Annotated in this window: 51 protein-coding genes (2 of these 51 cut by a window edge); 39 read left to right on the top strand and 12 right to left on the bottom strand. The window is 54.0% G+C overall.

Annotation, left to right across the window (positions count from 1 at the left end; all coding sequences use genetic code 11):
- The 11 genes from MCM46_03145 to ftsY form a co-directional block, all read left to right on the top strand.
- On the top strand, nucleotides 1–952 hold the 3' portion of the coding sequence (locus tag MCM46_03145; protein ID MCG3110801.1) for a pilus assembly PilX N-terminal domain-containing protein. The gene continues 386 nt to the left of window position 1, outside the view; only the last 952 of its 1,338 coding nucleotides appear in the window; its start codon lies beyond the left edge, outside the window; the stop codon is at nucleotides 950–952.
- Between the two features lie 180 nt (nucleotides 953–1,132).
- Nucleotides 1,133–1,606, top strand: a complete 474-nt coding sequence (locus MCM46_03140) for a GspH/FimT family pseudopilin (protein ID MCG3110800.1) — start codon at nucleotides 1,133–1,135, stop codon at nucleotides 1,604–1,606.
- Nucleotides 1,590–2,063, top strand: coding sequence for a prepilin-type N-terminal cleavage/methylation domain-containing protein (locus tag MCM46_03135; protein MCG3110799.1), 474 nt, complete (start codon nucleotides 1,590–1,592; stop codon nucleotides 2,061–2,063). Before MCM46_03140 ends, MCM46_03135 begins: the two co-directional genes overlap by 17 nt.
- A gap of 14 nt (nucleotides 2,064–2,077) precedes the next feature.
- Nucleotides 2,078–3,013, top strand: a complete 936-nt coding sequence (locus MCM46_03130) for a PilW family protein (protein MCG3110798.1) — start codon at nucleotides 2,078–2,080, stop codon at nucleotides 3,011–3,013.
- A complete protein-coding gene (locus MCM46_03125) occupies nucleotides 2,997–3,596 on the top strand; it encodes a pilus assembly PilX N-terminal domain-containing protein (protein MCG3110797.1) in 600 nt (199 codons plus the stop codon). The genes MCM46_03130 and MCM46_03125 overlap by 17 nt, the downstream gene beginning before the upstream one ends.
- A gap of 13 nt (nucleotides 3,597–3,609) precedes the next feature.
- Nucleotides 3,610–8,454 (top strand): hypothetical protein, encoded by a 4,845-nt coding sequence (locus MCM46_03120; protein ID MCG3110796.1) that lies wholly within the window; start codon nucleotides 3,610–3,612, stop codon nucleotides 8,452–8,454.
- Nucleotides 8,451–9,449, top strand: a complete 999-nt coding sequence (locus tag MCM46_03115) for a cadherin repeat domain-containing protein (protein ID MCG3110795.1) — start codon at nucleotides 8,451–8,453, stop codon at nucleotides 9,447–9,449. The genes MCM46_03120 and MCM46_03115 overlap by 4 nt, the downstream gene beginning before the upstream one ends.
- Nucleotides 9,450–9,583: 134 nt before the next feature.
- A complete protein-coding gene (locus MCM46_03110) occupies nucleotides 9,584–10,567 on the top strand; it encodes a PhoH family protein (GenBank protein MCG3110794.1) in 984 nt (327 codons plus the stop codon).
- A 165-nt stretch (nucleotides 10,568–10,732) separates the two neighbouring features.
- On the top strand, nucleotides 10,733–11,164 hold the full coding sequence (ybeY, locus tag MCM46_03105; GenBank protein MCG3110793.1) for an rRNA maturation RNase YbeY: 432 nt from the start codon (nucleotides 10,733–10,735) through the stop codon (nucleotides 11,162–11,164).
- A gap of 33 nt (nucleotides 11,165–11,197) precedes the next feature.
- Nucleotides 11,198–11,521: a hypothetical protein gene (locus MCM46_03100; protein ID MCG3110792.1), complete on the top strand. Its 324-nt coding sequence runs from the start codon at nucleotides 11,198–11,200 to the stop codon at nucleotides 11,519–11,521.
- A 41-nt stretch (nucleotides 11,522–11,562) separates the two neighbouring features.
- Complete coding sequence (gene ftsY / locus MCM46_03095) at nucleotides 11,563–12,489, top strand: signal recognition particle-docking protein FtsY (protein MCG3110791.1); 927 nt, start codon at nucleotides 11,563–11,565, stop codon at nucleotides 12,487–12,489.
- Nucleotides 12,490–12,503: 14 nt separating this feature from the next.
- Here the strand turns inward: ftsY and MCM46_03090 are convergent, their stop codons facing one another.
- Nucleotides 12,504–14,528 (bottom strand): diguanylate cyclase, encoded by a 2,025-nt coding sequence (locus MCM46_03090; GenBank protein ID MCG3110790.1) that lies wholly within the window; start codon nucleotides 14,526–14,528, stop codon nucleotides 12,504–12,506.
- A gap of 160 nt (nucleotides 14,529–14,688) precedes the next feature.
- On the opposite strand from MCM46_03090, the gene uvrB reads away from it, so the two are divergent.
- Nucleotides 14,689–16,680, top strand: a complete 1,992-nt coding sequence (uvrB, locus tag MCM46_03085; GenBank protein MCG3110789.1) for an excinuclease ABC subunit UvrB — start codon at nucleotides 14,689–14,691, stop codon at nucleotides 16,678–16,680.
- 9 nt (nucleotides 16,681–16,689) lie between these two features.
- On the opposite strand, the gene MCM46_03080 is transcribed toward uvrB, so the two are convergent.
- A complete protein-coding gene (locus MCM46_03080) occupies nucleotides 16,690–16,887 on the bottom strand; it encodes a DUF4321 domain-containing protein (GenBank protein MCG3110788.1) in 198 nt (65 codons plus the stop codon).
- A gap of 192 nt (nucleotides 16,888–17,079) precedes the next feature.
- Between MCM46_03080 and MCM46_03075 the strand changes: the two genes are divergently transcribed.
- Both MCM46_03075 and MCM46_03070 read left to right on the top strand, forming a co-directional pair.
- The gene (locus MCM46_03075) at nucleotides 17,080–18,183 is read left to right on the top strand and encodes a sensor domain-containing diguanylate cyclase (GenBank protein ID MCG3110787.1); all 1,104 of its coding nucleotides are present in this window, start codon (nucleotides 17,080–17,082) and stop codon (nucleotides 18,181–18,183) included.
- A gap of 86 nt (nucleotides 18,184–18,269) precedes the next feature.
- Entirely contained in the window at nucleotides 18,270–19,961 is a 1,692-nt protein-coding gene (locus tag MCM46_03070; protein ID MCG3110786.1) for an AsmA family protein, read from the top strand.
- Between the two features lie 132 nt (nucleotides 19,962–20,093).
- Here MCM46_03070 and MCM46_03065 read toward each other — a convergent pair whose 3' ends face one another.
- Nucleotides 20,094–20,276: a hypothetical protein gene (locus tag MCM46_03065; GenBank protein ID MCG3110785.1), complete on the bottom strand. Its 183-nt coding sequence runs from the start codon at nucleotides 20,274–20,276 to the stop codon at nucleotides 20,094–20,096.
- A gap of 256 nt (nucleotides 20,277–20,532) precedes the next feature.
- On the opposite strand from MCM46_03065, the gene MCM46_03060 reads away from it, so the two are divergent.
- Genes MCM46_03060 through mtgA form a run of 3 tightly spaced genes read left to right on the top strand, consistent with a single transcriptional unit; the run spans nucleotide 20,533 to nucleotide 23,331 of the window.
- Nucleotides 20,533–21,798 carry a DEAD/DEAH box helicase gene (locus MCM46_03060; protein MCG3110784.1) on the top strand — a complete coding sequence of 422 codons (1,266 nt, stop codon included), beginning with the start codon at nucleotides 20,533–20,535 and terminating at the stop codon, nucleotides 21,796–21,798.
- 56 nt (nucleotides 21,799–21,854) lie between these two features.
- Complete coding sequence (locus tag MCM46_03055) at nucleotides 21,855–22,508, top strand: 1-acyl-sn-glycerol-3-phosphate acyltransferase (protein ID MCG3110783.1); 654 nt, start codon at nucleotides 21,855–21,857, stop codon at nucleotides 22,506–22,508.
- A gap of 25 nt (nucleotides 22,509–22,533) precedes the next feature.
- The gene (gene mtgA, locus MCM46_03050; GenBank protein MCG3110782.1) at nucleotides 22,534–23,331 is read left to right on the top strand and encodes a monofunctional biosynthetic peptidoglycan transglycosylase; all 798 of its coding nucleotides are present in this window, start codon (nucleotides 22,534–22,536) and stop codon (nucleotides 23,329–23,331) included.
- Here mtgA and MCM46_03045 read toward each other — a convergent pair.
- On the bottom strand, nucleotides 23,312–23,650 hold the full coding sequence (locus MCM46_03045) for a PilZ domain-containing protein (protein MCG3110781.1): 339 nt from the start codon (nucleotides 23,648–23,650) through the stop codon (nucleotides 23,312–23,314). The two genes, mtgA and MCM46_03045, sit on opposite strands and share 20 nt — an antisense overlap.
- A gap of 19 nt (nucleotides 23,651–23,669) precedes the next feature.
- A complete protein-coding gene (locus MCM46_03040; protein ID MCG3110780.1) occupies nucleotides 23,670–24,074 on the bottom strand; it encodes a VOC family protein in 405 nt (134 codons plus the stop codon).
- 143 nt (nucleotides 24,075–24,217) lie between these two features.
- Between MCM46_03040 and MCM46_03035 the strand changes: the two genes are divergently transcribed.
- The 3 genes from MCM46_03035 to MCM46_03025 all read left to right on the top strand — a co-directional run bounded on the left by MCM46_03035 (nucleotide 24,218) and on the right by MCM46_03025 (nucleotide 27,471).
- Nucleotides 24,218–24,979 (top strand): alpha/beta fold hydrolase, encoded by a 762-nt coding sequence (locus MCM46_03035; GenBank protein ID MCG3110779.1) that lies wholly within the window; start codon nucleotides 24,218–24,220, stop codon nucleotides 24,977–24,979.
- 50 nt (nucleotides 24,980–25,029) lie between these two features.
- Nucleotides 25,030–25,845 carry a zf-HC2 domain-containing protein gene (locus MCM46_03030; protein MCG3110778.1) on the top strand — a complete coding sequence of 272 codons (816 nt, stop codon included), beginning with the start codon at nucleotides 25,030–25,032 and terminating at the stop codon, nucleotides 25,843–25,845.
- Nucleotides 25,846–26,007: 162 nt separating this feature from the next.
- On the top strand, nucleotides 26,008–27,471 hold the full coding sequence (locus tag MCM46_03025; protein ID MCG3110777.1) for a VanZ family protein: 1,464 nt from the start codon (nucleotides 26,008–26,010) through the stop codon (nucleotides 27,469–27,471).
- Here MCM46_03025 and MCM46_03020 read toward each other — a convergent pair.
- Complete coding sequence (locus MCM46_03020; protein MCG3110776.1) at nucleotides 27,468–28,265, bottom strand: PhzF family phenazine biosynthesis protein; 798 nt, start codon at nucleotides 28,263–28,265, stop codon at nucleotides 27,468–27,470. The genes MCM46_03025 and MCM46_03020 overlap by 4 nt on opposite strands.
- A gap of 147 nt (nucleotides 28,266–28,412) precedes the next feature.
- On the opposite strand from MCM46_03020, the gene tadA reads away from it, so the two are divergent.
- Entirely contained in the window at nucleotides 28,413–30,302 is a 1,890-nt protein-coding gene (tadA, locus tag MCM46_03015; GenBank protein MCG3110775.1) for a Flp pilus assembly complex ATPase component TadA, read from the top strand.
- Nucleotides 30,303–30,386: 84 nt separating this feature from the next.
- On the opposite strand, the gene MCM46_03010 is transcribed toward tadA, so the two are convergent.
- Together MCM46_03010 and MCM46_03005 are read right to left on the bottom strand one after the other, a co-directional pair.
- Nucleotides 30,387–30,683, bottom strand: coding sequence for an ATP-dependent Clp protease adaptor ClpS (locus MCM46_03010; GenBank protein MCG3110774.1), 297 nt, complete (start codon nucleotides 30,681–30,683; stop codon nucleotides 30,387–30,389).
- Nucleotides 30,684–30,685: 2 nt separating this feature from the next.
- The gene (locus tag MCM46_03005) at nucleotides 30,686–32,764 is read right to left on the bottom strand and encodes a thioredoxin domain-containing protein (GenBank protein MCG3110773.1); all 2,079 of its coding nucleotides are present in this window, start codon (nucleotides 32,762–32,764) and stop codon (nucleotides 30,686–30,688) included.
- 202 nt (nucleotides 32,765–32,966) lie between these two features.
- Between MCM46_03005 and MCM46_03000 the strand changes: the two genes are divergently transcribed.
- Nucleotides 32,967–33,863, top strand: coding sequence for an anti-sigma factor (locus MCM46_03000; GenBank protein ID MCG3110772.1), 897 nt, complete (start codon nucleotides 32,967–32,969; stop codon nucleotides 33,861–33,863).
- An 80-nt stretch (nucleotides 33,864–33,943) separates the two neighbouring features.
- Here the strand turns inward: MCM46_03000 and MCM46_02995 are convergent, their stop codons facing one another.
- Nucleotides 33,944–34,291: a thioredoxin gene (locus MCM46_02995; protein MCG3110771.1), complete on the bottom strand. Its 348-nt coding sequence runs from the start codon at nucleotides 34,289–34,291 to the stop codon at nucleotides 33,944–33,946.
- A 109-nt stretch (nucleotides 34,292–34,400) separates the two neighbouring features.
- On the opposite strand from MCM46_02995, the gene MCM46_02990 reads away from it, so the two are divergent.
- Complete coding sequence (locus MCM46_02990) at nucleotides 34,401–34,631, top strand: hypothetical protein (protein MCG3110770.1); 231 nt, start codon at nucleotides 34,401–34,403, stop codon at nucleotides 34,629–34,631.
- 54 nt (nucleotides 34,632–34,685) lie between these two features.
- On the opposite strand, the gene MCM46_02985 is transcribed toward MCM46_02990, so the two are convergent.
- Nucleotides 34,686–35,183 (bottom strand): hypothetical protein, encoded by a 498-nt coding sequence (locus MCM46_02985; GenBank protein ID MCG3110769.1) that lies wholly within the window; start codon nucleotides 35,181–35,183, stop codon nucleotides 34,686–34,688.
- Between the two features lie 197 nt (nucleotides 35,184–35,380).
- On the opposite strand from MCM46_02985, the gene ligD reads away from it, so the two are divergent.
- The 3 genes from ligD to MCM46_02970 all read left to right on the top strand — a co-directional run bounded on the left by ligD (nucleotide 35,381) and on the right by MCM46_02970 (nucleotide 39,421).
- A complete protein-coding gene (gene ligD / locus MCM46_02980; protein ID MCG3110768.1) occupies nucleotides 35,381–37,846 on the top strand; it encodes a DNA ligase D in 2,466 nt (821 codons plus the stop codon).
- Between the two features lie 15 nt (nucleotides 37,847–37,861).
- The gene (locus tag MCM46_02975) at nucleotides 37,862–38,680 is read left to right on the top strand and encodes a Ku protein (GenBank protein ID MCG3110767.1); all 819 of its coding nucleotides are present in this window, start codon (nucleotides 37,862–37,864) and stop codon (nucleotides 38,678–38,680) included.
- Between the two features lie 111 nt (nucleotides 38,681–38,791).
- Nucleotides 38,792–39,421, top strand: a complete 630-nt coding sequence (locus MCM46_02970) for a cysteine hydrolase (protein MCG3110766.1) — start codon at nucleotides 38,792–38,794, stop codon at nucleotides 39,419–39,421.
- Nucleotides 39,422–39,471: 50 nt separating this feature from the next.
- Here MCM46_02970 and yrfG read toward each other — a convergent pair whose 3' ends face one another.
- Nucleotides 39,472–40,122, bottom strand: coding sequence for a GMP/IMP nucleotidase (gene yrfG / locus MCM46_02965; GenBank protein MCG3110765.1), 651 nt, complete (start codon nucleotides 40,120–40,122; stop codon nucleotides 39,472–39,474).
- A 31-nt stretch (nucleotides 40,123–40,153) separates the two neighbouring features.
- Nucleotides 40,154–40,903, bottom strand: coding sequence for an iron-containing redox enzyme family protein (locus MCM46_02960; protein ID MCG3110764.1), 750 nt, complete (start codon nucleotides 40,901–40,903; stop codon nucleotides 40,154–40,156).
- A gap of 169 nt (nucleotides 40,904–41,072) precedes the next feature.
- Here MCM46_02960 and MCM46_02955 point away from each other — a divergent pair, with 169 nt between their 5' ends.
- From MCM46_02955 to MCM46_02895, 13 genes are all read left to right on the top strand, one after another.
- Nucleotides 41,073–42,356 carry an FAD-dependent monooxygenase gene (locus MCM46_02955; GenBank protein ID MCG3110763.1) on the top strand — a complete coding sequence of 428 codons (1,284 nt, stop codon included), beginning with the start codon at nucleotides 41,073–41,075 and terminating at the stop codon, nucleotides 42,354–42,356.
- Between the two features lie 149 nt (nucleotides 42,357–42,505).
- A complete protein-coding gene (locus MCM46_02950; protein ID MCG3110762.1) occupies nucleotides 42,506–44,788 on the top strand; it encodes a tetratricopeptide repeat protein in 2,283 nt (760 codons plus the stop codon).
- A gap of 305 nt (nucleotides 44,789–45,093) precedes the next feature.
- Nucleotides 45,094–46,257: a helix-turn-helix transcriptional regulator gene (locus tag MCM46_02945; GenBank protein ID MCG3110761.1), complete on the top strand. Its 1,164-nt coding sequence runs from the start codon at nucleotides 45,094–45,096 to the stop codon at nucleotides 46,255–46,257.
- A 517-nt stretch (nucleotides 46,258–46,774) separates the two neighbouring features.
- Nucleotides 46,775–47,080: a PilZ domain-containing protein gene (locus tag MCM46_02940; GenBank protein MCG3110760.1), complete on the top strand. Its 306-nt coding sequence runs from the start codon at nucleotides 46,775–46,777 to the stop codon at nucleotides 47,078–47,080.
- Between the two features lie 195 nt (nucleotides 47,081–47,275).
- Complete coding sequence (locus MCM46_02935) at nucleotides 47,276–47,899, top strand: polysaccharide biosynthesis/export family protein (protein ID MCG3110759.1); 624 nt, start codon at nucleotides 47,276–47,278, stop codon at nucleotides 47,897–47,899.
- Between the two features lie 59 nt (nucleotides 47,900–47,958).
- The gene (locus tag MCM46_02930) at nucleotides 47,959–49,602 is read left to right on the top strand and encodes a Wzz/FepE/Etk N-terminal domain-containing protein (protein ID MCG3110758.1); all 1,644 of its coding nucleotides are present in this window, start codon (nucleotides 47,959–47,961) and stop codon (nucleotides 49,600–49,602) included.
- A complete protein-coding gene (locus MCM46_02925; protein ID MCG3110757.1) occupies nucleotides 49,580–50,275 on the top strand; it encodes a CpsD/CapB family tyrosine-protein kinase in 696 nt (231 codons plus the stop codon). The genes MCM46_02930 and MCM46_02925 overlap by 23 nt, the downstream gene beginning before the upstream one ends.
- Nucleotides 50,276–50,355: 80 nt before the next feature.
- The gene (locus MCM46_02920; protein ID MCG3110756.1) at nucleotides 50,356–51,690 is read left to right on the top strand and encodes a TIGR03013 family PEP-CTERM/XrtA system glycosyltransferase; all 1,335 of its coding nucleotides are present in this window, start codon (nucleotides 50,356–50,358) and stop codon (nucleotides 51,688–51,690) included.
- 46 nt (nucleotides 51,691–51,736) lie between these two features.
- The gene (locus tag MCM46_02915) at nucleotides 51,737–52,969 is read left to right on the top strand and encodes a hypothetical protein (protein ID MCG3110755.1); all 1,233 of its coding nucleotides are present in this window, start codon (nucleotides 51,737–51,739) and stop codon (nucleotides 52,967–52,969) included.
- A 25-nt stretch (nucleotides 52,970–52,994) separates the two neighbouring features.
- Nucleotides 52,995–53,900: a DUF3473 domain-containing protein gene (locus tag MCM46_02910; protein MCG3110754.1), complete on the top strand. Its 906-nt coding sequence runs from the start codon at nucleotides 52,995–52,997 to the stop codon at nucleotides 53,898–53,900.
- 48 nt (nucleotides 53,901–53,948) lie between these two features.
- Nucleotides 53,949–55,913 (top strand): asparagine synthase (glutamine-hydrolyzing), encoded by a 1,965-nt coding sequence (gene asnB, locus MCM46_02905; protein ID MCG3110753.1) that lies wholly within the window; start codon nucleotides 53,949–53,951, stop codon nucleotides 55,911–55,913.
- 112 nt (nucleotides 55,914–56,025) lie between these two features.
- Nucleotides 56,026–56,295, top strand: a complete 270-nt coding sequence (locus tag MCM46_02900; GenBank protein ID MCG3110752.1) for an acyl carrier protein — start codon at nucleotides 56,026–56,028, stop codon at nucleotides 56,293–56,295.
- Nucleotides 56,292–57,671, top strand: the 5' portion of a protein-coding gene (locus MCM46_02895; GenBank protein MCG3110751.1) for an acyl--CoA ligase. The gene runs 132 nt beyond the window's last position; 1,380 of the gene's 1,512 nt are visible here — the first part of the coding sequence; the start codon lies at nucleotides 56,292–56,294; its stop codon lies beyond the right edge, outside the window. Before MCM46_02900 ends, MCM46_02895 begins: the two co-directional genes overlap by 4 nt.

Here is a 57,671-nt window from a genome sequence, read left to right as displayed (position 1 = left end):
ACCGTCTCATCCGGATGGAATTTGCACAATTCAAAGCGGGGCGGTCGCCGGGAAAGGGGCGGCTAAGGTCGTCCAGGTCGAGATTGCACGAAATCCGATGCCGCCGATCACGGCGGCGATTCAGGGATTCGGCGAGACGGGGGTCTCGGTCCCGGTCTGGGGACACTGGGGGCCGATCCGGTATATCGGAGGGGTTCGATTGGGCCCGCGTCCGGATCGAATTCCGACGATCAATCCGATCCTCTCGCCGCATTCCCATCCTTATAGAGAAGAAGGGTTGAACGAGGATCCGGTCGTGGAGATTCATACTGAAAGGGGGATTACAGGCCCTCCAATCGGCCGGCGTCCCAATGTCTATGAAAACGACAGCGCCGTGCGCCTTGATTCATTCACGCCGAACCAATTAACCGAGATCAAAAATTTCATCAAGAAGCGGGGAGGTTACTACGTTGTCTCCCCGTCGGGCCGACTGGAGCAAAACGGGGCCGACCGGGGAGAATTCGACGAAGTATTCGGGAACCCTGGAGGTGAATATGCTTTGGTATGGATCGACGTTCTTCCCGGGTACAGCCGCTCGGGGCCGATCCGGTTGGGTCGTAAAAACTATAAGGGATATTTTTATTTTTCCGAAGACATTCACATTCAAGAAGAGCGGTCTCAGATCGGAATGACGGTTCAAGCGCATGCGCATCCCTGGTCTGCCTCGCATCCTTTCCCGATTGCGCTCGATCATATCCGCCTTGATGGATTTTTCTTTACGCCGGGTGTGATCGATCTGCAAGGGCCCTTTTCAGCATACGGAGCCGTCTATGCAGGACAAGGATTCACCGGCCCCGGCGCGGAACACTTACAAGTCTGGTATAACAAAGAATTTGCCTCTGCTCATTATCCCAATATGCCCCCGATGGTCCGGCTAAAAGGAACGTGGCGATATATCCCTCCCGGTATGTAACCGATTACATAGTTCCTATCCCAATGGATTCCTATCTTTAAGGCTCATAGCAGGTCCTCAAACAAGATCTCCTTTAAGCAATTCCTCTAAAGTATTGTTTACATTGAAATAGTATAAGTGATACTTATCCGGTATCCTGGTATGGGAGTTGCACATCCTTTCCGCACAAGGAGAATCGGAATGAATCAGAAAGGTTTTAGTTTGCTTGAGATGCTGGTGGCCGTGGCCATCCTCGGTGTCTTGGTCATGATCGCCATTCCCAATTTTCAGGTTTGGGTCGTGAACCAAAGAGCCCGGGGGGATATGGCACAGCTGGAGGGGGATCTTCAGTTTGCAAGGATAACGGCAATCAATCGAAACCAGCCGGTGACGGTGTTATTTGACGCTGCGGCAGGCGAATACACCATTTTTGTCGACACGGACCGCAGCCTGACCCTCACCGGGGCGGAGACGGCTCTTGTTGTGAGAGAGCTCAGCAGCGGGGTGACCTTGTCTCAAGTCAACGTGGCGAGCAATGGGATCCTCTTTAACGGAAGAGGGCTGCGCGGGCTGCCGCTGGCCAACCCGGCGAACGTGGTCCTTCAGAGCAGCCACGGGAAAGAATACCAGGTTAGTGTAACTTTTGTGGGGGATGTCGATGTGGTGCCTTTATAAAAGAAGTCGGAAGATTTTTCGGCGGACGGATGAAAGGGGATTTACCCTTTTGGAAGTGATGATCGCTTCCGTCCTCCTCGGCATCGGTCTGCTGGCGATTGCGACGGGAGAAACCATTTCGGTGACAAACAGCCGTGTCGGCCGCGATGTTTCCGCCGCAACCGCAGCGGCGGAGCGGATCGTGGAGCAGATGCGCCGCAATCGGGACAATCTGGCCAGCTACAACGGTTTTGACACAACCGATTCAACCACGCGGCCGGGCTCGGCGGGGATGCTTCAGACCGATTATGACGACTGGAAGGCGCAGATCGAGCGAGCGGGGCCCTATGGCTTGCCGGGGGGAAGGGGAACCGTCACTGTGGCGGCCGGGCCGATTTCTTCCGTTCAACTGATCACCGTTACGGTCGCCTGGACGAGCACACCGGCGCGGAGCGTTACGATCGAAACGCTTTTGTAGTCAGAGGATCTCTTATGAAAGAAAGAGGATTTACATTGTTGGAGCTGTTGATCGCGATGGCCATTACGATATTCGTCATGGCGGCGGGGTATAGCTTTTTCACGAACTCGTTCAATTTCTCGGTGGTCCACAGCCGGAAAACGGGAATGCAACGTGAAACGCGTGTTGCCATCGATATCCTGAGCCGGGAGGTTCGGATCGCCGGTTTCGGCCTCCTCGACCCTTTGACTGGAGAAAGTCATGCGACGACCGCTGGGTTATCGAGTATTACGCCGAGCAATAATGCCGATGCAGACCCCGAAGGGGTGGCAAGCAGGCTTGACCGGATCACCCTCTGGGGAGGATATCAGTTCGTCGGAACGCTCACCTGCGAGACCCCTCCCTGCACCAACCCGGTGGCCGCTGAGGGGGCCGCTGAGATCTGGGTGACCCCTCTTGCCGGAACGAATCCTACAAGCCCAACCATAAATGGTGGGACGATTACATTAGATGGTTTTTACACTGGCGTGGTGAACGCTGTTACGGATGAAGCAAATGGCTCTTACCGTCTTGGTTTAGCTACGCCATTGAATCGGGATTACACCTCGTCTAATTCCGTCATGTTGCTACAGCAGGTGGCTTACCGGGTTCAGATGAATGGGACGGAGCCGGCGCTCTTTAGAACGGTGAATGGAGGTGCGGCCCAGCTGATCGCGTCCGGTGTAGAAGATTTGCAATTTGCCTATCTGATGAATAATGGAACGATCGTAGACAATCCGGCCGGAGCGGCGACGTTAATCCGGGCAGTACGGATCTCGATGCTGGCAAGGCAGCAGGATACAAGTGCAACGGCGACGATCTCGGCCCGTCCGGCCCTGGAGGATCATGCGGCGGGGACGGCGGCGGATCGGTATCACCGTCGGTGGGTCACGAAAGTGGTGGAGGTCAGGAATCATGGGGTTCTTTATTAATAAGTTTTCCGGTTTGAAAGAAAATAGAGGGGCCGCGTTGATCACGGTCGTCTTGATGATTGTTCTGGTGACCGCGCTTCTGATGATGGCCCTGAACATCAGCGGAATCGAAATGACTCTCTCGGCGACCAATCGACGGACGACCCAAACCTTTCAGGCGGCCGGTGCAGGGGTGGAGATCGCTCCCACGGTGATCAAAGAGATCCTTGAGGACAATGCCCTTCCCACCGGGTATCCGGCCACAATCGTTCTCGACAATACCGCAACGGGCGGGGATGCCGGCGTCGTCGATTTAATCGAGGAACTCGCCACAGGAGGTGGAACGTTGTCCGATGATGCGGCCGCGAGCAATCCAGACTTGACGATCACGGCGCTTGACGGTCAGACGCTCCGGGTTGACATTGACTACGAGGGGCCCGCCACGCTTCCCGGTTCCGAGTTGGACGAATTCTCGATCGGTTATCACAAGAAAACAGGGGGAACAGGGTGCACCACCGGAACCATTTACAACATCAATGTTGTCGCTTCCGGTCCCCTGTCCACGCAGTCGAACGTGGGGTCCGCCTATTTTAATTGCTCATAGGAGTGTTACTGATATGCCGGCGGTGAGGAATGAATTGAAGTTGGACAGCCGGCATGAGGAGGGATGGAACATGAAAAGAATCATCAGCGCGTTTCTCATTGCAGTCGGGGTGGTGGCGTTTAGTACCCCGGCCTCATCTCAGGTCCTGTCCGATTACTCGTCGGTTCCCCCTTTTGTCTCCGCAAGCGTTCCTCCTGGGGTCATGTTCATGATGTCGAAGGATCACAAGCTCTTCTACAAGGCTTACAATGATCTGATCGACCTTGATGAAGACGGTACAATTGATACGACCTATAAAGACACGATCGATTACTACGGCTATTTTGACAGCAACAAGTGTTATGTCTATTCCAGCAGTCGGTTTGAGCCGTCTGCCGCGGCGACGGGGGCGAACTTGCATTACTGCTCCGCCAAATGGAGCGGGAACTTTCTCAACTGGGCTACGATGGCGCGAATCGACATTATACGAAAGGTTCTCTATGGAGGGTATAGGACGGTCGATACGAGCACCACGACCGTCCTGAGCCGAGCGACCCTTCCGCGGGATGCCCACTCTTGGGCGAAGGTCTATACCGGTTCCGACATCGGTGACCTCACCCCTAACGCTTGGACCGCAATTACCTTCTGTAACACGAATACCTCCGGTACCGGCTCGCAGGCGACGAGCTCGTTGGTCATGATCGTGAACGGCGCTTTCCCCTATTCGGCGAGCACGGAGGTGGCCCAGTGTCGTATCCGGGAACAGGCGGCATCACCAACGGCATTGGGTCCGACCTATACGTATAACGTCGATGTTCTGGTTTGCGTTACGTCTTTGCTCGATCCAAACTGCCAGGAATACAAACAAGGCAGTTCGGCGTCCGGGTACAAACCGGTGGGAGTGTTGCAGAAGTTGGGAGTGGATCGAAAGGGGACAGTGGATACCTCCGACGATGTTTCCCAAATGAAATTTGGCCTACTCACAGGTTCCTACGGGGCGAGCAAGGCGGGAGGTGTTCTCCGAAGCAATATGTCCGATATGCTTGCAGAGATCGATAATGCGAACGGAATGATCAAAAGTTCATCGGAAATCATCAAGACGCTCAACGGCTTCAAGGCGACGACGAATTACACTTTCCCAACCGTGAGCAGCAGCAGCCCTTATGGCGTATCCGCGGGGGGGAGCTACACCAGCACCAATATTTGGGGAAATCCGATCGGGGAGATGCTTTATGAAACCATCCGGTATTATCAGGGGCGAAGCGACGATACCTCTCAATTTTATGTGAATGATGCGAACTTTAATGAAGAGACCCAATGGTATGATCCATATGGCACTTGTACCAATTGTGCCAAGTGCCCTTACTGTACGAAGCCGTTTACTTTGATCTTTAGCGATCTAACCCCTTCCTACGATTCGGATCATCTCCCCGGCTCCTACTGGCCGACAACCATCAGCACCAGTGATACGCCCAGTGTACAAACGTTAATTACCAATTCAGGTATTAATACGTTGGATGGGGTCAACCAGGCTTTTGTCGGCCAATATCAGGGAACCGCCGATAATAAATGCACCCCTAAAGGGCCCGCATCAGGTGTTGTCAATTTCGGACAAGTCAGAGGGGTCTGTGTTGAAGAGCCGACGCGACAGGGATCTTTTTACATCGCCGGCCTGGCGCATTACGCGAAGACCACCGATCTGAATGCGATCCAGGGAGATCAGAAGATGACCACCTATGTGGTGGCGGCGGGGTCGAGCGTTCCGACCTTGGAATTCAAGGTGGGTCCGGATCCGGCTACGGCTTTCCCGGTTCAAATTCTTCCGATCTTTCATGACGGCTGTCCGGATACAACTCTGGCCGGATGTACGTCGCTGGGGCAGCATGGCGACAACTCGAAGGGGCAGATCGCCGATTTTCAGTATTGCCAGAACGATGCCGATTGGACGACGGAGCAGGGGAACGGCTATACAGACTGCTTCGACATCCTCTGGGACGATTCCGAGGAGGGGGGCGATTATGACCTTGATACACGCTATCGGATCTACGTCAAAAAGACCAACACGACGATCACGGTGAAGACGAAGGGATTATACGCGAATGCGGGGCATACCGGATTCATGGGTTACATTATCTCGGGTGTCTCCATCTCAGCCTCAGTCACTGCAGATGATATTTATGACCTCCGTTGCGGCGGGTCCTTGGCCGGCGGCACCGACTGCGACCGTGCATCGGATGGGAATGAAACCGCCTCCGTCGAGCGGACCTTTACGGCGGTTAGTTCGTCCTCCGGATTTCTTAAAGATCCCCTCTGGTATGCGGCGAAGTATGGCGGTTTCGAAGACTCGAACGCCAGCGGCACTCCGGATCTTCAGAAAGAATGGGATGAAGACAATGATGGCGTCCCGGACACTTTCTACCGCGCCGACAATCCGCTCCAGCTGGAGGCGAAGCTGACCGAGGCGCTGGCCGACATCCTCTCCAAGTCCTCTTCCGGAACATCGGTTTCGGTGTTGGCCACCTCTTCCGGAGGAGAGGGGGCGATCTATCAAGCCTACTTCTATCCCTCCATCTTCGAGGGAACCGAGGAGATTGCCTGGCTCGGCTATCTTCAGGGGCTTTTCTTCGATGCCGACGGCCAGCTTCGGGAAGATAGCAATCAAGACGGAGCGCTTGTCTTATCGGGTACCAATGCGGACAAGGTGGTGCAGACCTTCTTTGATAGCACCAACCAGGAGACGCGGGTTCGCCGCTACAACGTCGACGCGAACGGAGATCCGACCGGAACCCCCGAGGTGATCACGTTGAGTGAGATGAACCCGATCTGGGAGGCGGGGAAAAAGCTGGCGCAGCGGGACACCTCCACGAACCCCCGGAAAATTTATACCTGGACCGACTCACTCACGTCCCCCGACGGGGTTGTGGATTACGCTGATGGTGAATTTATCGAATTCAATGCCGCAAACGAGGCGACGCTGCGGCCTTACCTCCGGGCTTCGAATTCGACAGAGGGGACCAACATCATCAACTTTATTCGAGGAGAAAAGGTGACGGGATACCGGGCGCGGGAAGTGACCGTGTCGGGAACCGCCGACACAACATGGCGGTTGGGAGACATCGTTTATTCCAGCCCGGTCTCGGTCGGCGGCCCGTCGGAGCGTTTTGATCTCCGCTATCAGGATACCACGTACAATCGATTTTATCAGAAGTATAAAGACCGGCGGCATGTCGTCTATGTGGGAGCCAACGATGGCATGCTCCATGCTTTTAATGCCGGATTCTTCCACAGAGGAGATGATCCCGATACCCCGGATGATGTGGAACATAGTTGGTTTACGCTCACCGACGAGGACGGGAATGGCGGAGAGTTGTTGGGAGAGGAACTCTGGGCATTCATCCCTCAAGAACTGCTTCCCCATCTGAAGTGGCTGACCGGAACAGACTATGATCGGAACAAGCATGTCTACTTTGTCGATGGGAGCCCCCGAATCGCGGACGTGCAGATTTATACACAAGAAGCGGCATGCGCCACGGATATCAACGACCCCACCTGCGTTCATCCGGGGGGGTGGGCGACAATCCTCATCGGAAGCATGCGGCTGGGAGGAGGGGTACTCAAGGTCGATCTGAATGGAGATGGAGACACGACCGATGCAGGCGAGAATCGGTTCCGCTCCGCCTATTTTGCTTTGGATATCACCGATCCGGAGGCGACCCCGACGCTCCTTTGGGTTTACAAAGAAGGAGACATGGGCTTTACCGGCAGTTGGCCGGCAGTCATTCGGATGGATAATTCGGGCACCCCGGTCTGGTACGCGGCCTTCGGATCGGGTCCGACCACGTACAGAGGAGAGCGGGCTACCAGCGGATCGACAAACAAATTTGAGACGACCATCAGCGATAAAGGCTGGATTTATATCGTCAACTTGAAGACCGGTGCATTGGTCAAAAAAATTCAGGCGGACGGTTCGTCGGCCGATACGAATGCATTCATGGGAGATCCCTCATCCTTTGATCTTCCGCGCGATTACGATACCGATGTTCTCTACATCGGGAAGACCTACTATTCAAGCGGGTGGAAAGGAAAGGTCTACCGCCTTGTCATGAAATCGGCCGACTTTTCATCCTATGATTTAAACGTCTTGTATAATCCGGGACAGCCGGTCCTATCCAAGCCGACGGCGACGATGGATAACAACAACCGGCTCTGGATCTTTTTTGGCACCGGCCGATATTTCAGCACCGGGACGTCGAGCGATCAAACCGACACCAGCAATCATGGGCTTTACGGAATCAAGGAAAGCGGAACAAATGGGTGTTGGGACGGAAGTGATTGGGAGCCATCTTGTCCCACCACCGCGGTGCCGTCGACCGATCTCTTCGATGCAACCAGCGCGTCCATTTCCGTCGGAGGCGCGTGTGCGTCCTGCGGTAGCGCGACGACCTTGACAAGTTTGGTGACTGCGATGGCATCAAAGCAGGGATGGTATATCACCCTCACAGGAGGGGAAAGGGTGCTCCATGAAGCGACCATCCTGGGAGGGATCGTCGCGGCGACCACCTTTAAGCCGAACGCGACAGATGTCTGTTCGGTCCAGGGGACAAACGCCCTCTATGCGATGTATTTCCAAACAGGAACCGCTTTTACCGGCTCGACGGCGACCAGCATCATCGGTTTAGAGTCGGACGGCACCACCGTTAAACGGAAATTAGACCTGGGGACGGGGGTTGCATCCAAGGTGAACGTCGTCGTCAGCGACAATACGATTACCGGGTTCGTCCAGAGTAGCACGGGAGAGATTCTACAGATCAATGATATCAAGACCAGTAGCTCCGTCCGGCAGGGGACAAAGGTCTTTAAGGAGATATCGGCAGAATGAGCCCGGAGAGAAGTCAGCAAGGGAAGATAGGGGTGATGAAGGGTAAAGTGCGTCTGGCAATGATGGGAGGACTCTTGCTCCTGCTTCTCTTCTTCGTTCTACCAAGAGGAGGAGAAAACGCTTCCGTAAGCAAAAAGGATCTTCCGATAAACGAGGAGAGGGAGGAGGCCGCCGGGGCGTCGAATTTGATTGCCCTCTCAAGACTCGGAAAGATTCGGGTTTTCCCCGCCGAGCCCGACCTTGGTTCGGTTCTACAAGCGGAGATCACAAGCGAGCACGCGAGTCAAGAAGAGGTCTTGTATCGCTACCTCTGGCGGGTGAATGGAAAAGAGGTAAGCGATCAGCCGGTTCTTCCGTTAGCGGGGTTTCGGCAAGGAGACCTTGTTGAAGTGGAGGTTGTTCCCACAAGCGGAACCAGTGTTGGAGTTCCTGTCCGTAGTATGCCTGTTCGAATCGGCAACCGTCCGCCAAAGTTAACGGCCCTCAAACTGGTTCCGGACGCACCGACCGTAGGCGAGCCGGTCCGGGTCGCAGCAGAATCGTTCGACGCCGATGGGAACTTTGTCGAGTATCGCTATCAATGGTATGTGAACAACAAACTCGTCGACGGAGATCAGGGGGAGGCTTTGGATGGGAAGCTGTTCCGAAGCGGAGATACAATTTATGCCGTTGTGACTCCGGCCGACAGCTCGGAGGGGGAGGCCCGGATCAGCAAGCCGATCCTTGTCGCGAATCGATCTCCGAAAATTTCTTCGATACCGCCGGAAGAAATAAAGGAGGGGCAATATGTTTATCAAGTGTCTGCGAACGACCCTGATGACGACCCGCTTCGTTTTCAACTCGTCGAAGGCCCTCCCGGAATGACCCTCGATCCGGCCTCGGGACTTTTGACCTGGAAACCGGATACTCTCGACAAAAGGGTCAATGCCGTGATTGAGGTGGACGATGCAAAGGGAGGAAAAGCGATTCAACGATTGATCATCGGAGGACGCTGAAGCGCGCCGTCGGCGTCGCACGACACGCTTTTGTCTTGGCTTTGATCGATTAAGGGCTTTTCCTTGTAATTTGAAGATTGGGTTGTTATAATGACATTGTCTTTGCCGTTATTATTTTAGAGAAGTTTTATTCGTTGAAAAAAAACCTGATCGGAAAAGTTAATTTACAAGAAGGAACCGATACCTCGGCCCTCTACGGAAGCTACGATCGCCATATCAAGATGATTGAGCAGGCCTTCAACGTTCGAATGACGGCGAGAGGGGAAGAGGTTACGATCGAAGGGGAGCCAGAGCAGGTTCAACAGGTTGAGAAGGTCATCGCCGATCTCGCGAATCTTTCCAGAGACGGGTTCCGGGTCACGGCGGAAGATGTCAACTACGCCATCCAATCTTCCCAACAAAACGCCCCCGCTTCCGTCCGGGAAATTTATCAAGACGCCATTCCGGTTTTCGGGAAAAAGAAGCTCATCGCCCCGAAATCACCCTCCCAAAAAGAGTATATCGAAAGCATCCGAAAGCACGATATCGTGGTCGGGATCGGTCCGGCGGGGACGGGAAAAACGTATCTCGCCATGGCAATGGCAGTCTCCTCTTTCCTCAAGAAAGAGGTGAGCCGGATCATCTTGGCGCGTCCGGCGGTCGAAGCGGGTGAAAAGCTCGGGTTTCTTCCGGGGGATCTGGTTGAAAAGGTGAACCCTTATCTGCGGCCCCTTTATGACGCCCTCTACGACATGATGGAGGTCGATCGCGCCACGCGCCTCCTGGAGCGGGGGGATATCGAAATTGCCCCGCTTGCCTTCATGCGCGGGCGGACCCTCAACGACTCGTTTATCATCCTCGATGAGGCCCAGAACGCCACGTCGGAGCAGATGAAGATGTTTCTGACGCGTCTCGGGTTCCGGTCGAAAGCGGTCGTCACGGGAGATATTACGCAGGTCGACCTCCCGGTCGAACGGACCTCCGGGCTGATCGAAATCCAGGGGATTTTAGAAGGGGTCTCCGCGATCAAGTTCGTTTATTTCAGCGAGCGCGATGTCATCCGGCACCGTCTGGTCCAGGAGATTGTGAAAGCGTACGAGCGGTATGAGGGAAAGGTGGGGAAATCAAAGAAAAAATAGCATTCCTCCATGATCACGCCAAATGACCTCACTTTTCTTCTGAGGTCATTTTTATTTCTTGTTCTTGTTTCCATCAACAGGTAGAATCTGCCGACGCTTGTCGGCGGCTCCTTATCGATTGACCCGATCTTCCGATCTTCTATTTAATTTATTATGCAAATTTCGATGCAAAACCGGCAGCGGACCTACCCGGTGAACCAAAAGAATCTCCTGAGGTGGGCCCGCCAAATTTTATCTCTGCAGAAGCTGGATCACGCTGAGATGGGAATTATTTTGGTGAATAATCGTCAAATCCGCGTTTATAATCGTGATTATAGAAAAAAAGATCAGCCGACCGATGTCCTCTCCTTTCCGATGCGGGAGGGGGTCGGAGGGGAGCTTCATCCTGATTTTCTCGGTGATGTGATGATCTCGTTGGAGCGGTCGGCGGAAGAAGCGATCTTGTATGGGAGATCCCGCCGCGAACAGTTGCTGATTCTCCTCATTCATGGAGTGCTCCATCTCCTCGGGTATGACCACGAACGATCTCCGAAGGAGGAGCGTCGAATGCAACGTCGAGAACGGCTTCTGTTCAAACGCATTTATCATCAGGAGTAGATAGTTTTTAATCAGATCCTCAAGAGAGCCGTTGTGGAAACCCGAGGAGCGGTTGGCGCCATCTTTCTTGATCGCGAGGGAGAGGAGATCGCCCATTACACAAGTCTTTCGGGAGATGAAATGAAATTGATGGGGGCGCATTACGGCATCGTCTGGCTTGAAATGAAGGCGATGGTATCTCGTCACCTTGCCTCTTCCGCGGCGGAAGCGATTTTTGCGGCAGAGAAGGGAATCTGCCTGATGCGGCCGGTGCAGAAAGAATATATGGTTCTCTTATTGGTGAATCCCTCGGAAGGGATCGGCCAGGCGAGGCGTTGGCTCCGTTGGGCGGCGGCTGAAATTCAAAAGGAGATTTAGGGGAGGCGAAGCGGCCTCTCCTGCGGGTTGGAAGGAGAGTGATGGCGGAAGGGTTTTGGGGAAAACTTGGGAAGGGATTGGCGAAAACAAGGGAATACTTGTCGTCCGGATTGGAGGCGGTTTTTCTCGATCAGCCGAACATCAATCAGGAAACATTGGACAGGTTGGAGGAGCTCCTCATCGGTTCCGATTTAGGAATGGAGGTGACCGACCGGTTGATGATCGGGCTTCGGGCCTCGGTCGAGCGAAAGGAGATCTCCAATCTCGCCTCCCTCAAAAAAAAGCTGAAGTCGTATCTGGTCGTCATCCTGAACAAGGGGGTTCCGCAGGAACCGCCGAAGACGACGCCGGTCGTCTCCCTCTTCGTCGGGGTGAACGGGGTCGGCAAGACCACCACCATCGCCAAGCGGGCCGCTCAATTGAGGCGAGAGGGGAAAACGGTCCTTCTTGCGGCGGCCGACACCTTCAGGGCGGCGGCCGGAGAGCAGCTCGCCATCTGGGGAGACCGGGTCGGCGCCGAGGTCGTCCGGCATCAGGAGGGGGCCGATCCCGCAGCGGTCGCCTTCGATGCCGTGAGCGCCGCCCTTGCGCGGAAGATCGATGCGGTTTTGATCGATACCGCCGGCCGTCTCCAGACGAAGAGCAATTTGATGGAAGAGTTAAAGAAGATTAAGCGGGTCATCGCCAAGGCGATTCCCGATGCCCCCCATGAGAGAATCCTGGTGCTCGACGCCACTACCGGCCAGAACGCGCTCTCCCAGGCGCGGCTTTTTCATGAGACGATCGGGGTGACGGGGATTATCCTGACGAAGCTGGACGGGACGGCAAAGGGGGGAATCATCGTCCCGATCGTCGAGGCCCTTTCGGTTCCGGTCACTTACGTCGGCGTCGGCGAAGAGGTGGACGATTTAATCCCGTTCAACATCGAGTCGTTTGCAGAGGGACTTTTTGAAAGCAGTAAGGAGTGAGGACCCGCCCTGATTTAAGAGAAGAGTCCATTATCAAATGTAATGACCCTGTTCTTTCCCTGCAGTTTCGCCTGGTAGAGGGCGCGGTCGGCATTTCGGATCAGCTCTTCGAACGTTTCGGCATCATCCGGGAAAGTGGCAAGACCGACGCTGACGGTCAGTCGGGCCAAATCGGAGTATTTTTTTTGTAGCGTTTCGTTCCGCTCGATTTCCCTGCACAACCTCTCTGCAATGATTCGCGCATCTTCCTTATTCGTCTGGGGAAGGATGATGGTGAATTCCTCCCCGCCGTAGCGCGCGGCGACGTCGATTGCCCGGATGTAGTTTCGAAGGGCCTGTCCGAGCAAAACCAGAATCTCGTCGCCTCCCAAATGACCAAAGGTATCGTTGAAGCCTTTGAAATTATCGATATCGACGATAATGAGGGAGACGGGGATCCGGTGGCGCCGGGATCGCTCGATCTCCTCCGTCAAGCGTTCTTGAAAGTAGCGGCGGTTCAGAAGGCCGGTCAGGGCGTCGGTGATCGAGATCCGTTTCAGCTCTTCCGTTTTCTCGTACAATTCGGACCGCTCGATGGCAATCGAGATGTAGCTGCCGATCGCCTGCAACAATTGGAGATCTTCCTCCGAGAAGACCTCTCCGGTAATTTTATCCGCCAGATTGATGACGCCGAGGGTTCGGTTTCTCAATTTGAGCGGAACACTGACGAAGGAAGGGGTGCGATATCGCGGCTTGGCCCCCTGTTGTACGCGAGGATCGTGGTTGAGATCTTGAACCAGAAGCGGGACGCCGGTTTCATAGACCGATCCCGCAATGCCTTCCCCCGGCTTCGAGTTGAACATTTCATAAACGGGCCGATTGATCCCCTTCATCGCTTTCACGGAGAGCTCATTTTTGAACTCGTCCAGGACCATCAACGATCCTTGCTCCGCCTGCAGGAGCTGAAGGGTCTGCTCCAAGATATTATGATGAAGGTGATGAAGGTAAAGGGGCGAATCGATCATGAGGGTGAGGTTCGAGAGGGCAATCATGATTTTCCGTTGTTCCGCCAATTGATTTTGAAGCTCGATATTTTCAACGGCAGACCCCGCCTGGCTGCAGAACGAAGAGATCATCGCGGTCTCTTCCGACGTGAGGATGGTGTCGAATATCGCCAGGGTTGATGTTGCGTTCCGGCCTTGGTAAAGGGGGAAGAGATAGCAGGAGGTCACGTCTTGCGGAAGTTTCGACTTCAGCAGGTCAAATGTCACGTCGTTGAAGACGAACGGATCGCCCCCGCTTCTTTTCTGAAAGAGAATGTCCAGGGACGCCTCCAATTGGTTAAACCGCTCCTTCTTCTCCCCGAAAACGGCGACGCCGCGGTAAGCTCCTTGTTTTTTTGTTTGATGGAAGATGCAGGCGCTTTTCAAGTTGAAGAGAATGCCGAGCGTATTCAGTAGCGTGCTGTGAAGGATTGAAATATTGCTGACGCTTTTGAACTGATTTCCCACATTGAGAAGGGTCGTCAGGTGGGCCGCCTTTCCCTGGTATTGACCGCGACGGTAGATGTTCTCCAACAGGGCGGTGGCGACGACTTGGAGATAGGAGGCGACCTGTTGAAACCCTTCTTGCGCGCCGGGGCAGGAGAGATCGACGTCGACCGGCAGCTTCTCGGATGAAATGCCCCACTCGGATGCATTTTGTTTGAAATGGGCATATTCATCGGGATGTTGATACACTTTCCCGCCGATCATGGCATAACTCATCTCGTTCGAGAGCCGGATCGGAATGACAAAATAGTTCAGATTGGCCTGGCATTTGGAAAAAGAGATCTGCTGCGTCTGAATCGCAAGATCAACCTGTTGCGCAAACGCATTCTGGCAAAGGGTCTCCCGCTCGGTCTGATGAACCAGGTGACAAAGGAGATGCTCACGCGTGATCGCTGTACAGGGCCGGTGTTTAGAGGGATCGTAGATAAAAAGGGATAAGCCGGTTAAAGACGATAGAGAATGCTGTATCTCTTCCCACTTGTGCCTGTTTAAATCTAGGGTTCGTTGCATAAATAGATTGCCTGTCCATTGGATGAAGAAGCCATTGAAAGCGACCAGATTCGCCTTTTTTCACCTGCCCTTTATAGTCCGATACACTTTTCGAAGTCAAGCCAAAAGATAGTAAGATTTATCCAGGTGTGTTATCATGCCATCTTCGAGGGTGTTTTACATGAATCCATTCAAGCTTCATTCGCATTTTACGCCGAGGGGAGACCAGCCGAACGCCATCCGTGCCCTTTCTGAAGGGGTCCGTCGGAGGGAGCCGCACCAGGTCCTCCTAGGTGTCACCGGCTCAGGAAAAACATATACGCTCGCCAATGTCATCGAGCAGGTCCAGAAGCCGACGCTCGTGATCGCCCACAACAAGACCTTGGCCGCGCAGCTCTACCACGAGTTTAAGACCTTTTTCCCTGAAAACGCGGTCGAGTACTTTGTCAGCTATTATGATTATTACCAGCCCGAGGCGTATATCCCCCACACCGATACCTTCATCGAAAAGGACTCTTCCATCAATGATGCCATCGACCGGATGCGGCATTCCGCGACCCGATCCCTCCTGGAGCGGAACGATATCATTATCGTCGCGTCGGTTTCTTGCATTTACGGCCTTGGATCGCCGGAGGCCTATCATGACATGTTGGTTTATCTGGAGGAAGGGAAAGAGATCGAGCGGGATCAGGTATTGAAGAAGCTGGTCGAAATCCAGTACGAGCGGAACGACTTTGATTTTTATCGGGGGACCTTCCGGGTGCGGGGAGATGTCATCGAAATCTTTCCGGCGTCATCGGAAGACCGCTGCATCCGCGTCGAATTTTTCGGCGATACAGTCGATGCGATTTATGAAGTCGATCCCCTCCGCGGAACGATCATTCAACGCCTTCCGAAGATTGCCGTCTATCCGGGGAGCCATTACGTGATCCCGCCCGATCGGCTCCATGTCGCATTGCAAGGGATTGAGGAAGAGCTTCACGATCGGATCAAGTTTTTTCGGGACCGGCAGATGCTTCTGGAGGCGCAACGGATCGAGCAGAGAACCGTCTTCGATTTGGAGATGATCCGGGAGATCGGATACTGCCAGGGGGTTGAGAATTACTCGCGCCACCTCTCGGGCCGAGCGCCGGGGCAGCCGCCGCCGACCCTGCTCGATTATTTCCCCGACGATTTTCTCCTGATCATCGACGAGAGCCATGCGACGGTCCCGCAGATCGGCGGGATGCAGGAGGGGGACCGGGCCCGCAAGACAAACCTGGTGGAGTATGGATTCCGGCTTCCTTCGGCGTTCGACAACCGTCCATTGAAGTTTCAGGAGTTCGAACAATTCATGCGGACCGTTCTCTATGTCTCGGCGACGCCCGGTCCGTATGAGCTTGAGCGGGCCCAGGGCCGGATCGTCGAGCAGGTGATCCGTCCGACCGGCCTGATGGATCCGGAGGTGGTCATCCGGCCGGCCAAAGGCCAGGTGGACGATCTGCTGGAGGAGATCCGAAAACGGGTCGACCGATCCGAGCGGGTTTTGGTTACGACCCTGACCAAGCGGATGGCCGAAGATCTGACCGAGTATTATCAAGAGATCGGGATCAAAGTCCGCTATCTCCACGCCGACATCGAAACAATGGAGCGGATGGAAATCATCCGCGATCTCCGGCTGGGAAAGTTCGATGTCCTGGTCGGAATCAACCTTCTTCGCGAGGGGCTCGATCTTCCGGAGGTGTCGCTGGTGGCGATTTTGGATGCCGACAAAGAGGGCTACCTTCGCTCCCACCGCTCATTGATCCAGACGGCGGGGCGGGCGGCCCGGCATGTTTCGGGAGAGGTGATCCTTTATGCCGATACGATGACGAAGTCGATGCGGATGATGATCGATGAGACGAACCGGCGTCGTCAGATCCAGGCGGCGTACAACATAGAACATGGCATCACCCCCGAATCGATCCGAAAGGTGATTCCCGAAACCCTTCGCGAGGCGGTCGAGGCGGACTATTACACGGTTCCGATCGCCGCGGAGGAGGGGGAGATGTATATCCCGGAAGAAGAGCTGCCGCGGGTTCTGCAGAGCCTGGAACGGGAGATGCGCGATGCGGCAAAACGCCTTGAATATGAGAAAGCGGCGGAGATTCGCGATCGCATCAAGCGGCTCAAGGAGGGGCAAGTCATCCGTTAAACGCCGATCTTATGCCTGTTTGTAAGTATAGATTCCCAGAATAATGCCGAGGAGACTGAGGAGATTGATTCGGAAGGTGAAGCCGAAGGTAAACGTCACCAAATGAAGATCAAAGGTAAACGGAGGGGTAATGCCGATATGGTACCCTTTGAGAAAAACATCTTTAAGAAGGCCGGAAGGAGAGAAGAGAAGTAGAATCTCTCCCATCACTCCACCTAACAGGCCTCCCGCCAAGATGAAGAAAATAAGCAACCAGGGTGTTCTTTTTAAAAGAGCCATCGCTGAGAAAACTATCTTTTTTTCGTTCCATTGTCAAGTCATTTCAAGGCCTCCTGAGAAAGGAGGGATTTTTCACTACGTCGTTGACATGCTTTTGATTAGAGGTTATCTTAAATTCTCATGAAGCTCCATCTTCTCGATCACCGACATTTGAACGTCCTGCTGGGACGCGAGCGAAAACAGAGAGCGCCCGATCGGGACGAGCCTGCCCTCGATCTAATGTTGAAGGAAATCCTGAAAAAAGCGAATCAATTCGTCCCGTCGGAGGCCGGCTCCATTTTGTTGGATGATCCGATCGGAAAGAAAGAACGGGAAGAGCTGGTTTTTGTCGCCTGTTTCGGGCCGGGCTCCTCGAAGCTTCCGGGCCTTCGGCTGTCGATCAACACCGGCATCGCCGGGGCGACCTATCTCTCCGGGAAGCCGTATTTAAGCAAGAACGTCAAGCGGGATAAGATGTTCTACGCCAAAATCGACAAGATCAGTCGATTCAGCACCCGTTCGATTATCTGTGCGCCGATCATCGTGGAAAATTCGATTTACGGCGTCATTGAATTAATCAATCGCAAAGGGAAGCCCAATTTTACCGAAGAAGAGTTGAAACTCCTCGAGATCTTCGCCGGGTATACATCGACATTGATTCAAAACGTATTGGACGCCCGCAAACATATCGAGCTGGCGAAGCGAGACGGATTGACGGGACTCTATAACGACCGCTATTTTCACACCCGTCTCGAGCGGGAGGTGCGGCAGGTCCGAAGGGGCCAGCATGACCTGATCCTCCTTTTTTTGGACATGGACCACTTCAAAGGGGTCAATGATCAATTCGGTCATCTGACCGGAAGCCATATTCTTCAAGAGGTCGGCGACGTTCTCCGGAAAGTCGTTCCGGCCCGGGGGACAACGGTCGCCCGTTACGGCGGCGATGAATTTGTCATCATCTTCTCTCAAACCACGCTGGAGGAAGTGGTGCAGGTGGCCGATCGGATTCGGACCGCGATCAAGAAATTCCCCTTCTCCACCGTGCCGATCAATGAAAAGGCGAAAGCCGAAACCCTTCAGGGACGGCTGACCTGCAGCATCGGGCTGGCCTCTTTGAAGAAACATGTCGGCAACGGCACTTCGAACAGCAATATCCGCCATCTTTTGATCCGTAAGGCGGATGCAGCGATGTACGTTGCAAAAGACCAGGGAAAAGACCGCATCTGCGTGGCCCCCCCCGCCTGAACGGATTTCGATTCATCCATCCGCCCAACTTGCTTCACCCGCTTCGGATTCCCTATAATAAAAGAAACATAAATCCGAGTGTGGTGATGAAGAAAATAGCGGTTATTCTGGGGGGGATTGTTCTGGTTTTGATCCTCATCCTTCTTTTGGCTCCGTTTTTGGTCGACCTCTCTTTTGTTAAATCGCGTTATTTGCCCCAAGTTGAAGCGGCATTGGGACGGTCGGTCGACGTCGAGAGCGTTCGCCTCTCGCTCTGGCCGCTTGGCGTTCAATTGAAAAAAGTCGTTGTCCGGGATGATCCTCAATTCTCCCCCGAAGATTTTTTCCGGTCCGATTCAGTCGTTGTGAGCTTCCGGCTTCTTCCGCTCTTGCAGAAAAGGGTGGAAGTGGAGGAGCTTCTTATTCAAAGCCCGGCGCTCCAACTGATCCAGGATGCGAACGGAAAATGGAACACATCGACCCTCGGCGGCGGCGAGAAATCCCCGCCGGGGGGGACAACATCCCCGCAAGAGCAACGTCCGATCGGAATTCTTGCGGATGAAGTGATCGTCAAAAACGGGCGGATCACACACGTTCGTCGTGTGAAGGGAGGGCCGCCGTTATCAACTTCCGCTGAAGACTTCGATCTTAAACTGTCCAACCTTCAGTTGGGTGAGATCGCTTCGATCGATCTGGAGACACGGATTGAACCGCAGGGGAAGCAGACAAGTTTGAAAGGACGGGTTGGACCGCTGACCACGGCGCTCAAACCGGAAACGATTGATCTTTCGGGAACCGTCGGGCGGAGCGATCTTCACCTCCAGGGGGGATACCAAAAAGGGCGCCTTCTCTTGAGGGCGAATGCGGAGCAGGTCGATCTTGACGAATTGATGCTCCTTCTGCCGCAAGAGGGGTCTCCTCCACAGAAGACCTCTCCTCCTCCGGGACCCCCTCCTTCCTCTCCGGGAACGACCCCGATGGAGGTCGATTTCACTGTGAAAGAGGTTCAGGTGAAAGGGATGGAGGTCTCGAATCTTTCGGGTCGAGCGAGGCTGAATCGAAAAGTCGGCGCGCTCGAAAATTTAAACGGCAATATCTGGGGGGGCCATTTTACGGGGAGCGGCCGGGTCGACTTATCGAGCGGCGCCTTCCCCTTCACAACAAACTTTGCGCTTCAAAAGGCCTCTCTCGGATCGGTCGTAAAGCAGTTCGTGCCGATCGATCCGGGCATTTTCAGCGGGACGACTTCGATCGGAGTGACGTTGCAAGGGAGTGGAGGAAACTGGGGAGCGCTTTCAAAGACGTTGACGGGGAAGGGGGAATGGGAAGTCGGAGAAGGGGAGATTAAGAATGTGAACCTTTTGAGAGAGGCTCTCGCCACGCTTCAGGTCCTCGATCAGGTTCAACTCCCGCTGGAGCCGAATACCCGATTTTCTTCCGCAAAAGGGGGGCTTCAGATCGACGCCGGCCGCATCGGGCTGAGCCGTCTTTCCATGGAGAATCCTCTTTTTGATCTTTTGGGAGAAGGGGAGGTCGGATTGGACGGTGTTTACCGCCTCCTCGGCGAGATGAGGCTGGCCGAGTCGGTTACACAGAAAATTCGAAGCACGCCGGTCGGGTCGCTCCTCCCGATGGAGGAGGAGAAGTTGGAGGTCCCGATCGAAATTGCAGGGACCCCTCAAGGCGCCCGCCTTGCCCTCCGTGAGGAAGCGCTGAAGGAGACGGCGGCGAAGCAGCTTCGGGAAAGACTGACAGAAAGGCTGGAAAAAGAGGGATTGGGAGGGCTACTGCAAAGATAGCTCCTCCCCCTGAACTCATCGGAACGACATCGGTTTGTAGATCATTTTTGTAGATCATTCAAGAGGAGGCGGTTCGGGCCGCATTGCCGCTGCTAAGGAGGGCCGCCTGCTCGAAGCGCCTTTATCGAACGGTCAGGGGAGATCTCTCTCCTTGACCGTTTTTCTTTTGTCCGCTCTGGCGCGTTCAATCGCTTCCATCGCGAGTTTTTCAACACGCTGACTGAGCGCCTGGAGAAATTCAGCGGAGGTGTTGAATTCAGATTTCTCTCGAATGTACTTCTTAATTTTCGAACTTACCACCAAGATATCGGCCATTCATTTCCTCCTTCAACTCTACGTTTACCCTATTGGAATATGAGAAAAGAACTCTACAAGTTCACGGTACGCGATCGGGGATTCATTCTACATCCAGTTAAAAATGTAGCATGAAAGAAGGAAGCCGCGCAACCAGAATTATTGAACGCCCCCTCCGCAACATAAAAACAAAACTTGTCCGGCGCGTCTGTTTGAGTTTCGCCGAGGTCAATCGGTCCTTGCATTTTCGCAAACGGCAGGGTAATATATCAACGATATGCCTACTGAATTTCGATCGTTGCCGATTCCTCCTTCTGTTCTTGAGGGGATTGAGTCTCTCGGTTTTAAAGAATGTACTCCGATCCAGGAGGGGACCCTTCCGATCACGCTTGCCGGTAAGGATGTCGCGGGTCAGGCCCAGACCGGGACCGGAAAGACCGCCGCCTTTCTCATCGCCATTTTTTCCCGCCTTCTCAAAACCGAGCCTTCCCCTTCCTCCAAGCTCTCTTCCCCGCGGGCGATCGTCATTGCCCCGACGCGGGAGCTGGTGATTCAAATTGCCAGAGAAGCAACCCTGCTCGGACAGAAGACCCCGTTTAACATCCAGGCCGTCTACGGCGGAATCGATTATCAGAAGCAGCGATCGATGCTGGGGGAAGGGGTCGATCTTCTCATCGGAACGCCGGGACGACTGATCGATTATTATAAGCAAAAGGTCTACGACCTTCGCCGTGTGGAGGTCCTCGTGATCGATGAGGCCGACCGGATGTTCGATATGGGATTTATCGCCGACCTTCGTTTTATGATGCGGCGTCTTCCTCCTTATCATAAGCGGCAGTCGATGCTCTTTTCCGCCACCCTCACGCAGCGTGTGATGGAGCTGGCTTATGAACATATGAATAATCCGATCAAGATCGAAGTCTCTCCCGAACAGATCACCGCAGAGAAGGTGGAACAGGTCCTGTTCCATGTGGAGCGGACAAAGAAGATCCCTCTCCTGCTCGGTTTGCTCAAGAGAGAAATTTGGGAGCGGGTGTTGATTTTTGTCAATACCAAAAACCAGGGGGAGGTGTTGGCGAACCGGCTGACCGAGCAAGGGTATCCGGCTCGGGCGATCACCGGCGACTTGCCTCAAAAACAGCGGATGAAGGCGTTGGAGCAATTCAAGGAGAGGAAGGTGCCGATCCTGGTGGCCACCGATGTCGCCTCGCGGGGGCTGCATATCGAGGGGGTCAGCCTCGTCGTGAATTACGATCTTCCCCAAGACCGGGAGGCTTATGTCCACCGGATTGGCCGGACCGCCCGCGCGGGCGCGGCGGGCAAGGCGTTGAGCCTGGCCGATGAGGAATATGTCATGGCCCTGGAGGAAATCGAGGAGTACATCGGACAGAAGATTCCGGTCGAATGGCCGGAAGACGATCTCTTCGTTCAGCCCAAATCGATCCCTCATTCCGAGCGGATACAAAGAACGCGGCCGGCCCATCCCCCTTCGCGCCCGACCAAGGGACGGACTTCCTCTTCAAGGCCGAGAAGGGGCCGGTGATCGGCCTTCTTCGATCAGCTTTATCGCTTCCATCCATCGTACACCCTCCATAAGTGATGCAATACGGTCCCGGCTTCTTTTTAAATCTGTGGCACCTCCTCGGACTTTCCTTCTGGCATTTTGTCTTCAAGTGGATCAATCGCGTCGAGGTCTTCGGCGAAGAAAATATCCCAAAACGGGGAGAGGAGGGGGTGATGCTTTTGTACAACCACATCTCGGCGATCGATCCCTTTCTGGTGGGAGCCACCAGCATGCCTTTTTTCTCCCCCGTCTGGTGGCGCGCCCCGGGGAAGGAAGAGCTGTTCGACATTCCGATCGTCCGGACGATCCTTTCCTCCTGGGGGGCTTTTCCGGTCCGGCGGGGAAAACGCGATCTGGTCGCGATGCAAAAAATGGCGGAAATGCTGTCGCATTCGGTCGTGGTGATCGCGCCGGAGGGGAGACGTTCTTCCGACGGCGCGCTCCAGCCGGGGCGGGCCGGTGTCGGAAAGATCCTTTACGACGCGCGCCCGCGAAAGGTGATTCCGGTCCGGGTGCGGGGGGTCGATCAGGTTTTACCGGTCGGGAAGATCCTTCCCCGAATCGGAAAGAAGACGACCATTGCCTATGGACCTCCGATCGACCTCTCGCCTTATTATTCCCTCCCCGATACGGTCGAAACTTCCCAGCGAATTGTTGATACAATAATGGAAGAGATCGCGAAGTTATAGCGCGTTCACGTCCGGTGAGATCAACATGAAACGGGTAAGGTTTCGATCGTTTGTTTTTCTTTGTCTCTTCATTATCCCCCTCTCCGTAGGAGCCTATCTTTTCTCCTACTGGCCGGAGGTGGAGCGGCTGGCCAAAACCAATCCGAAAACGACGGCCCTGATCGAAGCGCGGAGGGCGAAGGGAAAAAAAGAGGCGTCGATCTCGCTCGCCGCGCGCTGGCGGCCCCTTCGCCAGATCTCGCCCCACCTTCAGCGCGCCGTCATCGTTGCGGAGGATGCGCGTTTTTACCAGCATGGGGGATTTGATTGGGAGGCGATCGTGGAGGCGGCCGAGCGGGATTGGGCGGCGAAATCGTTCGAATACGGCGGGAGCACGATCAGCCAGCAGCTGGTCAAGAACCTCTATCTCTCTTCGGAGAAGAGCCCGATTCGAAAGATCAAGGAAGCGTTGATCACGTCGGTGATGGAGGCGAAGTTGAAAAAGCGGCGCATTCTGGAGGTTTACCTCAATGTGGTGGAGTGGGGAGGGGGGATTTATGGCGCGGAGGCGGCCGCCGACCATTATTTTTCCAAGCCTGCGGCGGAGTTGGCCCCTCAAGAGGCGGCTTTTCTGGCGGCGATTCTTCCCGCCCCCCGTTATTACCAGAATCGCCGGTCGACCCCTTATCTGCGAAAGCGGATCGATTCCATTCTTCAGGCAATGCAAAAACGCTATCCGGAGACCCGGATGGCGATGGAAAAGGAAATTCCAAAAGAAAGGACGATAGAAAACTCAGAGGGACCGGAAGGGGTGGAGACGGCGACTACCCCTCAAACTCCTTAGCCATTTCGATATGTGAGAGGATGACGAAATGGTTCTCTTCCGAGAGCTCTTCCGAAAACTCGATCCCCCCGGTCTGAAGGTGGCCGAAATTTTTGGCCCACCGAATGATCCCATTAATCGATTCCGAGTGGACCTTACCCTGCTCATCATTGAAGTAAAACGTCAGCGAGACTTCGCTTTTGACGGCAAGCGGGGTCAGGCAGCAGACGCCGATCCCTTTGTAGCTGAAATTGACCGCGACGACATGGAGACGGAAATCGTTCGATTCGATCTTCGCTTCGACAAAAATACTGTATCTTCTTAGCTTCCGCTGTTTCATCTTCTCCTCTTTTTGGAAGTCAACCGACCTCTTTTTCTAAGAGAACGATCTCTTCTCCATCGGGGCCTTGAATCATCGCAGCCCGCTCCCCCGGGACCGGCTCATAGGGGGGTTTGATCACCGGCACGTTTGCTTCCATGAGGCGCCGGACCGCCTCCTCTAAATTATTTACCCGAAAACCGATCGAGATCGGACCGACTGAATTGGGACTCCACGGTTTGATCAGCGCTTGTTCCGGCTTGCCGCTGTAAAGCTCGATCCGTCCTGTTCCGGAATCAAACCAAATAATTTTTCTCCCTTTGGGGCTTTTCTCTTCTTTGATCCGGGCCAAACCGAGGGTCTCGCCGTAGAAGGCGGCGGAGCGCTCCAGGTCGGCCGTTTGGATAGCGATGTGGTGAATCTGGAAGGGATGATCCTTCTGCATGAGCTTCTCCAAGCCGCCATCTTACTTCCCGTAGTATAGCATGTCAATTTAAAGTTGGCGGTTAAGAGGACAGGCTGCCTAAGTGTTGAAAAACCCCTGGGTCGATGTTAGAGTGGCCAATGATGATTGAAAGAAGAATTAGATTGCGGAATGGGTCCATTCGGTATCTGGAAGGAGGAGAAGGTGAACCGATCCTTCTTCTTCCCTCCGCCGCCGGGCGTGCCGCCGAATACCGGGAGGTCCTTCCGCTTCTTTCAAAAGCGTTTCATGTTTATGCCCTCGACTATCCCGGCTTCGGCCAATCCGATTCCCTCCCTTCCATTGAGGGGACCGAAGATCTCGCGAGGTTCGTGATCGATTGGATGGATGCCGTCGGCCTTCAGCGCTGCCATCTGGTCGGATTTTCCCTCGGCGGATGGATTGGTCTGCTTTTGGCCCTCTCCCACCTGGAGCGATTCCAAACCCTCATCCTGATCGCCGCTTCCGGCGGACGTCTTCCCGGAGTTCCGATCGTCAGCCCGTCCGGGATGAATTTCAAAGAGATCCTCAATCGATTTTATCATCGCCCGGAAATTCGAGAAAAATTGGCCCGACATAAACTGACGCCGGCGGAGAGAGAGGAGATCCTCCGGTCTTCTCGGGCCCTTGCCGGTCTGGTTGAACGAAAAAAAGTGGTCCCGGAGCTTCACAACCGGCTTCACGAGATCCGGATGCCGACCTTAATTATTAGTGCCGACCACGATCGGGCGATTCCGGCGATATACCAAGAACGTCTCCATTCGGGTATACTTGGATCAAAGCTCTCGGTCTTTAGGGAAACCGGCCATGCCGTTCCGGCGGAGCGGCCGATGGAACTGGCGGGTGAAATAGAGAAATTTATCGCGGAAACTTCCGAAAAACATTGACTTAAAAGTCTGGAAGACAATGAGCCGTTCAGGCATCGCTGGGATAAAAGATGAAGTGCCGAGAGATTGAGGAAGACCTCTCCGCCTATCTTGCTGAAGAGGCCGATCCAGCCCTCTGCCGATCGATTAAGGCGCACCTGAAGGGGTGTAAAAAATGTCGGAGCCGTATTGCGGCCTTGAAGGCGGAGAAAGGGGGTCCAAAAAAGGCGAAGGAGGTTGCAATTTCGTCGGAGAAGATGGTCTCTCCCCCGCAGGAGCGCTCCTCCGGTTTTCCATCCACTTCTGGAATGCTCTCCGCTCTGTGGCATCGCCCCGTTGAGATAACTGTGACGATCGTGTTGATCGGCGGGACCCTTTTCCTCTATCAACGGGGAGCGTCCGATCTGAAGGCCGATTTCTCAATGACGGAAAATGGCGCTGCGCCGGCCGCAGAGACGGTGGCCCTCTCCGCTCCCGCCGAAAACCACGGAGGTACACAGGAGAAGGAAACGCCGACCTCTCCCCCTCCATCATCGCAAACCGCGCCGGCCGATCCGCCGGCCCCGATGCCGATGAAGGTTCACAACGAAACGGCCCAACCCCTTTCGATGGAGGCCCGTCGGCAGGCCGCACTTCCGCAGCCGTCCGAGGTCAAGCTGCTCCTGATTTCCAGGAGCATTAAAGAGGCGGCCGATGCGGTGGCTTCTCAGGGGAAAGTGCTCAGCAAAAAAGGGGATGAGATGGAGGCCAAGGTGGTGCTGCTTATCCCCGCCGAACGTTATGAGCGCTTTTCCCGATCGCTCCAATCGCTTGGACTGCTCAAAGAGATTTCCAAAAAACCGCCTCCCGCCGAGGGATCTTTGAAAGTGGAGGTGACGATTGAATAAGGAGTGTCCGATCCACTTTACCTTCCTGTTTTTGTCTGTTACAACTCCCTAAACGAAAGATTTTTTTATTTTGTTGCGCTCGCTTCGAGTGAGAAGTATTGTTGCGAGAAATTCATCGTTTGCCGGTGAAGGGTCGACGCGAGGATGGACAGGAACGAATCGATGCGTAGAGTCTGGTTGATCGGCTTGGTTTTTTACCTCCTCTACATCGGGGCGGTGACCCTTGCCCCTTTTGATTTTCAGTTCATCTCGCAGCCCCACCGATGGGAAAAATCAGTTCTCTTTTCATCCTCCGATGTCGCGGTCAACCTCCTTCTTTTTCTTCCTTTAGGAGGATTGCTTTATGGTTTCCTTCCGGCCCGGCCGGGTCGGTCTCGTCTGATGCCGGCGCTCCTGATCTCCGCGGCGGTCAGCCTTTCAGTGGAGACGATGCAGCTCTTTCTACCGGAGCGGTTTCCTTCGTTTAGCGACCTATTCTCCAATACCCTTGGAGGAGGGGCCGGTTTTCTTTTGTTCAAGACGATGGCCGATCGAGGGTGGCTCGATTGGATTTGGGATTATCGACGGCGATTGGCGCAGCTAGGGTTTCTCTTTTATGCCGGATTTCTCCTTTTTCTGGCGGCATTCTCATGGGAAAAGCTGGACCGATGGGATCCGGGGGCACTCCTCTGGGTCGGTGTCGACCCGGAAATGGAAGACGGCTGGAAAGGGAAAGTTTTTTTCTTGGCTGTTTATGATCAGGCGTTTGATCCGGCGACGATCGAACGGCATTACCGGACCGGTGCTTCTTTTCGGTCTGAGATCCATCTTCAGCAAAACCCGATCGTCCTCTATCCCTTCGATGAGGGGAAGGGGAGCACCCTTCATGACCGCGCCGGAGTACTCCCTCCGCTCGATCTGGAATTATCCAATTCCGGCAGAGGAAGGTGGCTCTCTCCATTTGGTTATGCGTTCAACCGGTCGGCCGCGTTCATCAGCCGGGAACCGGCGGAAAAGATCCGGCAGAGAATTTCAAACAGACATCAATTTACGATAGAGGCCTGGGTTGAGATGGGACAGATTCGTTATGGAGATGTAGGACGGCTGATCTCATTGGCCAAGACGCCCGATCTCGATTACTTCTTGCTGCAGCAGCAGGGAATCGATTTGGGTTTTGAGGTTCGAAACCGCGTCAAGACCGGATTTCCAAACCTGGGAGATATCGAAACAACCCAATTGCCGTTTCAGTCCGGGCCGGTCCATCTTATTTCCGTCTACGATCGAGGGGAGATACGGCTCTATTTGAATGAGGTACAGGTGGCCGCGGCCATTTTAACCGACGGTCTCTTCCTCCTGACCGACTCTCTTGCGTTGAGAACGACGGTCGAGGGCGAGCGGGGCTTATTCGGATTCCTCCTCTTTCTTCCCGTCGGTTGTTTCGCGGCGCTCTCTACTCGCGTCCAATCGACAACAAGGTTCTTGACGGTCGCCCTGGCGGGATTGGTTGTCCTCATGGTGATCCATTTTCTGCAAAGCCGGCATGATCCTCTGTTTTTCACCGGAGGTACCATCCTCGTCCCGGCTTTCGCAATCCTTTTGGGGGTCCTTCTGGGAAAATCGGCGCAGGGGAGGATGAAAGAACCTTAAGGGAGCGAGAGGAGCGTCCCGCGCGAAACGGTGACCGCCTTTCCGCCGAGATATACACGATCTCCGGCCGAACGGACCCGGACGACCCCTCCTCGCGCGGAGGCCTGGTAAGCAAGGAAAGTGTTTTTGCCGAGCCGTTCTTTCCAGAAAGGACCGAGGCAACAATGCGCCGACCCCGTCACCGGATCTTCGTTGATGCCGGCCCGCGGCGCGAATGTCCTTGAGACGAAATCAAACCGGTCCGAATCCGACCGGCTCGTTACGATCACCCCGCGGCATGGCACGGTGGCGAGCAGTCCGAAATCGGGCTGAAGTTTTCGCAGGACCTCTTCCGATTCGACTTCAATCAAATAGTCGAAACGATTCTTGCCGATGTATTTCGGCGCCATCCCGAGCGCCTTCTGAAGGGCGGGAGGAGGAGGCGCCTCCTTTTCTGGCTCGGCCGGGAGATCCAGCTCGATCCACCCCTCTTTTTTGTCGGCGGTCAGAAGGCCGCTTTTTGTCTGAAAACGGGCCTGCTCATCCGGCTTCAGGATTCCCCATTCCCAGAGCATGTGGGCGCCGGCGAGCGTGGCATGGCCGCAAAGATCGACTTCGACCGTCGGCGTGAACCAGCGGAGCTGAAACAGCACTCCCTCTTTGAGAAGGAAGGCGGTTTCGGAAAGATTCATCTCCCGGGCGACCTTCTGCATCCAGCCGGCCTCCATCGGCTCGTCGAGAAGACAGACAGCCGCGGGATTGCCCGAAAAAGGCTGATCGGTAAAGGCGTCGACTTGAGCGATTGGAATCCCCATTCTGTCCCTGAAAAAGAAAGATTGGCGAAACGTAAGAGGGTGAATAGTCACTATATCCAAGCGATCGGGATCGATCAAGGGAAATATCCGCTTTCCCCGTATCCCGTGAAGTTGCGCATTATCCCATCCTCGGATAAAATAAACGTAATGAAAGAGCCGTCGTTCACAAAAAAACGTATTGGCGATCTTCTCTGCTCTTCCGGACTGATCACCGAGGCCGACCTTCAGATGGCGGTCGAGGAGCAGAAACGGACCGGCAAGCGGATGGGGGTCACCCTTATCGAACTGAAGCTTGTGACCGAGTTTGATATCGCAAATACCCTCGCCCATCAACTCGGCATTCAATACATCTCGCTCGAAAGCACCCCCATCGAGCCGGAGGCGATCGCCATCGTCCCGGAGAATCTGGCGCGCAAATATCACTGTGTCCCGATCAACGTCGATAAAAGGCAACTCTCGGTGGCGATGGTCGATCCCCTCGATTATGAATGCATCAAAGATATCGGCTTCAACACCAACTTGGAAGTAAAACCGCTGATCTCCACCCGAAAAGAGATCGTCAAGGCGATCGAGCAGCACTACCATCTGGAGGACTCGGTGGAGAATATCGTCGAAGAGACCACCGACGCCTTCAAAGATTCGTATCTTGAAATTGTCCCGGTCATCTCGCAATCGGAAGTGGCCCCTTCCGAGGATCTCAGGGATAAGAGCCAGATGGCCCCGATTATCCGGCTCTTCAATCTGATTCTTCTTAAGGCGATGAAAGCGCGGGCGAGCGACGTCCACATCGATTCGCAGCGGAACAAAGTTTCCGTTCGGTTCAGGGTCGACGGGATTTTGAAGGAGGAGATGAGTCTCCCCAAATGGGTCCAGGGGGCGGTTGTCTCCCGGATCAAGATTCTCGCCTCTCTCGATATCTCCGAACGCCGCCTTCCTCAGGACGGCGCGATCCGCGTCCGGCTCGATAACCATGACATCGACCTTCGAATCGCCACCCTCCCGACGCAGTATGGCGAAAAGGTGGTGATCCGGATCCTTGACCAGTCGGCGACCCCCGTGAACATGGAGATTCTCGGACTGTCCGAGAAGGATTACCAACAGCTTCTCCAATTCTCTCAGAAACGGCAAGGCATCCTTCTCGTTTCAGGCCCGACCGGGAGCGGGAAGACGTCAACGCTCTATTCCTTCATCAATCAGATCCGTTCCGAAGAGATCAACATCATGACGGTGGAAGATCCGATCGAGTACAACATCGAGGGATTGAATCAAATTCAGGTAAAACCCGATATCGGACTCTCCTTCGCCAATTGTCTCCGATCGATCCTCCGGCAAGATCCGAATGTCATTCTGGTCGGAGAGATCCGGGATCTGGAGACCGCGGAGATCGCTTTCCGGGCGGCGATGACCGGTCATTTTGTGATCAGCACCATCCATACCAACGACGCGATTGCGACCATCGTCCGGCTGCTCGATATGGGAATTCCGAGATACATCATCGCCAACACGCTGGTGGGGATCGTGGCCCAGCGGCTCGTCAGAAAGATCTGCTCAAAATGCAAGGAGGCGGCGCCGGTTTTCGAGGAGGGGATTCGGAAATTGAGCAAGCGGGCCTCCCCGTTGAGCCCTTCCGATTCCTATCGGGGGAAAGGCTGCGCCCAGTGCAATTTCACCGGATTCCGAGGTCGGACCGGAATTTTTGAAGTTCTTCCCTTCAGCACCAAAATCCGGGAGATGATCGCCTCGGGCGGAACGGAAGAAGAGATCCGTTGGGCCATCGAGGGGCAGGGGGTCACGACGATGGGAGAGGACGGGCTGACCAAGGTCAAGCAAGGGGTGACTACGCTGGAGGAGGTTCTCCGTGTGATCGAAGTGGAAGAGGAGATTCGCATTCTGTGCCCCGGGTGCCAAAAGGCGATCCATCTCGATTTCGTGATCTGTCCTCATTGCCGACATGAGATTCAATCAAACTGTTCTTGTTGCAAGAGACACCTGAAAGCCGACTGGTTGGTCTGCCCCTATTGTAAGAAGGAGAGATAATCCCAGGTTTCCATCTGAAAAAATAGACCCGCCGTCGGCGGGTCTATTTTTTTGCCTTGAAGGCGGAATGGATGTTCGTCGGAATTATACGGCCCGCTCGATCTCCGCTGTGAGCTCGATTTGCCGGAGGATAACTGCAACATGCTCGCAACGTTCGAGCGGGCCGGTAAAGCAGACCGCGCGGCCTTTGAGATGGGCCTCCAGCGTGATCTCGGCGGCGCGCTCCAGGGAGACGCCGGTCGCCTTTTGGACCTGGAGGATCACTTCATCGAAGCTATGAAAGTCATCATTGTAAAGAATGACATTCCAGGGAAGATCAACCTGCGTCGCCTCCTCCGAGATGGTTTCGACTTCGGGAAGATCGAGAACTTCCGTGCCCATAGCTAATCCTTTGCGATGAGCTGCGCCCGGATCGCCTCCCAATCGGTGAGCGGCGGAGAACAGGTAAAGTGGTGGCAAATGTAGACGGTCGGTTTTCCGTCGATCATCTTCTTCCCTTTGACCGGATCGGGGAGGGGAGTCTCCTGCGGTTGACCGGGGTCGACGCGGAAGAGAACCTTGTTCGGGAGGTAAAGCCGCTGAATGCCGGCGAGAAGCCGCTCCGTCTCGGGAGCCTTTGTGTCTCCAATGACGACGATCTCCTTCGGTTTTCGCAGGTAGAAGTCGGAGACGGCGATCATGTTGCCGGTGGCAAAGACGTTTTCCTCCATCGCTTCGGAGAAAAATTGGAGGGTCTTTTCTGCTTTGTCAAAATAAGAGGCCTCCCCGGTCAGGTAGAAGAGCCGGAGAAGACTTTGCGCAGCGACGGCATTTCCGGAAGGGATCGATTGGTCGGCCGACGATTTGGACCGGGCAATGAGCGGTTCGTGATCTTTCGAGGTAAAAAAGAACCCCCCCTGAGCGTCATCCCAGAACTGGTCGATCAAGCGGGTGGTCAGACCCCGGGCCCGATCGAGATGCGTTGCATCGGAGGTTGCCTCATATAGGTCGAGTAAGGCGTCGACGGTGAAGGTATAATCGTCGAGATAACCGTTGAGCTTGGCGACCCCTTCTTTGAAAGTGCGAAGCAATCGCCCTTCTTGGTAGAGGCGGGTCCAGAGAAAATCGGCCCCCTTCTGAGCGACGGCCAGGTAACGCTCATTTCGGGTGACATTGTATCCATCCACAAAGGCGCCGATCATTAGGCCGTTCCAACTCGTCAGCACCTTCTCATCCCGAAACGGTTTGATCCTTCTTTCCCGTTCCAGGAAGAGCTTTTTCTTCGCCTCGCCGACGATCCGCTCCAGCTCCTCCGTCGTTTTCCCCATTTCCCTGGCAAGATTGTCGAGCGGTTGTCGGATGTGGAGGATGTTTTTCCCCTCGAAGTTGCCCGCATCCGTGATCCCGTAGTGCCGGCAGATCAACGCGCCTGTTTCCTCTCCGACGACCGCTTTGATCTCCTGCGGGGTCCAGACGAAGAACTTCCCTTCTTCCCCTTCGCTGTCGGCATCTTGTGTGGAGTAGAATCCGCCGAGGGGGTCGGTCATCTCGCGGAGGACATATTCGAGAATCTCCTCGCCGATTTTCATATAGAACGGTTGGCCGGTTGCCTGGTATGTCGCGAAATAGAGACGGGCGAGCTGAGCATTATCATAGAGCATCTTCTCGAAGTGGGGGACCAACCAGTGATCATCGGTGGAGTAGCGATGGAATCCGCCGCCGAGCTGATCGTAGATTCCTCCCCAGGCCATTTTCCCGAGGGTATAGGTGACCATCGTCAAATAGGTCTCTTCGCCGTTTTGTTGGTAGTATCGCAGGAAGAGGTTCAGCGCCGGTGTGCTGGGGAACTTCGGGGCGCCTCCGAATCCGCCCTGTTTGGTGTCGAAAATCCGGCCGAGGCTCTCCGCCGCTCCTTCCAAAAGATGAGGGTCGATCTCTCGTTTTGCGGGGGCGGCTTTGCCTCCCGACATCTCCCCCAGCGCCGTCCGGACCTGCTCCGCCGTCTTCACGATCTCGTCTTGTTTTTCGCGGTAGGTGTTCGTGACAATTTCCAGCAGCTTGGAGAAAGCGGGAAGGCCGTAGCGGTCCTCCGGGGGGAAATAGGTCCCGCCGTAAAAGGGAACCTTCTCGGGGGTGAGAAACATCGTCAACGGCCATCCCCCGCCGCGCCGGATGAAGAGCTGAACGGCATTCTGATAAATCTGGTCGAGATCGGGCCGTTCCTCGCGATCCACTTTGATGTTGACGAAGTGCTCATTCATCCATTGCGCGGTCTCTTCATCCTCGAACGATTCGTGTTCCATCACGTGGCACCAGTGACAGGCGGAGTAACCGATGGAGAGGAGGATCGGCTTGTTTTCATTTTTGGCCTTTTTAAGGGCCTCTTCCCCCCAGGGGTACCAATCGACCGGATTGTGGGCATGCTGGAGGAGATAAGGGCTGGTCTCGTGAATGAGGCGATTGGTGTGCTTCGGCTGCTCCATCGGTTCCGTCCTTTTCTCTTAGGATTGAAGTCTCTTGGGGTCATCTTAAATCGTCCGGGATCGGTTTGTAAATACGGAAATTGACAACGATCCGGGCCGCCGAAGTAATCCATAGAGGGATAATGCAGTGGGGGGGTTCCTTGACAGGTTTCCAAACCTCGTCTACCTTTTACTCTAATTATTCTAAAATACGGAGGGACGGATGGACCACTCTGAAATCGAAGGGGAAACGCAGATCGGCACGTTTGGGGATATCGATCCTCTCAAGGCGACTCCGGGAAAGGCGACGGTTGAAAAGAAAGCCAAACCGGCGAAAACGAGCCGACGGTCCTATCAGTCGGTGTTGATCTCCGTTCTGGTGGTTGCCTTGGCGGGCTTCGGCGGTTTGAGCTATTTCAAGCTTCAAGAAGAGATCCGGGGAATGCATACGGTGATTCAGAGCCTTCGGACGGAGGCGGCGGCCCAGGAGAAAACCGTCGCCGCGCTGACGGGGGAGGTGAAAGGCCGTGAAGATTCCCTCCAGCAGGCGCGTGCAGAGGCCAATCAATTAAAGGGACAGGTCGAATCGATGCGGCTGGCACTGATGGAAAGGGACGGCCAGATCTCTCGGCTTCAGCAGACGGCCCAGTTCGGCGCCAAGCTGCCGAAAAAGACGCGGGAATTACAGTCGCAGCTCGTTCAAAAACAGCTCGAAAACGCCTCCCTCCAAAATGCGATGACCAACCAAACGGAATGGCTCCGGCTCCTTTCATCGCCGACAGCCGAGCTTGTCCGGATGACCGGATCGAAAGAGGCCGGAGGGGCGGGAGGGCTTCTTCTCTTCGACCCTGAAACACAGGCGGCGGCCTTCTACGGCTTTGAGCTGCCGAAGCTGCCGGCGGGGAAGATCTACCAGCTTTGGACCATCGGAGAGGCTCCGGTGAGCGCCGGGATGTTCCAACCCTCCAAAGACCGCACAGCGGTGATGAAGGTCCCAAAGATCATCAACCCGAAAGGGCTGAAGGCGTTTTCCGTTACGATCGAGCCGGCGGGAGGGAAGGCGCAACCGACCGGGCCGGCCTATCTGAAGGGACAGTTTGCGGAAGTCTCACCGTCTTAATTCTAAAGACGTTATGAGAAATGACAAGAGAGGTCCGAGACCGAGGCCGGTCGAGGACCTTTTTTGTTGGACTTTCTCGGTTATAAGATGTTGGCCGACCGCTCGCGAAGGGTGAGGGCTTTTTGGACGGCCGACTGGATGGCGCTCTTCTTTCCCATCCCGCCGATGAACTGAACGAACTTTCCCTTTGAAAAAAGGGCCAGGGCCGGCAGGCTGGAGATCTCGTACTCGGACGGGATTTGGTAGTTTTCCGTGACGTCCATTTTGTAAATGGCGATTTCATCCCCTCTTTCCTCTGAGAGCCGATCGAGCTCATATAATAACGCTCTGCAATTTCGACAGGTCGGGGACCAAAATTCCACCAAAACCGGCGTCGGGCTGTTCTCGATGATTCGATCGAATGAATGGTCGGTCGCTTCAGGGATCATTTTTCTCCGATACGACAGGTAAGCAATAAGTAGAAATTAACATTTTGCGATGTTATACTTCAAGCGTTTCGTCATTTATGTCAGGCAACAAAATTTTAAAAGAGGTGATATGGGTTCGATCAAGATCATTGGAATGAACGAAATGAATGCGATTTTCAGCGTGACCGACCGGCTCGGCATCTCGCGAGAAGCGATTGTCGTCCCGCTCGGCCCGGCCTCCCCGGGGCGGGTCCGCCGCCTTCCCAATGGAAAGTTCGAGATCACCGTCGACGCCGATCAGCCGATCGAGGCCTGGCTGCCGGCGATGGAGAAAGATCTCGCCGCCCTGCTGGAGGGCTAAACCGATCAAACGTAGGGGCGCAATTTATTGCGCCCTCCGGGCGGGCGTGATCAATCACGCCCCTACGGAAACCCCGCCCATTCCCGCCGGATTTAATTTTGACTGAAAGTACTTCTCTCCGGTCGAGGTCAGATACCAGCTTTTCATTCCCCGCTGTTTCTGATTCCCCTCCGCCAGCCAACCGTTTCGCGCGCAGCCGGCCAAGACATCGGAGAGGTTCTTCGGCTTCTCGGCGCGGCACTTTGAAAGAGATTCCGCGATATCCTGAATCGTGAACGATTGGACCTTTTCGCCATGAAGGAGATGATAGGCGATCGTGATCACGGCATCGGTATAGGCCTTGGGGTGCACCGCCGAGAAGAACTCGTTGATCGGAGGAAATGATTTCGGCGGATGATCCGAGCGTTGAATGCGCCTCACTTCCGGCACACTCCCTTCTCGAAGCAATTCTTTTAGAATCACCTGAAAGGCAATCCCGCGATACGGCTCATCCAATCCTTGAACGCAGTCGAGCGCTTTCTGTACGCGCTCCTTGATCAGATCGTTTTCCACGGCGCACCCTCTCCTAGAAGTTCAGGCTATTATATCCGAAAATAAAAGCAGAAAGAAACAAACAATACTAGTTTTCTCTAGTTTTCCAGCCGAGTCGTCTACTCCTTTAAGCGTATTCGGGCCAATTTACTCCTTTTGGATTAGACACGGCGACGGAATTGACCCGCGGGATTCAATCATTCTAGGATAAAACTAGGATGAAAAAGAACCCGCTTTCAGTCTATCAGCAAAAAAGAAACTTTCATCAAACACCGGAGCCGAGCGGGGTTCGAACACCCGCGCCGTTCCCTTCCCAAGATAATCGTTTCTCAATTCAGGAGCACCATGCGCGGCGGCTCCACTATGATCTCCGTCTGGAAATGGAGGGGGTCCTCAAATCATGGGCCATCCCGAAGGGGCTTCCCGTGTCGGAGGAGGAGCGGCGTTTGGCGGTCCGAACGGAGGATCATCCGCTCGATTATCTCGACTTCGAGGGGGTGATTCCGGAAGGAAATTACGGCGCAGGGAAGGTGTTCCTTTGGGAGATCGGAACCTATCAAGTCGTCTCCGGCGATCTGGAGAAAGGAAAGCTGACGTTCGTTGTGTCGGGTCGCCGTCATCATGGCCGATACACGCTGGTCCGAACGGATCGGAAAGGGGAGAAGGAGGCCTGGCTGATCATGAAGAGCGGATCACCCCTTCCCGAGGGGAATGATCCCATTCTCTCTCCCTTTGTTCCGATGCGCGCCGCGCTCGGTGAGAAGCCGTTTGTCGATCCCGATTGGGTTTTTGAGGAGAAGTGGGACGGGGTTCGCGCTCTGGCGAAGATGGTTCGGGAGGGAGAATCGATTCGGATCGATCTCTGGGGGAGAAATCTCTCCCGGTTCGATTCGCAGTATCCGGAGGTGGTCGAACAATTGTGTGAGCTGATGGCAGCGAACGGGTCGATCCGATCGCTGATTCTGGATGGAGAGGTGGTGGCGTTGGACGAAAAAGGAAAGCCCTCTTTCCAGCTCCTTCAGCATCGGATGCATCTGACCGATTCAGAAGAGATCCGGGTGGTGCGAAAGGACGTTCCGGTGACGTATCTTCTTTTCGATCTGCTTTATATGAACGGTAAATCATTGATGACGGCTTCTCTCATCTACCGGCGCGAGCTGCTCGCTTCGCTCGCCTTGCCTCATGGAACGCTTCGGTTGAGTCCTGCTTATGAAGATGGGGTCGCTCTTTTTGAGAGCCTTCGCGCGGAGGGAGGAGAGGGAATCGTCGCCAAACGAAAAGACTCGGTCTATTCTCCAGGGAGACGGAGCCGAGAGTGGATCAAGCTCAAACTGGTTCAAGAACTCGATTGTGTCGTGGCGGGATGGACGGAGGGGAGGGGGAACCGGTCGCATACAATCGGAGCGCTCCTTCTGGGTCTCTACGAAGGGGAGGCGCTCCACTATATCTCGCACACCGGAAGCGGATTCGATGCGGAAATGCTGCGGCAGGTCGAAAAAAAGCTCCGCCCGCTTGAAATCGATCAATGCCCCTTTTCAACCCGGCCGAAGACCAATGCCCGCCCCCATTGGGTGACGCCGCGTCTGGTGGTCCGGGTGAAGTTCACCCACTGGACCCAAGACCGCCATCTTCGCGCGCCGATCCTGCTGGGGCTCCGGGACGATATCGCGCCGGAGGAGTGCCGGTTTGAGCCGCGCGTGAATCCAGAGGAGGTCGTCCCGCAGAAAAAAGAAAAAAAAGAGATCTGGATCGGCGAGCGCGTCGCCGTTCAATTCGAGGGGAATCGGCTGGAGTTGGGCCATCTGAACAAACAATTCTGGCCGAAGCGTGGATATACCAAGGCCCATCTGATCGACTATTACTCAAAGGTCGCCCCCTTCGTCCTCCCTCATTTACATGATCGTCCGTTGACGTTAATTCGATTTCCGGAGGGGATCGAGGGGGAGTCGTTTTATCAGAAGGATTGGAAAGAAGCGGCTCCCCCCTGGGTCAACCGGGTGACGATTGAAACCGAGGAGGAAACGCATCGAAGGATGATCGTCTGCAACAATGCCTCCACCCTGGTCTGGCTCGCCAACCTCGGGAATATCGAGCTGCATCCCTCGTATAGCCGGGTCGATCCGGAAGCGGTTCTCGCCCCCCCCGATTTTATCGTTTTCGACATCGATCCTCCGAAGCGCGAAGGGAAAGAAGCGGTGGATTGGAAACGATTCGAACAGGGAGCGGAGGTCGCCCTTTGGCTGAATCGCCAGTTGGCGGAGTTGGGGATACAGCCGTATGTAAAGACGACAGGGAAATCGGGTCTCCATGTTTTTGTGCCGATCATTCCGATCTACAGCTACACCCAGACCCGCCGGTTTGCGCGCGCCATGGCCGAGCAGCTTCAGGCCGAGCATCCGAAGCAGATCACAACCGCCTGGCAGAAGGAGCAACGGGGAAAGAAGGTGTTGATCGATTTTAATCAGAATGCGGCGGGGAAAACGCTTGCTTCCATCTATTCGCTTCGCGCGGTGCCGGAGGCGACCGTTTCCTTCCCGATCAAATGGGAAGCGCTCCGGCGCGTCTCTCCCCTTGATTATACGATGGAGTCGGTCCCCGATTTGCTGACAAAATCGGGCGACCTCTGGGAGGGAATCCTCAAGTCGGCGCAAGATCCGATGGAGGCTCTAAAGAAGCTCCAATAAGCAAGGAGAATCACAATGGCATTTCGCTCATTTTGGAAGGGTTCTATTACATTCGGACTGGTGAACATTCCCGTCCGGCTGTACACCGCCACGGAAGATCGTCCGTTGAAATTCCACTATCTCCACAAAGAATGTCATTCCCGGATTCAATATCGTAAATATTGCCCGAGCTGCAAGAAGGAGATTGCACAGGAAGAGATCATCCGAGGTTATCCATACTCGAAGGAACAGTTTGTCCTGCTGGATGAAAAAGATTTTGAGAAAGCGGCCGAACAACTGGAGAGAACGATCGAGATTCTCAACTTCGTCCACATTCAGGAAATTGATCCGGTCTATTACGATCGGGCCTATTACGCCGTCCCCGAAGAGGGGAGTGCGAAAGCCTATACGCTCCTCCGCGAGGCGATGAAAAAGATGAATCTCGCCGCGGTCGGCCGGATTGCGCTCCGACAGAAGGGACATCTGGCCCTCCTGCGGCCGATCGAAAACGCCATCGGATTGGAGACCCTTTATTACCCTGAATCGGTCCGGACGGTGGACACCCTTTCAAAAGAGCTTCCGAAAAAAATTGAATTGAAGCCGAAGGAGCTGGAGATGGCGGTTGAATTGATGAAGCAATTGTCCGCCCCGTTTGATCCGGAGGCGTATCACGACACCCATCGCGAACAGCTGCTTGAGATCATTCATAACAAGATCGAGGGGAGGGAGGTGACGATCTCGAAGCAGGCCGAGGCCCCGCTCATCGATCTGGCCGAGGCGCTCAAGGCGAGCCTGAAGCGGACGAGAGAAAAAGCAAAAGGGAGAAAGAAAACGGAGTTACCGCAGGCGGGATAGGGACAGATTGAGCAGAGGATTGTATCAAAGGACGGTTTTCGGTACCATGGAAGTATAGAAGGGGCGGCGGCTCAAGCGTCGTGCTCTCATGAACAACAGAAGGGGTGGGAGATGCCGGCTCGGAATCCCGATCTGCACGGCAATGTTCCGGACAAAGCGGACGTCGCCTTGCTGTTGATCGACGTGATCAACGACCTGGAGTTTAAGGAGGGGCGTGCGCTTCTCAAACGGGCATTGCGGGTCGCCGAAAAGATTGCGCAGCTGAAGAAGCGGGCGAAACGGGCGAATGTTCCCGTCGTCTACATCAATGACAACTTCGGGAAGTGGCGGTCGGACTTCAAAGGGCTGGTGGCCCATTGTCTTGACGATGACGTTTGCGGAGGACCTCTGGTCCAGAATTTAAAGCCTGAGCCGGAGGATTATTTTGTATTAAAGCCGAAGAACTCTGGCTTCTACTCCACCACCCTGGATGTTCTTCTCCATTATCTGAATGTGAAAACCTTGATTCTCACCGGCATCACAGGGGATAACTGCGTCCTCTTTACCGCGAACGATGCGTATCTTCGCGATTATTACCTGATCATTCCCTCCGACTGCGTGACCTCCCACAGCGAAACTGAAAACCGGCAGGCGCTTCGAATGATGAAGCGCCTGCTGAAAGCAGATGTTCGCCCCTCAAATTGGATACGCTTCTCTCAACCCGCTCGAGCCCGAGATCAACAGAGGCGGAAGTCGGCTTGAGAACGGGAGGTTCTATTGGAGTTCTCTGCATGTAGGCAGAATGAAAAAAGCTAAGGCAAAAGTTCGCCGAAGTGCCGGAGGGAGGGGAAGTTTTTGGAGTCGTCGCGGGGGACCCGGCTGCTGGCGTGGGTTTTAAAGAAGAGGTACTTGATCCCGAAGGCATGTGCGGCGAGAAGGACCTCTTCGTTGTCGTCGATAAAGAGCGAGCGTTCCTTATCGAACTGGAGCACCCGCTGGGCTCCTCTCCAGAAATGGACCTCTTCTTTCGGTAAGCCGATATCGCTGGAGCAGAGGATCACATCAAAGTAGGGGGTCAGGATCGTCTGGCCAAGCTTGATTTGAACCGTTCTGGGGTGCGCGTTGGTCACCAGGGCGATCTGCTTCTCCTCCTGCTTGAGAAAATGGAGGAACGGCTCCACGCCGGGATGAACCTGAACCCGGCTGCAGATGCTCTCCTTCAGCGCCACGATGTCGATGCCGAGCCGCCGCGACCAGTATTCGATATCGGTCCAGTTCAGCGTTTTCTCCTCCGCGCGATAAGCGGCGAGCAGTTGGCGTTTGGCCTCATCGAGCGGAATCTTTTTTAACTCCGAAAATTTCTCCGGGATCAACTCTTCCCAGAAGTAATCATCGAAATGTTTGTCGAGGAGGGTTCCGTCCATGTCGAGCAGGACGGAATCGATCTGATTCCATTCGATCATCCGGAGGGCCTCATACTTTATCGCAGGACCGTCAAGAGGGGCGGATCCCGGCTTCTTTGGCGACCCCTTCTCGATAGGCAAGCCAGAGTTCCAAAGAGCGATGGAGATGGTCGTAAACCCGCTTCCGTGAGGCGGGGGAAGTTGCATTCTGGAGCACAATCTGCCAGGCATCCAGCCGGTGACCATGTTCCACCAGGTAGTGGGCCCGAATCAGATCGAGCGCCGAGGAATCGAGTTGATGATGGCGGACCAGAAAATGATTTCTTAGGACCTCTTCGATGGGGGGAGCGGCGGGGGGATTGTCGCCGATCTCTTTTCGATCGTGAATGCTCCCCTCGACAAAAATGGTGATGACGGCGGTTCCCTCCAACCAGGAGGGGGAGAGGGTGACCTCATCCAGCCAGCGGCGGTAACGACGGCTGGCCGGCAGAAGAGAGATGCGCTGGAAGTGATTTTCCTGAAGTCCGAGCGCTTCCATCATTTTTAGGAAAAGCGCCGGGTGGGGCTTCCCGAGGCTCAAGCCGCCGGTCTCTTCTTCATATAAATTGGTGGCGAGGGGACGCCGGGCTTCGGCCGAGGGGGTTTTTGAATAAAGCCGTCCGAGAAAGATGGGAAAATCCCGAACGTAGACCGCATATTCTTGTTGATAATGAATCTTCAATTGCGCTTTGCTGATTTTGGGACCGGAGAAGCGGGTCCACGCCCAATGATTTTTCCCGTCCATAATGGATAGAAGCTGCTCCCTGAAATGCTCATCCGTCCACCGATCTTGCCGACTCAACGTTCCTCCTTATGACAGCGGTTCTATACAAAGTGAATCAACGATCCCGTCTGAAAAGGGATCACCGGCTTCCATCCTAAATGAGTGTATTCAAATATCGGGCGATCGTCAAATGGTAACTTGACGGGTCACGTGGGCTCAAGTAGAGTAGGGCCTCATGGAGGGAGTTGTGGTAAGACCCCAAAAATGGGATCTGATCATCGTCGGCAGCGGGGCGGGGGGGCTTGTTCTTGCGCTGGAGCTGGCGAAGAAGGGGCTTCAGATCGCAATCCTCGACCGGCAGCCGCATCCCGGTTCCCTTCCGAGGGGGGAGATCATCCAGCCGAACGGCCTCCGCCTTCTCGACCGGCTCGGCCTTCTTCCGGAACTTCTCGCCTCGGATATTTATCGAAATGAGCGTGTGGACTTCTTTCAAAAAAAAGGACCGCTTCTCTGCACCGTCGATTATCGTCTCCTCTCTGCTCCTTATTCCTATTCTTTGATCCTTCTCCCCAAGGTTGCACAGGACCTTCTCTTAAAGAAAATCGCTCAGAGATCGAATGTCTCTCTTTTTTGGGGGACCACTTTCCAAGGTTTCGTATATGAAGGGACGAAGCGGACCGGGGTAGAGGTCGACTGGAACGGGGAGAAAACAACATTGCGCGCGCCGGTGATCGTGGGGGGAGACGGCGTCCGCTCCGCGATTCGGACGGCGCTTCAGATCGAGCATCGGCTTCATCAATATAAGGATGGTTATTTGACGATGGTCGTAGATCGCCCCCCCGGGTTCGAGGGGGAAACGCGTTATTATCTCGGCCGCCGGGCAATCTTCGGCGCCTTTCCGGTCTCAAAGGAAAAAATTTATCTATTTTATATGGTTCCTTCCGGCCGTTTAGAGAGGCTTCGCGAGGGGAGCTTTGAGCAATTTAAAGAGAAAATCCTCTCCTTCCACCCCACCACCCGTTCCGTTTTAGACGCACCGCTCAAAGCGGTTTCTTCTTGGAAGGAAACCTCCTATATGCCCTGTTTTCTGGTTCGATGCCGGCGATGGGTCACGGACGGCGCCGCGCTGATCGGGGATGCCGCTCATGCGATGAACCCTCATGTGGCGCAGGGGAGAAATACGGCGATGGAAGATGGAATCGTTCTCGCGGAGGTTCTGGAGGAATGTTTCCAGAAGGGAGATTTTTCGGCGGAAGCGCTTTCGGACTACGAATCACGGCGGCGACCTTCCGTAGAGGCGCTCCAACGGCTTGGAGACGAGCTGACCTGGCTCTGGAACAGCGGTTTTCCTCCGGTCACCTGGGCGCGAGATCGGATCTTCCGGTCGATCCATTGCAAACGAGATCTCCATGATAAAATCCTGATGACGATCGCGGGATTAAAGGAGAGCCCCTTCCATTTAACCGATCGTTGGAGAGCGCTCCATCTTTGGGGCGGGCTTCCCGATGGTCCCGGAGAGAATCGAACATAGGTTGTCCTTTTTTGCAGAACCAAACCGGGAGAAGCCTGGCATGTCCGATATCTCTTCAGGAAGACCGCTCCAGGATTTGACATTTGTACTCTTCTCGGATACCTTCATGATCGATATGAATTAATTGAATAATCATGGAGAATCGTTCAATGCGCCTGACCGGAGGACCCTGGGTCCCGATGCTCCTTGTTCTCTATTTCGTTGTGTTGTCGTCTTGCACATCGGTGGAGGCAAAGCGGGAGAAGCACTATCAAAGGGGACAGGACTATGTGGCCGAAGAGAAGTACTCTGAGGCGGTCGTCGAGTTTAAAAATGTTCTCCAACTCGATCCGAATCATGTTGATGCGAAGTATCACCTGGGGCTTGCCTATCTGAAAATGGGCGGACCGGCCAATCTACGCAATGCTTTTAAGATGTTGAATGAGGCGGTTGAAAGAAAACCGGATCTCATCGATGCGCAAATCAAACTGGCCGGACTTTATTTGGCGTCGAACGACCTGAGCAAGGCAAAGGAAAAATCCGACCTGGTCCTCCAAAAAGAGCCAAACAGTGTCGATGCCCTTTTGGTGAAGGCCCGAATCGAGCAGAGGGAAGGCCGTCTGGACGATGCGGAGAAAACGTATCGTCAACTTCTCGATCTTGATTCGAAGCGGCTGTTGACCTACTATGAGTTTGCCGGCCTTCAGTTGCTGAAGAAGGATCCCGCATCGGCCGAGGCGCTTCTCCAGAAGGCACTCGCGATCGATTCCAAATCGGTTGAAAGCCATGTCACTCTCGCCCGGTTTTATCATTATAACCGGCAGCCGGCCGAGGCCGAGGCATTTTATCAAAAAGCGCTCGCCCTTTCCCCTCAGAACAAATCGCTCTATTTTGCCCTTGCGAATTTTTATACGATTGAAAAACGGACGGCGGAGGCGGAAACCAAACTCGTAGAGGCGAGTCAACTCGATGGAAAAGATCCCGAACCCTTTGTTGCGCTTGGTGATTTTTATGTCGGCCACCGTAAGATGCAAGAGGCGGAGCGTGCCTATCGGCAGGCGACGGATGCCAAGCCGGACGGAATGTTTAGCCGGAAGCGGCTGGCCGATTTTTACCTCAATCAAGGGAAGAAGAACGAGGCGGGAGGGATCATTGAGGAGCTTTTGACGAACAATGCGAACGATCCGGAAGGGCTTTTACTAAAGGGACGTCTTCTCCTGGCGGAGAATAAAAGCGGCGAGGCCGTGACCCTCATCCGGAAGGCGATTCAGTCGGAACCCGCTCTTCGTTCAGGTCATTACTTCCTCGGACTGGCTCATTTTGCAGATCATGATCTTCAGCAGGCGAAGTCGGCTTTTTCAGAGGCGCTCAACCAGAATCCAAAAGACGTCCGCGCCCGAACGGCGATCGCGGAGCTCCACCTCCAAGCGCGGTCGTTTGATCTTGCCATGACGGAATCTGAACGGGCGATTGAATTGGATCCTTCCAATATCAAAGCGCTCCTGATTTTGGGGGATGCGTCTGCATCGAAGGGGGAGATCAAAAAAGGGGAGAGTTCTTATCAGCAGATCATCAAATTGGCGCCGGATGAGCCGATCGGCTATTACAGGCTCGGTCTCCTCCGGCGCGGACAGAAAAGGGACCCGGAAGCGTTGACGTTTTTCGAGAAGGCATTATCGCTCAACTCGGACCATGTCGATGCTTTGGCGCAGATCGTTACGATCGATTTCTCAAGAGGGGATTCGGAAAAAGCGCTAAAACGGGTCACGACGCAGGTGGATGCATCGCCGAGAAACCCGGCTTTTTATAACCTGCTGGCAAAAGTTTATATCGCAAAAAAAGAGTTCAAGAAGGCGGAAGAGAGTTATCAAAGGGCAATCGAACTCGACCCGGATTATCTTGCTTCCTATGTTGATCTTGGGAACCTTTATGTTCAAGGGAAGCAGTTTGATCAGGCGATCCGAAAATTGGATGAGGCGATCAAGGTTAATCCGAACCTCCCCCAAATCTATATGACACGGGGGTCGATCTATGAGGCGCAGCAAAAGCATGATCAGGCGAGAGCCGACTATGAGAGAGCGCTGCAGATTGATCCCAACTTTGCGCCGGCCGCGAATAATTTAGCCTGGATTTATGCCGAACATGGGGGCAACATTGATCGTGCGCTGACCTTGGCGCAAATGGCCAAAGAGAAATACCCGGATGATCCTGCCATTTCCGACACCCTCGGCTGGATCTATTATAAAAAGAATGCCTTTCTGAAAGCGGTTTCTTTATTGGAGGAGAGCGCCCAAAAGTTATCCAAGAACCCGGTTGTTCGTTATCATCTGGGAATGGCCTATTACAAAAGCGGCCAGAATGGACTCGCTAAAAAGGAGTTGTCCGAATCATTAAAACTCGGAAAGGAATTTCCCGGCGCCGATGAGGCGGAAAGGACATTGAACGAGCTATAGTGCCGTTCCGAATCGACGTCGATGAGGCGTTGGATGGTTCTGCTAACTTACTGCCAATCTATTTTTGGGTAAGGTCGATTATTTATTATTAGTTATTGTAGGATAAATGAATTAAATTCGTAATGCCAAGATCGAGTGAGATCCGGTCAAGAGCGACGGTCTTCTTTCAAGCCGCTGTTTTTTAATGAAAACTTAAAATTCATTTCTTTAGATGACCTGAATTTCGATCATGGAGCCTCTCGGCGTCAAAAAATTGACTTTTGACCCGGATTCATGTTATTTAGGTATATTCCTCAGGTTCTGAGATGGTTGGTTCCATGATTTCTAATCAAAAGCGGCTTGCGGCCCGGCTTAAGAAAATCAATTCGAATGATCTTGACCTCGACTCCCTTTTCAACGAGATCTTTTCAGAAGTCAAAAAAGAGATTCCATTTCGGGCGGGATGGTTTTTTCAAACGAGTCCGAATACGTTGCAACTAATCGAATCTGCTCGGCAGATCTGGAACGGAGTGGCTCCTCCGGAAACGAACGGCGCGAATCCTGGCTCGTCGCTATTCCCGACCGTTCGACAACTGCTGCAAAAAGGGGCGCTCTGTATGCGGGGAGAGGAGTGGTGGAGCCCCTCTCGTCTCAGCAGCCATCCTATATATCAGAGAGTATTGAAACCCAATCAGCTTCACTTTGCCCTTATCCTTATTCTTCTGGATAGTGAGAAGAAGTGTAGAGGGTACATTACTCTTTGGAGAGAGAAGAATAAAGGCGACTTTACTGAGGAGAATCTTAAAGTATTAAGCCTTGTTTCCCCGATCATCGGAGCCCATTTAGAGAGAATGCCTATTTTTCAAAAGAATTCAATCGTTTCTGAGATCAGTGAGGAGGAGCTCCATCAGCTTGTTCGCCGGCGGGCCCAACCCGGTATCCTTATATTGAATCAGGACGGCCACATTCTTTATGTGAACCAGGATGCCAAAAGTCTTCTAGAAGCGCTTACAGCGAAAAGCCCTTCACCCTCTCCGAATCATAGTCCGCTTCCTCAAATCGTCTATCAACTTTATACCCAGTTTAAGGAAAACATCAACAGTGTAGGCCCGGATTTGCTTGGGTCGTCCATGCCGACGGTCAACCGAGTTTGCATCCATGAGGGGGTGGTCTTTCTTTTCCGGGCGCTTCTTTTACAGAAGCAAGGAACCAGTCGAGACTCCATGCATATTATGGTATTAATCGAAAAAGTATCCCAAGGGGTTCGGATTGATCAGTTTGTACAGTCGACAAACTTGACCGAGCGCGAACAGGCTGTTGTGCGGCTCCTTCTTGAAGGGAAAACGAATAAAGAAGTTGCATCGTGTATGAATATCGGGGAGTATACCGTCAAAGATCATGTCAAAAGAATCATGAAAAAATTAAACGTAACGACGCGAGCCGGCATTGTGGCGAAAATTCTTCACCAACACCTCCCTACCCAATCATAGGTAGCATTCCTAGGATCTCAAGATTTATCCTTGACCTTCCGAATAGTGATATAGATTAAATCTAATCATCCGTCGGGTTGAGAAGCGGAGTGATGTAACAGATGCTTGCAGTGCCCCCGTGCGGCATGGAATCTTTTGGTGGTGTCTAACCGAATGGATCACTGGAAATACATGATAAGAAGCGGGTCCCCCCTCTTTTGGGGGGATTGATATTTGGACGATTATCGCTTAGATTGTAACAATGTTTCGGCAAGAAAAAGGGTAGCGATGGACGGATCGCTACCCTTTTACCTCCCCTGAGTGGTGGTAAACGCTTCTTGTTAAGGAGGGTATCCCGGTGGATGAGATACATTTATTCATATATCATCTTTCAGGAATGCCTGTCAAGATTCCCTCCTTTTGAAATTGAAACAATCCTGTGAAGTATAGAGGCTCTTATCGGAGCCGTGCTTCGAACCCTGTGAGACAGAGTATTATTATGCCACGATTAACGAACTACCATGTAGGAAGGGCAAGCATGGCGAAAGAAATCGATCGAGAACGGAGGGAATCAGAGCGGTATGGGCTTCGTACAAAAGTAATGTATGAGCCCTCCGCGGGACTGGACCTTAAAGAAAAGGTGCATGCTGGAAGAACGATCAATATCAGCAGTGGGGGGTTTTGTCTGAAGACAGAAACACCTCTATCGCAATCCCAGATCATACGGGTAAGCATCCCTATCCCAAAAGTAAACGCGATGTCGCCCACATTGGCAGAGGTGTGTTGGGTAGAGGGGCTGAAGAAGCAAAAGGGATATTGGGTCGGCCTTCGTTTTCTCTTATAAATAAGGAAAGGGCAGCGATGGCCAGATCGCTACCCTTTCAGTTTCCTTAAGATTGATCGTCCCATAAGGCGGGGTATCTCCACGATGGGGGAGATACAGGTGCTGTATATCACGATATAAAGACCTGTGTCAATATCCCCTCCTCCCGCACCCGCGAGTTGGACGAGGGGATTTTTGTTTATGACTGGAGGAAATGTGTCTGTCGGAAAGTATTTCATCGGGATCTTTTTAGGGTTGGTTCTACTGACGAATGGCGCCTGCGCCAAACGCCAAGGAACGGTTTCTCAATCTGAGAATCAAACGGCGGAGATGCAGGAATCGACCATTTCAGCCTCTGAAGAATATATTCTTGGCGCGGAAGATGTCGTAGAGATCCTTGTTTGGAGAAATGAAGCGCTTTCCCGGACGGTGTCGATCCGTCCCGATGGTAAGATTTCACTTCCGATTATCGGTGATTTACAGGCGGCCGGCTTGTCCGCAACGCAGTTGCGCGATTCAATCAAAGAACATCTGCAGGAGTTCAAAGAGACGCCCGAGGTCTCGGTCATCATCCGAGAAGTCAACAGTCTGGCCGTTTTTATCCTGGGAGAGGTCGCCCGTCCCGGAAAACTTCAGCTTAGAAGCGAGACGACCCTCCTTCAGGCCTTGTCCTTATCGGGCGGGTTCACCCAGTATGCAGATCCGGATAATATTCTCCTCTTGCGGAGAGAGAGGGGTGGTGAGACGCGGATCCGCGTCCGCTACAAAGACATCGTCAATGGCAGGAATCCCGACGGAAATGTTCTTCTCCGTCGAGGGGATACCATTTTAGTTCCATAACTTTCCACGGCTCACGACGTAAAAACAAGAATCAATCCGTAGCGAAGGATAGAATGAAGATGGAAGAGACGAACCAAGATCTTCTACAGCTTGTACGCGATTACCTTGGGATGATTTGGCGCCAAAAAATGTGGATCATCCTTCCGCTGATCGGAGGAATCCTCATCGCCGGCGTTCTGATCGTGAAATTGCCCAAAATCTATCGATCCACGACGCTCATCCTAGTGGAAGCGCAGAAGGTTCCGGAGGAGTATGTCAAGTCGGCCGTCTCCGGGACGGTGGAAGGCCGCCTCTCGACCATCCAGCAGCAGATCATGAGCCGGAGCCTTATTGAAAAAATTATCAATAAGTTTGGGCTCTATCCGGAAAATTCCAACGGTGTGATCACGGAAGAAGCGATCGGAAGGATGCGAAACAATATTGAAGTCAGAACGACTGTGGCGAGGAACAACAATATCGAAGCCTTTTCCCTTTCTTTTCAGGGAAAAGATCCGGTGATGGTGATGAATGTGACCAACGAGCTCGCCTCTCTTTTTATCGAGGAGAATCTGAAGATCCGAGAGCAGTTGGTGGAGGGGACCACTGAATTTCTCGATAACGAGTTAAAAAACTTGAAAGAGACGCTGGAGCGGCAGGAGGCCCGGATCGGGGAGTTCAAACGGATGAATATGGGAGAACTTCCCCAGCAGCTGGAGGCGAATCTTCGTTCGCTCGATCGGATTCAGTCGGACCTTCTGGCGACTCAATTGGCCAAACGATCCGCACAAGACCGAAAACTGGTTCTTGAGAAAACAATCGAACTGACGCGGCAGCGGATCGAGAGGGCAGCCAATCAGGAACGGGGAATCGAAGACAATGCCCTTCTCGAATCGGGGATCGCACCTCCTACCACAGAGAGAGCCCCCTCTCAGCAGATGCTTAAGTTGATCCAAAAGAAAATGGATCTTGCCAATCTGCAGACGGAATATAAGGAGACTTATCCCGATATTATTATGCTGAAGCGGGAGATTCAAGAGCTGGAGGATCAAGTCGCCCTCACCGAGATGAGCGAGGCGGGAACGCTCCCGGCGGGATTGAGAGAGCCGGGCCAAAGCAACCAGAATGATCGAAGAAGAGCGCCGTTGAGGGTGCCGATGGGCTTTGAGCTGGAGCGGGCGCACATCGCCGAAAGCCAAAGGCAGATTCAGGCGATTGAAGTGGAACTGAACACACTGACAGAGCGAGAGATCGGACTTCAACGACAGATTCAACTCTATGAGAGACGGGTCGAAAGTGTGCCGGCCCGGGAGCAGGAACTCGCTGTTTTGGAGCGAGACTATGAAAACACCAAGAAAAACTATGAGTCGCTCCTGGACAAGAAGCTAAACGCACAAATCTCCGAAAACCTCGAAAAGCGGCAAAAGGGAGAGCAGTTCCGTATTCTGGATCCGGCCAATCTTCCGGAAAGACCTTTCAAGCCGGTTCCGCTTCAAATTGGTTTGATGGGAATTGCCGGCGGGCTGGGGTTGGGCGTTGCGCTTGCTTTTATTCGCGAGAAACTCGACAGCTCCATCCGCAAGCCGGAGGAAGTGGAACGGATTACGTCCGTGCCGGTCCTTGCCTCGATTCCGGATTTCGACGAAGAACTGATGATCACTGAGAAGTACTTGAGCAAAACCGCGGTGAATGATGAGAAAACAAATGGCGAAACGAGTCATACCTGATTTTCAGGAAGGAAAGGGGGAGGAGTTGGTGACCTTGACCCGACGGGCTTCCCTTGCCTCCGACCGGTACCGAATGCTTTTTGCAAAGGTGGATCAACTCTGCCGTACACCGGAGAAAAAGTTGATCGCGCTGACCAGCTCGATCAAAGGGGAGGGAAAAACAACCACCACAGCCAATCTCGCGGTCGTGGCTGCCCGGGACTTTGGGAAGCGGTGCCTGGTTATTGACGGCGATTTTAAAAACCCGACGTTGGCAAAAAAGTTCGCCATGCCGGACGAATCGGGTTTGATCGACGTCATCGAGGGAAAGGTCCAGCTTGGAAACGCGCTGAAAAGAGGGCCGGTCGAGAATTTGGCCATTCTCCCGATGGGACACCGATCGGGCAAAGAGAATAATATATGGACGACGGAAGAGATTAAGCATGTTTTGACCGAAGTGCGGGCTTGGTTTGATTACGTTTGGATCGATGCCCCGCCGATTCTTCCCCTTTTTGATATGAGCTTCATTTCGGATTCGGTCGACGGCACCCTGATTGTGGTCCGAGCCGGGGAGGTTCCCGAGCAGGTTCTTGCCCAGGCAATCAAATCACTCGGTTCTTCGAAGATTATCGGAAGCGTTCTCAACAGAGCCAAGATGGATTGGCCTTCCCGGTATTATGAGTATGGATATTAGCAGACAGCAGTAACGGGCATCAGAACATCGCGTTGTCGGTTTTTCAAGCATTTTGACCTTCTTTCTGGTGGATTTGGAAAATGATTCGGATTTTTAATCGTTATCTCCCGATTCGGGATACCGTTTACTTCGTTTTGGAAAATGCCCTCATCCTTCTCTTCCTGATGTGGTCTACGACCATGAAAAGCGGGTGGCCCAATTTAATCCTGGTCCCGCTCGTCGTCCAGGTTTGTCTCTATTACAATGAACTGCATCCCTCCTTCCCCCGATTTTCACTGAAAGAGTTCTGGGTAAAGCATCTTCAGTCGATCCTGCTGGCGGGGGGAATTCTCTTCGGAATTTACCTGGTCACCCCTGTTGAGATCGCATCGACAGCCCGTTTCTGGAAGCATCTGGCTTTTTCCCCCTTCATCCTGATCGGACTTCGCCTCGGGTACCAGGCGCTGGTCGCCGTGCGACGATGGGAGACCCCTGTTCTCATCATCGGTTCGGGACAGGTTGCAACCCTTTTGATGGATACGCTGACTCGACACCGGAATTTGGGTTATCGGCCCGTTCAATTCAAATGGGATTTAGGCTCCCCGGATAAGCTGGGAGAAGAATGGGAAAAACTGGGAAATGTGCTCGGGATGCATCAGGTCCGCAAGGTGGTGATCGCATTGAATGATCGACGGAGGCAGCTTCCGGTCGAGGCGCTCCTCAACCTTCGGGTGCAAGGGGTCGAGGTGATCGAAGGCGTTTCTTTTTATGAGCAGATTTCGGGCAAGATCCTTGTGAAACCCCTTCGGCCGAGCAGCCTGATCTTCAGCGAAGGGTTCAACCGGATGAGGATTATGCACCTATCGAAGCGCGCGCTGGATATCTTTCTTGCCTCCATCGGCTCGATCGTTTCCTTGCCGATCTTTGCGATCCTTGCCGTTTTGATCAAGCTCGATTCGAGGGGGCCGATCTTTTATCGCCAGGAGCGGGTGGGAGAAAAGGGAAAAACCTTCATGGTGATTAAATTCCGCTCGATGCGCCAGGACGCCGAGACAAAAACGGGGCCGGTCTGGGCCAGTGAAAACGACCCGCGCGTGACGCGACTGGGAAGGATCATGCGGTTGCTCCGTCTCGATGAGATTCCTCAGATGATCAACGTCCTCAAGGGAGAAATGAGCTTTGTCGGCCCGCGGCCCGAAAGGCCGGTCTTCGTAGACCAGCTTCGGAAGAAAATCCCCTATTATGACCTTCGCTTTACCGTCAAGCCCGGACTCACCGGCTGGGCTCAGATTAAATATCAATATGGATCGACCGAAGAAGACGCCCTTGAGAAGCTCCAATATGATCTCTACTACATCAAGCATCTTTCTCCCTTCTTTGACCTGACCATCGTGATGGAGACCATTCAGGTGATCTTGGGAGGAAAGGGACGATGAAGCGGCGCGGATGTGGAGGGGAGCGAGCCGGAGAACGGGGAACCGATTGAGGGCGCCCAATACCCGACACCGCCTTTTTTTCTCAAGACGCTTCAGAGGGTGGGTTCGATGGATCACACCGGTTTTGGTTCTCCTCATCGGTTTTCATGAAAACGCCGAGGGGATCAGCACGCTTTCCCCTTCTCTCGCCCTTTCGGAAAGATACAGCGACAATTTTTTCTTCTCGGAAATAGAGGCCAATCGAGAAGGTGATTTCACGACAATGGTGGGTCCGCAATTGACGTTGACTGTCAACGAAAGGAATTGGAATCTATCTGCAAGGTATGAGGGGACTGCGGAGTTTCATGGGCGCCATCCGGAAGAGAACCAGTATGGGCAAACGCTTGGGGTCGATCTTCATCTTCCATTCGTTTCACAGCGGGTCAGAGGGCTCGATGTCCGCATCACTGAAAGTGTCGCTTATGTGCCGGAGCTTCCCGCTTTTTCTTTCGGTCGGAGCGGTGATCCTCTCTCGCCGGAAGCCAACCAGGGGATTCAGGTCGGCCGAATCAACACGTTTCGAAACCGCGCCGGGGTGACCCTCGATTATGGCTGGACCCCTCTCTTCAGCACGGCTCTTTCCTATTCCCATCTCATCAACCGGTATCAGGGAGGGGCTCTGGAGGATTATGTCGTCCATGAAGGGGGGCTCAGCGGTCACTACCAGGCATCTCGAAACCTTCAATGGAGGGTCTCTTATTCGTCTTCCCTCAACGATTATGAAGGCGCCGATTCGGTCCTGGCGCATCGATTTGACATCGGAGAGCTTTATCAGTTCAGTCCGACTTTTAGAGTGAATATCGGGGCGGGCGCCGCACTCCTTCCAGGGGACTCGACGCAGTGGACATTGAGCGCGGGGATAGAGAAGGCCGGTCCGCTTGGAAGCCTCTTGCTTCAATACAACCGCGGAATCGGAACCGGCGGCGGGGTGACGACGACGCCGACCCTCACCCAAAATCTGGTGGCCGAGGTCACGCAGACCTTGGGACGGTCGGCATCGGTCTCCCTCCGTCTCGGCTATGGCGCCAACGAAGCCCTTTCCGGGTCCCCTCTGGAGATCTCCACCCAGGAGGTCGGGATAGGAATGCAGGTAAGCCTCCTCTCCTGGCTGAGCGGAGGGGTGAATTATTCCTATTTGAACCAGCGGACGGAAGGGGGGGGGACTGATCGGGGCGCCCGGAGGAATATGGTGTTGGTTACCTTGACGGCCGCGGCGCCGCCGTTGAGGATCATGCAGTAAAATAGAGACGAGGATGGGGCAAGCGATGGACGGTCGGTTGAACGCACTGACGATAGACGTTGAAGATTATTATCAGGTCTCCGGTTTTGAGTCTCACATACGGTTCGAGCAGTGGCCCGATTATGAGAGCCGGGTGGTCGGAAACACCTGGCGTCTTCTTGAAATGCTTCATTTTCATCGGGTGAAGGCCACCTTTTTCACCCTCGGGTGGATTGCGGAGCGATATCCCCAGGTTGTCCTTGCCATCCATAAAGAGGGCCATGAAATCGCCTCTCACGGCTACCGACACCGCCTCGTTTACAACATGAGCCGGGAGGAGTTTCGGCAGGACACCGAACGGTCGAAAGGGGTTTTGGAAGACCTCTGCGGGGTGCCGGTCGTCGGTTATCGGGCGGCGAGTTATTCGATCATCCAAGAGACCCTCTGGGCACTGGATGTCTTGCACGAATTAGGGTTTCAATATGATTCGAGTATCTTCCCGATCCACCACGACCGCTATGGAATTCCGGACGCGTCCCGCTTCCCTTATTACCATATGCTTTCGGAGGGACGAAAACTGTTAGAGTTTCCATTGTCGACGGTCCGGTTTATGGGGCGCAATGTCCCGATTGCGGGGGGAGGATATCTTCGCCTTTTCCCTTATCGGTTCATTCAGTGGGGAATCCGGCAAATCAACGAACGGGAAAACGCGCCGGCGAATATCTATCTGCATCCGTGGGAAATCGACCCAAGCCAACCGCGGATTAACGGTTCACGGCTTTCGCAGTTTCGGCATTATCTTAATCTTGATAAGACGGAATCGCGTCTCCGACAACTTCTCCTTGATTTCCGCTTCGCGCCGCTGCGGCGGCTGAAGGAAGAGATCGAAGACCAAAATCGGCCTGCAGAACCGGAAAAGCAGCAGAGCGTTCCGATCGAGAATCGAGGTTAACTCCCGATTTATTTCCTCGGACGCTCATGGGTTCGAGTGGAGAAACAAATGTGTGGTATCGCAGGAATTTGGAATTTTAAATCGAAGGCCCCGGTTGATCCGGCGCTGTTGGGGCGGATGGTCCATACGCTGGATCACCGCGGTCCGGACGATTCGGGGATCTACCTTTCGGGCGACGTCGGGCTGGGCCATACCCGGCTGAGCATCGTCGATCTCTCCGGCGGGCATCAACCGATGTGCAACGAGGACGGGTCGATTTGGGTGGTTTTTAACGGGGAGATCTATAACCATCCCGAGCTTCGAGCGGCTTTAGTCAATAAAGGGCATACGTTTAAAACCCATTCCGATACGGAAGTGATCGTCCATGCCTATGAAGAGATGGGAGAGGGGTGTGTAAGGGCATTCAACGGCCAGTTCGCTTTTGCACTATGGGATGGGAAACGTCGCGAACTTTTTATCGCGCGAGATCGGATGGGGGTCCGCCCTTTCTTTTATGCCGAACACAATGGACGTTTCCTTTTCGGTTCGGAGATCAAAGCCCTCTTTGAAGATCCGACATTGCCGCGGGAAATCGATCCGTTTGCCGTCGATCAGGTCTTCACCTTCTGGTTCCCGATTCCGCCCCGGACCGGCTTCGCCGGTGTAAACGAACTTCCCCCCGGGCATACGATGACGGTGAGCGAGAAGAGAACGCGGATCAATCAGTACTGGAAGCTTGAATTTCCCGCGATCGAAGGATCGCGTGTTCCGAGTCCTCGTCCCGAAAAGTGGTATACCGAAGGGCTGATGGCGCTCCTGGATGAAGCGATTCAAATCCGCCTTCGCGCCGATGTGCCGGTTGGCGCTTACTTAAGCGGGGGGCTGGACTCGTCCGTGATCACGGCCCTCTCCAAACGCCGGATCAACGATCAACTCAAAACATTCTCGATCGGGTTCGAGGCGGAGGACTTCGATGAAACCGCCTTCCAATCGGAGGTCGTTCGCCATCTTGGGACGGAACACCGCGCCTTTCGATGCCTCAGCACGGAGATCGGGGCGGCGTTCCCGGCGGCGGTGTGGCACATGGAGCGGCCGGTCATTCGGACGGCGCCGGTTCCGATGATGCTTTTGGCCAAAGGGGTCCGGGAATCGGGGATCAAAGTCGTTCTGACCGGGGAGGGGGCCGATGAAGTGTTGGCCGGGTATGACATTTTCAAAGAGGCGAAGGTAAGGCGATTCTGGGCCCGCGCTCCGCAGTCTCGGATGCGCCCGCTTCTGCTCCGGCGTCTTTACCCTTACCTTTCCGATATGAAGGGACAAGCCGCCGCTTATCTGACTGCGTTTTTTGGCCAGGGCTTGGAGGAGACGAACGACCCGTTTTACTCCCACGCTCCCCGTTGGCGGGTGACCTCCCCGATCAAAGGGCTTTATTCGGAAGGCATGAGGGAGAAGTTAAAGGGATACGACCCGATCGCCGAGCTTCGCGACCAATTGCCGTCGGCCTTCTCGACATGGCATCCCCTCTCGCAAGCGCAATATCTGGAGTCGGCCTATCTTCTTCCCGGGTATATTCTCGCTTCTCAAGGGGACCGGATGGCGATGGCGCACGGCGTCGAAGGGCGGTATCCATTTTTAGATCACCGGGTGATCGAATTTGCGGCGAATGTTCCGCCAATTTTTAAGTTGAAACGCTTAAGAGAAAAACATATTCTACGTGAAGGGGCGGAGGGGTTACTCCCTCCAGCTATTTTGAATAGAGAAAAACAGCCTTATCGCGCCCCGGATCAGGCCGCGCTTTTTCCGGAGGGAAAAGGGTTCGACTATGTGGATGAAGCCCTTTCCTCGGAACGACTTGAAGAGGCCGGATTTTTTTCTGCGAAACCACTCAACACGCTTCTTGCAAAATGCCGCCGTCAGGAGAAAATGGGAATAAAAGATGGGATGGCGTTGGTGGGGTCATTGTCGGTTCAATTGTTATACAAGCAGTTTGTAAAGGGGAAAGTAGAAACAGGCGCAAGGGGAGTGCTTCAATAGAATCGAAGGGCTATCTTAAGTAGATATATTTACCCTTCGATAAGAGGCGGGGATCAGCCTCGGGTGTGAAATGAGGGTATACTTAAAACATATAGGAACCGGAGGGATATACTTGGGGAACACAATTAACGAGAAGTTGCGTGAATTTATTACAGACAATTTCCTTTTCGGAGATACGTCGAAAGCGTTAAACGACGGAGATTCTTTCTTGGAAAAGGGGATCATCGATTCGACCGGGGTGGTCCATTTGGTTTCTTATGTCGAGGAGGCTTTCGGAATCACCGTCAATGATGAAGAGATCCTTCCGGAAAATTTCGATACCATTTCTCGGCTCGCCCAGTTCGTTCAGAAGAAAACAGGGGTCGTCACAGGATCTGCATGATGAGATTGGAAGAGGTGATCGCTCAGACAATCGAGCGCTGGCCAAACCGCACGGCGATCGTCCATAAAGACCGAAGCTGGACCTATGCCGAGGTGGGAGCGCGTGCGGCCGAGCTTAAAAAGAAGCTGTCCAAGGCGGGATTCTCCGAAGGAGACAGGGCCGTTTTATGGATGGAGAATTCTGCAGAGTATGTTGCCGCCTATCTGGCGGTGATGGGGCTGAGAGGGGGCGTCGTCGCGCTGCACCCGCAGATGTCCATCTCCGAGGTCTCTCGGATCATCACCCATGTCGGCGCGGCCGGTTTAATCGTCTCTCCTTTGATCCGGGCATGGACTTCGGGTGAGTTCGAGTCGACCTGTTTGCGGTTCATCCTCAGGGACGATGAGACGATCCGGTGCCATGGTGCCGGTGAAATGGAAAAAAGTCCGGCCGGCCTGGCTCAAATCATCTACACCTCCGGCTCGACGGGGCGGCCGAAGGGGGTGATGCTTTCTCACCAAAATCTGATTTCGAATACCCGATCCATCCTAGCCTATCTTCAGTTGAGTTCGGAAGATTCCATCGTAGCGGTTCTTCCGTTTGTCTACGCTTACGGCAATTCGGTCATGCTCACCCATTTGTTCGTCGGTGGAAAAATCGTAATCGAAAACAGTTTCGTCTATCCAAACCTGATTTTGGAGCGGATTTCAAAGGAGCGGGTCACCGGCTTCTCCGGTGTTGCGTCAACCTATACCCTTCTGTTGAATCAATCGAATCTCAAGGCGGACTCATTTCCGGCGTTGCGTTACTTGACGAATGCCGGCGGTCCGATGCCCTCCGGGCTCCTCGGCAGGCTGCGCTCTCTTTTTTCGGAAAAAGAGATCTATGTCATGTATGGCCAGACCGAAGCGACGGCGCGGTTGACCTATCTTCCTCCGAATGCGCTTTCTCAAAAAGCCGGGTCCGCGGGGAGACCCGTCCCCGGCGTCGCGTTGAAAATCGTAAAAGAGGGGGGAGCGGTTGCCCGTCCCGGTGAAACCGGGGAGGTTTATGCGTCCGGGGAGAATATCATGCAGGGGTATTGGAACGATCCGGAGGCGACCGCCAAAGCGTTGGAGGGAGGATGGCTACGGACCGGAGATATGGGACATTTGGACGAAGAGGGATATCTGACCATTGTCGGCCGCAACAGCGAGATGATCAAATCGGGCGCCTATCGCATCAGCCCGGTCGAAATTGAAGAGGTGCTCCTCCGCCATCCGGCGGTGAAAGAGGCCGGGGTCGTCGGCGTCGATGATGCCATTTTAGGAGAGGCGATCTGCGGCGTGGTCGCTCCAAAAGAGGAGCATCAACCGACCGACATGGAGCTGCTCGCCCATTGCGCCCGCCATCTCGCC

Source organism: Candidatus Manganitrophus morganii, assembly GCA_021651055.1.
Taxonomy (GTDB): Bacteria; Nitrospirota; Nitrospiria; order SBBL01; family Manganitrophaceae; genus Manganitrophus; species Manganitrophus morganii.
This window is presented reverse-complemented; position numbering and strand designations above follow the sequence as displayed.

Coding starts and splice junctions, on each gene's coding strand:
- MCM46_02975 (MCG3110767.1), top strand. CDS start 37,862: ATGGCATTTCGCTCATTTTGGAAGGGTTCTATTACATTCGGACTGGTG.
- MCM46_03005 (MCG3110773.1), bottom strand. CDS start 32,764: ATGGAGCAGCCGAAGCACACCAATCGCCTCATTCACGAGACCAGCCCT.
- MCM46_03020 (MCG3110776.1), bottom strand. CDS start 28,265: ATGGGGATTCCAATCGCTCAAGTCGACGCCTTTACCGATCAGCCTTTT.
- MCM46_03065 (MCG3110785.1), bottom strand. CDS start 20,276: ATGGCCGATATCTTGGTGGTAAGTTCGAAAATTAAGAAGTACATTCGA.
- MCM46_02970 (MCG3110766.1), top strand. CDS start 38,792: ATGCCGGCTCGGAATCCCGATCTGCACGGCAATGTTCCGGACAAAGCG.
- tadA (MCG3110775.1), top strand. CDS start 28,413: ATGAAAGAGCCGTCGTTCACAAAAAAACGTATTGGCGATCTTCTCTGC.
- MCM46_02945 (MCG3110761.1), top strand. CDS start 45,094: ATGGTTGGTTCCATGATTTCTAATCAAAAGCGGCTTGCGGCCCGGCTT.
- MCM46_02920 (MCG3110756.1), top strand. CDS start 50,356: ATGATTCGGATTTTTAATCGTTATCTCCCGATTCGGGATACCGTTTAC.
- MCM46_03125 (MCG3110797.1), top strand. CDS start 2,997: ATGGGGTTCTTTATTAATAAGTTTTCCGGTTTGAAAGAAAATAGAGGG.
- MCM46_02930 (MCG3110758.1), top strand. CDS start 47,959: ATGGAAGAGACGAACCAAGATCTTCTACAGCTTGTACGCGATTACCTT.
- MCM46_03080 (MCG3110788.1), bottom strand. CDS start 16,887: ATGGGAGAGATTCTACTTCTCTTCTCTCCTTCCGGCCTTCTTAAAGAT.
- MCM46_03045 (MCG3110781.1), bottom strand. CDS start 23,650: ATGAAACAGCGGAAGCTAAGAAGATACAGTATTTTTGTCGAAGCGAAG.
- MCM46_02950 (MCG3110762.1), top strand. CDS start 42,506: ATGCGCCTGACCGGAGGACCCTGGGTCCCGATGCTCCTTGTTCTCTAT.
- MCM46_03090 (MCG3110790.1), bottom strand. CDS start 14,528: ATGCAACGAACCCTAGATTTAAACAGGCACAAGTGGGAAGAGATACAG.
- MCM46_02925 (MCG3110757.1), top strand. CDS start 49,580: ATGGCGAAACGAGTCATACCTGATTTTCAGGAAGGAAAGGGGGAGGAG.
- uvrB (MCG3110789.1), top strand. CDS start 14,689: ATGAATCCATTCAAGCTTCATTCGCATTTTACGCCGAGGGGAGACCAG.
- MCM46_03075 (MCG3110787.1), top strand. CDS start 17,080: ATGAAGCTCCATCTTCTCGATCACCGACATTTGAACGTCCTGCTGGGA.
- MCM46_02910 (MCG3110754.1), top strand. CDS start 52,995: ATGGACGGTCGGTTGAACGCACTGACGATAGACGTTGAAGATTATTAT.
- MCM46_03055 (MCG3110783.1), top strand. CDS start 21,855: ATGCAATACGGTCCCGGCTTCTTTTTAAATCTGTGGCACCTCCTCGGA.
- MCM46_03135 (MCG3110799.1), top strand. CDS start 1,590: ATGTGGTGCCTTTATAAAAGAAGTCGGAAGATTTTTCGGCGGACGGAT.
- MCM46_03070 (MCG3110786.1), top strand. CDS start 18,270: ATGAAGAAAATAGCGGTTATTCTGGGGGGGATTGTTCTGGTTTTGATC.
- MCM46_03000 (MCG3110772.1), top strand. CDS start 32,967: ATGGACCACTCTGAAATCGAAGGGGAAACGCAGATCGGCACGTTTGGG.
- MCM46_02990 (MCG3110770.1), top strand. CDS start 34,401: ATGGGTTCGATCAAGATCATTGGAATGAACGAAATGAATGCGATTTTC.
- MCM46_02995 (MCG3110771.1), bottom strand. CDS start 34,291: ATGATCCCTGAAGCGACCGACCATTCATTCGATCGAATCATCGAGAAC.
- MCM46_03130 (MCG3110798.1), top strand. CDS start 2,078: ATGAAAGAAAGAGGATTTACATTGTTGGAGCTGTTGATCGCGATGGCC.
- mtgA (MCG3110782.1), top strand. CDS start 22,534: ATGAAACGGGTAAGGTTTCGATCGTTTGTTTTTCTTTGTCTCTTCATT.
- MCM46_02940 (MCG3110760.1), top strand. CDS start 46,775: ATGGCGAAAGAAATCGATCGAGAACGGAGGGAATCAGAGCGGTATGGG.
- MCM46_03060 (MCG3110784.1), top strand. CDS start 20,533: ATGCCTACTGAATTTCGATCGTTGCCGATTCCTCCTTCTGTTCTTGAG.
- MCM46_03120 (MCG3110796.1), top strand. CDS start 3,610: ATGCCGGCGGTGAGGAATGAATTGAAGTTGGACAGCCGGCATGAGGAG.
- MCM46_03140 (MCG3110800.1), top strand. CDS start 1,133: ATGAATCAGAAAGGTTTTAGTTTGCTTGAGATGCTGGTGGCCGTGGCC.
- MCM46_03115 (MCG3110795.1), top strand. CDS start 8,451: ATGAGCCCGGAGAGAAGTCAGCAAGGGAAGATAGGGGTGATGAAGGGT.
- ligD (MCG3110768.1), top strand. CDS start 35,381: ATGAAAAAGAACCCGCTTTCAGTCTATCAGCAAAAAAGAAACTTTCAT.
- asnB (MCG3110753.1), top strand. CDS start 53,949: ATGTGTGGTATCGCAGGAATTTGGAATTTTAAATCGAAGGCCCCGGTT.
- MCM46_03010 (MCG3110774.1), bottom strand. CDS start 30,683: ATGGGCACGGAAGTTCTCGATCTTCCCGAAGTCGAAACCATCTCGGAG.
- MCM46_03040 (MCG3110780.1), bottom strand. CDS start 24,074: ATGCAGAAGGATCATCCCTTCCAGATTCACCACATCGCTATCCAAACG.
- ybeY (MCG3110793.1), top strand. CDS start 10,733: ATGCAAAACCGGCAGCGGACCTACCCGGTGAACCAAAAGAATCTCCTG.
- MCM46_03030 (MCG3110778.1), top strand. CDS start 25,030: ATGAAGTGCCGAGAGATTGAGGAAGACCTCTCCGCCTATCTTGCTGAA.
- yrfG (MCG3110765.1), bottom strand. CDS start 40,122: ATGATCGAATGGAATCAGATCGATTCCGTCCTGCTCGACATGGACGGA.
- ftsY (MCG3110791.1), top strand. CDS start 11,563: ATGGCGGAAGGGTTTTGGGGAAAACTTGGGAAGGGATTGGCGAAAACA.
- MCM46_03025 (MCG3110777.1), top strand. CDS start 26,008: ATGCGTAGAGTCTGGTTGATCGGCTTGGTTTTTTACCTCCTCTACATC.